Annotated in this window: 50 protein-coding genes (1 of these 50 only partly in view); 37 read left to right on the forward strand and 13 right to left on the reverse strand. The window is 64.7% G+C overall.

Annotated features, from left to right (window positions below):
- The first annotated feature begins 217 nt into the window (after positions 1 to 217).
- Entirely contained in the window at positions 218 to 1504 is a 1287-nt protein-coding gene (locus OXS31_RS16770) for a hypothetical protein (protein WP_267400703.1), read from the forward strand.
- A gap of 30 nt (positions 1505 to 1534) precedes the next feature.
- Here the strand turns inward: OXS31_RS16770 and OXS31_RS16775 are convergent, their stop codons facing one another.
- The gene (locus OXS31_RS16775; protein WP_267400990.1) at positions 1535 to 3145 is read right to left on the reverse strand and encodes an O-antigen ligase family protein; all 1611 of its coding nucleotides are present in this window, start codon (positions 3143 to 3145) and stop codon (positions 1535 to 1537) included.
- The gene (locus OXS31_RS16780; protein ID WP_267400705.1) at positions 3027 to 3446 is read right to left on the reverse strand and encodes a pilin; all 420 of its coding nucleotides are present in this window, start codon (positions 3444 to 3446) and stop codon (positions 3027 to 3029) included. The genes OXS31_RS16775 and OXS31_RS16780 overlap by 119 nt, the downstream gene beginning before the upstream one ends.
- Before the next feature lie 212 nt (positions 3447 to 3658).
- Between OXS31_RS16780 and pilB the strand changes: the two genes are divergently transcribed.
- The 5 genes from pilB (at position 3659) to yacG (ending at position 8455) form a co-directional block, all read left to right on the forward strand.
- Positions 3659 to 5353 carry a type IV-A pilus assembly ATPase PilB gene (pilB, locus tag OXS31_RS16785; RefSeq protein ID WP_267400707.1) on the forward strand — a complete coding sequence of 565 codons (1695 nt, stop codon included), beginning with the start codon at positions 3659 to 3661 and terminating at the stop codon, positions 5351 to 5353.
- A 210-nt stretch (positions 5354 to 5563) separates the two neighbouring features.
- Complete coding sequence (locus OXS31_RS16790) at positions 5564 to 6781, forward strand: type II secretion system F family protein (RefSeq protein WP_267400709.1); 1218 nt, start codon at positions 5564 to 5566, stop codon at positions 6779 to 6781.
- Complete coding sequence (locus OXS31_RS16795) at positions 6781 to 7653, forward strand: A24 family peptidase (RefSeq protein WP_267400711.1); 873 nt, start codon at positions 6781 to 6783, stop codon at positions 7651 to 7653. Before OXS31_RS16790 ends, OXS31_RS16795 begins: the two co-directional genes overlap by 1 nt.
- Positions 7650 to 8261 carry a dephospho-CoA kinase gene (gene coaE / locus OXS31_RS16800; protein WP_044341561.1) on the forward strand — a complete coding sequence of 204 codons (612 nt, stop codon included), beginning with the start codon at positions 7650 to 7652 and terminating at the stop codon, positions 8259 to 8261. The genes OXS31_RS16795 and coaE overlap by 4 nt, the downstream gene beginning before the upstream one ends.
- Positions 8258 to 8455, forward strand: a complete 198-nt coding sequence (yacG, locus tag OXS31_RS16805; RefSeq protein ID WP_007160931.1) for a DNA gyrase inhibitor YacG — start codon at positions 8258 to 8260, stop codon at positions 8453 to 8455. Before coaE ends, yacG begins: the two co-directional genes overlap by 4 nt.
- Positions 8456 to 8468: 13 nt before the next feature.
- Here yacG and OXS31_RS16810 read toward each other — a convergent pair whose 3' ends face one another.
- Positions 8469 to 8966, reverse strand: coding sequence for a hypothetical protein (locus OXS31_RS16810; protein WP_027600836.1), 498 nt, complete (start codon positions 8964 to 8966; stop codon positions 8469 to 8471).
- Between the two features lie 181 nt (positions 8967 to 9147).
- Here OXS31_RS16810 and recC point away from each other — a divergent pair, with 181 nt between their 5' ends.
- From recC to rmuC, 4 genes are all read left to right on the forward strand, one after another.
- Positions 9148 to 12579, forward strand: coding sequence for an exodeoxyribonuclease V subunit gamma (recC, locus tag OXS31_RS16815; RefSeq protein ID WP_267400725.1), 3432 nt, complete (start codon positions 9148 to 9150; stop codon positions 12577 to 12579).
- Entirely contained in the window at positions 12576 to 16238 is a 3663-nt protein-coding gene (gene recB, locus OXS31_RS16820) for an exodeoxyribonuclease V subunit beta (protein ID WP_267400727.1), read from the forward strand. The genes recC and recB overlap by 4 nt, the downstream gene beginning before the upstream one ends.
- Entirely contained in the window at positions 16231 to 18312 is a 2082-nt protein-coding gene (gene recD, locus OXS31_RS16825) for an exodeoxyribonuclease V subunit alpha (RefSeq protein WP_074583945.1), read from the forward strand. The genes recB and recD overlap by 8 nt, the downstream gene beginning before the upstream one ends.
- Positions 18313 to 18385: 73 nt before the next feature.
- Positions 18386 to 19969, forward strand: coding sequence for a DNA recombination protein RmuC (rmuC, locus tag OXS31_RS16830; RefSeq protein ID WP_108582494.1), 1584 nt, complete (start codon positions 18386 to 18388; stop codon positions 19967 to 19969).
- Positions 19970 to 20043: 74 nt separating this feature from the next.
- On the opposite strand, the gene OXS31_RS16835 is transcribed toward rmuC, so the two are convergent.
- The 4 genes from OXS31_RS16835 to OXS31_RS16850 form a co-directional block, all read right to left on the reverse strand.
- Complete coding sequence (locus tag OXS31_RS16835; protein WP_007160937.1) at positions 20044 to 21627, reverse strand: peptide chain release factor 3; 1584 nt, start codon at positions 21625 to 21627, stop codon at positions 20044 to 20046.
- A 95-nt stretch (positions 21628 to 21722) separates the two neighbouring features.
- Positions 21723 to 22898: an acyltransferase gene (locus OXS31_RS16840; protein WP_044341556.1), complete on the reverse strand. Its 1176-nt coding sequence runs from the start codon at positions 22896 to 22898 to the stop codon at positions 21723 to 21725.
- A gap of 298 nt (positions 22899 to 23196) precedes the next feature.
- A complete protein-coding gene (locus tag OXS31_RS16845) occupies positions 23197 to 24246 on the reverse strand; it encodes a glycoside hydrolase family 5 protein (protein ID WP_144947800.1) in 1050 nt (349 codons plus the stop codon).
- A gap of 318 nt (positions 24247 to 24564) precedes the next feature.
- Positions 24565 to 24756 carry a hypothetical protein gene (locus OXS31_RS16850; RefSeq protein WP_132832793.1) on the reverse strand — a complete coding sequence of 64 codons (192 nt, stop codon included), beginning with the start codon at positions 24754 to 24756 and terminating at the stop codon, positions 24565 to 24567.
- A 720-nt stretch (positions 24757 to 25476) separates the two neighbouring features.
- On the opposite strand from OXS31_RS16850, the gene OXS31_RS16855 reads away from it, so the two are divergent.
- Genes OXS31_RS16855 through OXS31_RS16870 form a run of 4 tightly spaced genes read left to right on the forward strand, consistent with a single transcriptional unit; the run spans position 25477 to position 28927 of the window.
- Positions 25477 to 26187 (forward strand): ABC transporter permease, encoded by a 711-nt coding sequence (locus tag OXS31_RS16855; RefSeq protein ID WP_267400740.1) that lies wholly within the window; start codon positions 25477 to 25479, stop codon positions 26185 to 26187.
- A gap of 9 nt (positions 26188 to 26196) precedes the next feature.
- Positions 26197 to 27099 (forward strand): glycine betaine ABC transporter substrate-binding protein, encoded by a 903-nt coding sequence (locus tag OXS31_RS16860; protein WP_027600212.1) that lies wholly within the window; start codon positions 26197 to 26199, stop codon positions 27097 to 27099.
- 3 nt (positions 27100 to 27102) lie between these two features.
- Positions 27103 to 27762, forward strand: a complete 660-nt coding sequence (locus tag OXS31_RS16865) for an ABC transporter permease (protein WP_044341552.1) — start codon at positions 27103 to 27105, stop codon at positions 27760 to 27762.
- Positions 27763 to 27772: 10 nt separating this feature from the next.
- Positions 27773 to 28927 carry an ABC transporter ATP-binding protein gene (locus tag OXS31_RS16870; RefSeq protein ID WP_027600828.1) on the forward strand — a complete coding sequence of 385 codons (1155 nt, stop codon included), beginning with the start codon at positions 27773 to 27775 and terminating at the stop codon, positions 28925 to 28927.
- A 50-nt stretch (positions 28928 to 28977) separates the two neighbouring features.
- Here OXS31_RS16870 and OXS31_RS16875 read toward each other — a convergent pair whose 3' ends face one another.
- Both OXS31_RS16875 and OXS31_RS16880 read right to left on the reverse strand, forming a co-directional pair.
- The gene (locus OXS31_RS16875; RefSeq protein WP_197851799.1) at positions 28978 to 29514 is read right to left on the reverse strand and encodes a L,D-transpeptidase family protein; all 537 of its coding nucleotides are present in this window, start codon (positions 29512 to 29514) and stop codon (positions 28978 to 28980) included.
- 166 nt (positions 29515 to 29680) lie between these two features.
- Entirely contained in the window at positions 29681 to 30235 is a 555-nt protein-coding gene (locus OXS31_RS16880) for an NUDIX hydrolase (protein ID WP_027600215.1), read from the reverse strand.
- Between the two features lie 127 nt (positions 30236 to 30362).
- On the opposite strand from OXS31_RS16880, the gene OXS31_RS16885 reads away from it, so the two are divergent.
- The 3 genes from OXS31_RS16885 to purT all read left to right on the forward strand — a co-directional run bounded on the left by OXS31_RS16885 (position 30363) and on the right by purT (position 32428).
- The gene (locus OXS31_RS16885) at positions 30363 to 30950 is read left to right on the forward strand and encodes a CoA pyrophosphatase (RefSeq protein WP_007160947.1); all 588 of its coding nucleotides are present in this window, start codon (positions 30363 to 30365) and stop codon (positions 30948 to 30950) included.
- A 77-nt stretch (positions 30951 to 31027) separates the two neighbouring features.
- Positions 31028 to 31225, forward strand: a complete 198-nt coding sequence (locus OXS31_RS16890) for a DUF1289 domain-containing protein (protein ID WP_007160948.1) — start codon at positions 31028 to 31030, stop codon at positions 31223 to 31225.
- 21 nt (positions 31226 to 31246) lie between these two features.
- The gene (gene purT / locus OXS31_RS16895; protein WP_027600216.1) at positions 31247 to 32428 is read left to right on the forward strand and encodes a formate-dependent phosphoribosylglycinamide formyltransferase; all 1182 of its coding nucleotides are present in this window, start codon (positions 31247 to 31249) and stop codon (positions 32426 to 32428) included.
- Between the two features lie 60 nt (positions 32429 to 32488).
- On the opposite strand, the gene OXS31_RS16900 is transcribed toward purT, so the two are convergent.
- The gene (locus OXS31_RS16900) at positions 32489 to 33793 is read right to left on the reverse strand and encodes an MFS transporter (RefSeq protein ID WP_027600217.1); all 1305 of its coding nucleotides are present in this window, start codon (positions 33791 to 33793) and stop codon (positions 32489 to 32491) included.
- A gap of 188 nt (positions 33794 to 33981) precedes the next feature.
- Positions 33982 to 34782, reverse strand: coding sequence for a cytochrome c biogenesis protein CcsA (ccsA, locus tag OXS31_RS16905; protein WP_007160952.1), 801 nt, complete (start codon positions 34780 to 34782; stop codon positions 33982 to 33984).
- Here ccsA and OXS31_RS16910 point away from each other — a divergent pair.
- The 14 genes from OXS31_RS16910 to OXS31_RS16975 all read left to right on the forward strand — a co-directional run bounded on the left by OXS31_RS16910 (position 34781) and on the right by OXS31_RS16975 (position 47712).
- Complete coding sequence (locus OXS31_RS16910) at positions 34781 to 35026, forward strand: hypothetical protein (RefSeq protein WP_267400755.1); 246 nt, start codon at positions 34781 to 34783, stop codon at positions 35024 to 35026. The two genes, ccsA and OXS31_RS16910, sit on opposite strands and share 2 nt — an antisense overlap.
- Before the next feature lie 176 nt (positions 35027 to 35202).
- A complete protein-coding gene (ffh, locus tag OXS31_RS16915) occupies positions 35203 to 36582 on the forward strand; it encodes a signal recognition particle protein (RefSeq protein ID WP_007160953.1) in 1380 nt (459 codons plus the stop codon).
- A gap of 250 nt (positions 36583 to 36832) precedes the next feature.
- Positions 36833 to 37081 (forward strand): 30S ribosomal protein S16, encoded by a 249-nt coding sequence (gene rpsP / locus OXS31_RS16920; protein WP_007160954.1) that lies wholly within the window; start codon positions 36833 to 36835, stop codon positions 37079 to 37081.
- Positions 37082 to 37086: 5 nt separating this feature from the next.
- The gene (gene rimM, locus OXS31_RS16925; protein ID WP_007160955.1) at positions 37087 to 37623 is read left to right on the forward strand and encodes a ribosome maturation factor RimM; all 537 of its coding nucleotides are present in this window, start codon (positions 37087 to 37089) and stop codon (positions 37621 to 37623) included.
- A gap of 3 nt (positions 37624 to 37626) precedes the next feature.
- Positions 37627 to 38364 (forward strand): tRNA (guanosine(37)-N1)-methyltransferase TrmD, encoded by a 738-nt coding sequence (trmD, locus tag OXS31_RS16930; protein ID WP_007160956.1) that lies wholly within the window; start codon positions 37627 to 37629, stop codon positions 38362 to 38364.
- A gap of 42 nt (positions 38365 to 38406) precedes the next feature.
- Positions 38407 to 38757, forward strand: coding sequence for a 50S ribosomal protein L19 (rplS, locus tag OXS31_RS16935; protein WP_007160957.1), 351 nt, complete (start codon positions 38407 to 38409; stop codon positions 38755 to 38757).
- Positions 38758 to 38997: 240 nt separating this feature from the next.
- Entirely contained in the window at positions 38998 to 39411 is a 414-nt protein-coding gene (locus OXS31_RS16940) for an acyl-CoA thioesterase (protein ID WP_007160958.1), read from the forward strand.
- A complete protein-coding gene (gene xerD, locus OXS31_RS16945; protein WP_007160959.1) occupies positions 39408 to 40298 on the forward strand; it encodes a site-specific tyrosine recombinase XerD in 891 nt (296 codons plus the stop codon). Before OXS31_RS16940 ends, xerD begins: the two co-directional genes overlap by 4 nt.
- A 226-nt stretch (positions 40299 to 40524) precedes the next feature.
- The gene (locus OXS31_RS16950; protein ID WP_007160960.1) at positions 40525 to 41250 is read left to right on the forward strand and encodes a thioredoxin fold domain-containing protein; all 726 of its coding nucleotides are present in this window, start codon (positions 40525 to 40527) and stop codon (positions 41248 to 41250) included.
- Between the two features lie 63 nt (positions 41251 to 41313).
- Positions 41314 to 42618: a homoserine dehydrogenase gene (locus OXS31_RS16955; protein ID WP_027600220.1), complete on the forward strand. Its 1305-nt coding sequence runs from the start codon at positions 41314 to 41316 to the stop codon at positions 42616 to 42618.
- A 46-nt stretch (positions 42619 to 42664) separates the two neighbouring features.
- Positions 42665 to 44074, forward strand: a complete 1410-nt coding sequence (gene thrC / locus OXS31_RS16960) for a threonine synthase (RefSeq protein WP_027600221.1) — start codon at positions 42665 to 42667, stop codon at positions 44072 to 44074.
- A gap of 205 nt (positions 44075 to 44279) precedes the next feature.
- Positions 44280 to 44819 carry a YaeQ family protein gene (locus OXS31_RS16965; RefSeq protein ID WP_007160963.1) on the forward strand — a complete coding sequence of 180 codons (540 nt, stop codon included), beginning with the start codon at positions 44280 to 44282 and terminating at the stop codon, positions 44817 to 44819.
- On the forward strand, positions 44819 to 46540 hold the full coding sequence (gene recJ, locus OXS31_RS16970) for a single-stranded-DNA-specific exonuclease RecJ (protein WP_145250086.1): 1722 nt from the start codon (positions 44819 to 44821) through the stop codon (positions 46538 to 46540). The genes OXS31_RS16965 and recJ overlap by 1 nt, the downstream gene beginning before the upstream one ends.
- A 68-nt stretch (positions 46541 to 46608) precedes the next feature.
- A complete protein-coding gene (locus tag OXS31_RS16975) occupies positions 46609 to 47712 on the forward strand; it encodes an NADH:flavin oxidoreductase/NADH oxidase (protein ID WP_027600223.1) in 1104 nt (367 codons plus the stop codon).
- Positions 47713 to 47749: 37 nt separating this feature from the next.
- On the opposite strand, the gene OXS31_RS16980 is transcribed toward OXS31_RS16975, so the two are convergent.
- Complete coding sequence (locus OXS31_RS16980) at positions 47750 to 48220, reverse strand: nuclear transport factor 2 family protein (RefSeq protein ID WP_007160966.1); 471 nt, start codon at positions 48218 to 48220, stop codon at positions 47750 to 47752.
- Positions 48221 to 48411: 191 nt separating this feature from the next.
- Between OXS31_RS16980 and OXS31_RS16985 the strand changes: the two genes are divergently transcribed.
- Complete coding sequence (locus tag OXS31_RS16985; protein WP_267400791.1) at positions 48412 to 49107, forward strand: tellurite resistance TerB family protein; 696 nt, start codon at positions 48412 to 48414, stop codon at positions 49105 to 49107.
- Positions 49108 to 49110: 3 nt separating this feature from the next.
- Here OXS31_RS16985 and OXS31_RS16990 read toward each other — a convergent pair whose 3' ends face one another.
- Positions 49111 to 50013, reverse strand: a complete 903-nt coding sequence (locus OXS31_RS16990) for a LysR family transcriptional regulator (protein WP_007160968.1) — start codon at positions 50011 to 50013, stop codon at positions 49111 to 49113.
- Between the two features lie 147 nt (positions 50014 to 50160).
- On the opposite strand from OXS31_RS16990, the gene OXS31_RS16995 reads away from it, so the two are divergent.
- The 5 genes from OXS31_RS16995 to OXS31_RS17015 all read left to right on the forward strand — a co-directional run.
- Complete coding sequence (locus OXS31_RS16995; RefSeq protein WP_267400794.1) at positions 50161 to 51834, forward strand: GMC family oxidoreductase; 1674 nt, start codon at positions 50161 to 50163, stop codon at positions 51832 to 51834.
- A gap of 109 nt (positions 51835 to 51943) precedes the next feature.
- Complete coding sequence (locus OXS31_RS17000; protein ID WP_007160970.1) at positions 51944 to 53566, forward strand: MFS transporter; 1623 nt, start codon at positions 51944 to 51946, stop codon at positions 53564 to 53566.
- Positions 53567 to 53666: 100 nt separating this feature from the next.
- Positions 53667 to 54762 (forward strand): peptide chain release factor 2 gene (gene prfB / locus OXS31_RS17005; protein ID WP_100168977.1). Its coding sequence is split into 2 segments (ribosomal slippage): positions 53667 to 53738 and positions 53740 to 54762, totalling 1095 coding nucleotides; the frame shifts between segments, so codons are not numbered across the junction.
- A 120-nt stretch (positions 54763 to 54882) separates the two neighbouring features.
- A complete protein-coding gene (lysS, locus tag OXS31_RS17010; RefSeq protein WP_007160973.1) occupies positions 54883 to 56385 on the forward strand; it encodes a lysine--tRNA ligase in 1503 nt (500 codons plus the stop codon).
- A gap of 116 nt (positions 56386 to 56501) precedes the next feature.
- Positions 56502 to 57222, forward strand: the 5' portion of a protein-coding gene (locus tag OXS31_RS17015) for a transporter (RefSeq protein ID WP_267400800.1). It continues 287 nt past the right edge of the window; the window shows 721 of its 1008 coding nt (coding positions 1-721); it begins with the start codon at positions 56502 to 56504; the stop codon falls past the right edge of the window.

Genomic DNA, 57222 nt, shown 5'->3' on the forward strand with positions numbered 1-57222 from the left:
CTTAAGGATGTTGTTTTTTTAACTAACGTGTTTGGGTTTTAAAGTAGGCGTTTTATTTGGTTTTTGATTTTGCTTAGGGGGGATTCATTTAGCATTGGCGGCTTTCACCTTTCTTGAGGGCTCAGTTTAATCAGTTATTTTTGTCAGTTGGAATCGCTGGCAATCATTTTCGATGGGTGCTAGATTTGTCAGGTCATTTTTAATCCGCGGATGCATCGTGGTCAAAGATTATGTATTTTCTTTTTTAAACCAGTTTTGGCGGGTTTTGTCGGGGCCCATAACGCTTTTTTTACTTCCAATATATCTTAGTCTGGAAAGTCAGGGTTATTGGTACGTGTTTTTAAGCTTGGCTGGGCTTTTGGTTTTCGCGGAATTAGGTGTTGCAGGTATAATTTCAATTTTTGCTTCTCACGAGTTTTCCAATTTACAGTTTGATGAGCAAAAGAGGATGGTGGGAGCGTTTAGTGAGATTGCCAATATTTCATCTTTATTTTTGTTTTTTTTAAGATGGGTGAGGCTTTCAGTTTTAATTGCTGTTCCGGTAGTTTTTGCTATAGGTTGTTTTGTTCTTTGCTCTAGTGATAAAGGGTTTTGGATTTTATTGCCGTGGGGTCTTTTTTTACTTTCGGCAGTTCTGACAATGTGTAATGGGCTATTTTTATGTTTTGTTGAGGGTTGCGGAGAAGTTGCCGAAGGACAGCAAATTCGTATGGTTTCATCTCTCATGGGGCTTTTATTGCTGGTTGCCGGTTTGGTTTCGGGGTGCGGAGTTTATTCGCTGGTTTTTTCTTGGTTATTAGGTGGTTTTTTTCATTCATTCCTAATTCTAAAGAAGTATAGATTTTTGATAGAGCAGATCGGCTCTCAGTGTCTGCTGGACTTGAATTCGTGGTGGGCTGGATTTTTACCGTTGATTTTCCGAACAGGCATGAGTTTTGTCGGGGGCTATTTGAGCTTTCAAACAATGACACCTGTGATTTTTAAGTATTATGGTGCAGGGCTTGCTGGAAAGTTTGGTTTGAGCATGGCGCTATTTTTTGCAATCCACTCGATTTCTTTAGTGTGGATGACTGCCTTTATGCCTAAGCTGGCTGGGTGTTTTGCTAGGCGAGAGTACGAAAGGGTCAATGCGTTTTTTTTGAGACTTCTGCCTCTGGTTTTATTGACTTATCTTGTCGGTGTTGGTGTTTTTTTTCTCATAGAAAAAAATTTATATGTTTTATTCGATATTTCTTCGAGGTTGGTTGATTTTAATTTTATGCTATTGCTAGCCGCGGCATTTTTTTTTCAAACACTTGTAGCTGTTTTAGCTGGCTATGTAAGGGCGCAAAAAAAAGAGCCTTTTCACTTTGTTTCTCTTGTGTTTGGGGTTTATGTCCTAGTTGGCAGTGTGATTGTTGCAAAGAATTTTCCGTTTGAGTATATGTCATTTGTTTTGGTGAGTGCTTATGTCTTCGTTTTGCCTGTGTTTCTATTGTTGACATTGAGAGAGCTTAAGCTTTGAAGCTAATCTTGCTTTGGAATTTGAGATGGCTTAGTTTTCGCTCATTGGAATCCAGCCTTGTAACCAAAAGCGCGGTTTAGGTGTGGAATGGTTTTTTTCATAATAGTTTTTTTCGCTGTTGGGAAGGTTAGGCGCCTCTAGGATTATTGTTTTTGCTAAAACAAAGGCTGCAACGAGCATGAAGCCTTTTGTGACAATAAATGGGTACTTGACATTGAGGCCTGTGGAAGCCCACCGAGCGCAGGCAATACTCGCAAATATTGCTACCCAAGTCTGGGTGTAGGGCATGACAAAGACGCCGTCGACTTGGGCAAGTACTAACAAACTCATCAATACGATAAGAATACATAAATCATCTGGATTTTTGGTTGTGTGTGTAGTGGTGCACCCTTTATAGATGCCTTTTATAGCTGTGGCTACGGCTAGAAAAGTGGCCGGAAGCCCCCATTCTGCAAACCATTGCAGTATAACTTGGTGTGGATGGGCTGCTACAGGATTTATACTCGCGGATAAGTGCATTGGTCCTATTCCGAGTAGTAAGTTATTCTGAGCGGCCTCCCAGGCGGCACTCCAAAGTAAGTCTCTAGCTGATAATCCTGTTCTAAGGCTTTCGTATATCTTTGAGGTTGCGCCAATTTGATCTGGTATCAAAAAAAACATCAATTTAAATATAAAGAAGCCGAGGCTTGCGGCTAATATCTGGATATTTATTATTGGGAGGGCTCGGTTCGTGACAAGAAGGCCAAAAGTATAGGCGATTATTAGGGAGAGCCACAGCCCGCGTCCGCCGAGTAAATATGAAATGCACCAATGAAGTACTAGTGTGGCTAATATTAAGAGCTTTAGCGCTCTTTGGTCTTTGCTAGTGAAAAATAAGTGCGCGAGAGTAGGGATGAGGATAGCTTGAAATTGCCCAAAGAATCGTGGATTGCTGAAGCCCGAAAATAGCACGTCGGCATCTAATGATTTTTGATTACTAAAAATTGAGGATAAATAAGAAGTCAGGAAGTTGAAGGCAAGAATAAGGCCGACTGTGGCTATAATAAAAAAAATCTCTCGCTGAGATTTTTCGGTTGTTAGAATGTTTTTATAAGTTAAGCACAGAGCCCAAAGCCCTACGTAAATTGACCATTCTTTTGCTGCCCACCCAGGATGTTCTGAAATTGTTGAGGAGATCAATCCAATGGCTAATATAAGCCCCGGGAGTGAACTGCTGAAGGATTTGAAAGTATCGGGCTTTACTAAGTAGTGCAAAGAGCAGATCGTCAATAGTAAGATCTGTGCTATCCTTTGTTGGTCGTGCCAGCTGTATTCTGAGCTGTAAGATATTACGGATGTGGATGAAAATAGAATAATAAGAATGATGTAGGGTTTGATTTTTTTGATATTGTTGCTTAGCACAAACCAAGATTTTACTGTCTTCATCTGTGCACTTTTTTCTGGATTTTTTTCTGGGGTTGAACTGATAAATTTACTTTGGATAGGATAGGGCGCGCCCTCATCGAGGGCGCGCCTGCTTTGATTAGCTACCGGCCCCACAGCTGCCTGGGCGGTATTTTGCGGCCAGATTGGTAGTGCAGGTCCATACGCCAGTATCAGCTGCTCGCGTCCAAGTAAGCGTTTTACCTGTAAAGTTTGCAGCATTGCCGCCTTTCGCGGTGCAAGTGATAGCAGTGGTGCCGGTGAGAGATACAGTGCAGTATGTTGTAGAGTTAGTAATTCCGATGAAACCAGCGTCTGTAGAAGTCAGTGAAGGGGTTTTGCCTTCATTAACTGCTTGTTCAAAAGCGACTTTGCCAGGAGTTATTTCTGCAAGAGCTGCCGCTGCTTGTGAGCGAACTGTATAATCTTGGTACTGCGGAATAGCGATTGCCGCCAAAATACCAATGATCGCCACCACGATCATCAGTTCGATCAAGGTAAAGCCTTTTTGAGCGTTCATTCCAAATCTCCGAGGTTGGGGCAGGCCAACGTGCCTGTTTGAGGTATAGCACAGGCCGTGCCAAAGAAAAGTGGCGACTGCAACACGTTTTCTTTGTGGTGGGCGTCAATAAAAGGGCAGCACGTGACAAAAAATGTCAGCTGTCTGGCGCCATTTTGCGGGCGGTCTGGGGGGTGCTATAACGCCTGTTGTAGCCAAGGGTGGGAATTACGATGAACGAGACGGTGATGCTGTCGGGACTGGCGCGGCAGTTGGTGGATGCTCAGCTGTTGGCGGAGGCTGCAGCTCAGCAGGCTGTAGTTAAGGCTAAGCAGGCGAAGGTGCCGCTGGTGACCTATCTCGTTCAGCAGCGGTTGGTGCAGAGCAGGCCTCTGGCCGAATTGGCGGCCCAGGAATTCGGCGTGCCTTTTCTCGATCTATCGGCTATCGACAAGGAGCAACTGCCCAAGGACATCGTCAACGAGAAGCTGATGCAGCAGCATCACTTTCTGCCTTTGAGCAAAAGAGGCAACAAGCTTTTCATCGCGCTTTCCGATCCTACCAACCAGCAGGCTATCAATGATGTGTCCTTTGGCAGCAAGCTCGCCGTCGAGGTGGTGCTGGTCGAGGATGACAAGCTGCATCAGGCGATTGAAAGGTATCTTGATGGCGGCACGGGTGGACTGGATCTGGGCGATATCGACCTTGATCTTGAGACTGAGGGCGGCGAGCGGCCTCAGGAGGCCGTTGCGGGTACCGACGCGGACGATGCGCCTGTGGTGAAGTTCGTCAACAAAATGCTGCTCGACGCTATTAAGAAGGGTTCGTCCGACCTGCACTTCGAGCCCTATGAAAAGATGTATCGGGTGCGCTTTCGTACCGATGGCGTCTTGCACGAGGCGGCGCGGCCGCCGGTGCAGCTGGTGTCGCGGATCTCGGCGCGACTCAAGGTGATGTCCAATATGGACATCTCCGAGCGGCGTAAACCTCAGGATGGCCGGGTCAAACTGAAGGTGTCCAAGACCAAATCCATCGACTTCCGGGTCAACACGTTGCCCACCCTTTGGGGCGAGAAGATCGTGATGCGGATCCTGGATTCCTCCAGCGCCCAGATGGGGATCGATGCCCTGGGCTACGAGGATGTGCAGAAGGAGCTCTATCTGCAGGCACTCAAGCAGCCGCAGGGCATGATTCTGGTGACCGGGCCGACCGGTTCAGGCAAGACGGTATCCCTCTATACCGGCCTCAACATCCTCAATACCGAGGATATCAATATTTCCACGGCGGAGGATCCGGTGGAAATCAACCTGGAAGGCATCAACCAGGTCAACGTCAATCCGCGTCAGGGGCTCGACTTCTCTCAGGCGTTGCGGGCTTTTCTGCGTCAGGATCCTGACGTGATCATGGTTGGTGAGATCCGGGACCTGGAAACGGCGGAGATTGCTATCAAGGCAGCCCAGACCGGTCACATGGTGATGTCGACCCTGCACACCAACAGCGCGGCGGAAACCCTGACGCGTCTACGCAACATGGGGGTGCCTGCCTTCAACCTGGCGACCTCGGTCAACCTCATCATCGCCCAGCGGCTGGCGCGCAAGCTGTGCAACAAGTGCAAGCGAGTCCATGAGGTGCCCCGTGAGGCGCTACTGGCCGAAGGCTTTCGCGAGGAAGAAATCGGCAGTTTCACCCTTTATCAGCCTATCGGCTGCGAGGACTGCAATGCGGGCTATCGCGGGCGTGTGGGGATCTACGAGGTGGTGAAGATCACCCCGGCACTGCAACAGATGATCATGGAGGAGGGCAACTCCATCGAGATCGCGGCGCGGATGCGCAAAGAGGGCTTCAATGATCTGCGGCGGTCGGGGCTGGTGAAGGCGATGCAGGGGATTACCAGTCTGGAAGAGATCAATCGGGTCACCAAGGACTAGCGGCTTTCCCTCACCCTAGCCCTCTCCCGGAGGGAGAGGGGACTTGATCCGAGCGTTGGTCGATCATCGCTGCAAGCCTCGGATACGTCGGGGCGCGGCGACTGGCGCTGTTTGGCGCGATGCTTGCCTTTAAAGCGGCAACCGGCTCTGAACAGAGCATTCTTTTGACGGGCCCGCCAAGCCGGGCCGAGCCTTTGACGAGTCGAGGCCATGGCCGATAAAGCTATCAAGATGGGCAGCTTCACCTGGGAAGGGACCGATCGCAAAGGGACCAAGGTGAAGGGCGAGATGACGGGACTGAATCCTGCGCTGATCAAGGCGCAGTTGCGCAAGCAGGGGATCAATCCAACCCGGGTGCGCAAGAAGTCGGTGTCGCTGTTCGGCAAGGGCAAGAAGATCAAGCCCATGGATATCGCCCTGTTCACCCGACAGCTGGCGACCATGATGAGCGCGGGCGTACCTCTGCTCCAGGCCTTCGACATCATCGGCGAGGGCTTCGACAATCCCAACATGCGCAAGATGGTCGACGACATCAAGCAGGATGTTGCCGCGGGTAATAGCCTGGCCAACTCCTTGCGCAAGCAGCCGCAGTATTTCGACGATCTCTATTGCAACTTGGTGGATGCCGGTGAGCAATCGGGTGCCCTGGAGACCTTGCTGGATCGGGTAGCCACCTACAAGGAAAAGACCGAGGCGTTGAAGAAGAAGATCAAGAAGGCCATGACCTATCCTGCGGCGGTCATCGTCGTCGCGGTGATCGTGTCGGCCATTCTGTTGATCAAGGTGGTGCCTCAATTCCAATCGGTGTTTGAGGGCTTCGGTGCTCAGTTGCCGGCCTTTACCCTTATGGTCATCGCGATTTCCGAGGTTTTACAGGAGTGGTGGTTGCTGGTACTGGGCGGGCTCTTTGTGCTGGCTTTCGTCCTTCGCCACTTCTACAAGAAATCGAAAAAATTTCGCGATGCGGTTGACCGTGGATTGCTCAAGATCCCGTTGATCGGTTCCATTCTCTACAAGTCGGCCATTGCCCGTTATGCCCGGACTCTGGCCACCACCTTCGCGGCGGGTGTGCCCCTGGTGGATGCTCTCGATTCGGTGGCCGGCGCGACCGGCAACGTGGTATTCCGCAATGCCGTGGAAAAGATCAAAGGCGATGTGTCCACCGGTATGCAGCTCAACTTCTCCATGCGCACTACCGGGGTGTTCTCATCCATGGCCATCCAGATGACGGCCATCGGTGAAGAATCCGGTTCGCTGGACGAGATGCTGTCCAAGGTCGCGACCTTCTATGAAGACGAGGTCGACAACATGGTCGACAACCTCACCACCCTGATGGAGCCGATGATCATGGCGGTCCTGGGGGTTCTGGTGGGCGGTCTGATCATTGCCATGTACCTGCCCATCTTCCAGCTCGGCTCGGTGGTCTGATGGCGCTGCTGGAATTTTTGGCCGGCGCACCGCTGGCCGCGGCGCTGTGCGCGCTGGTCCTGGGGCTGCTGGTGGGCAGCTTTCTCAATGTGGTGGTCTATCGCCTGCCGGTGATGCTGAGGCGGGCTTGGCAGGCGGAGGCGCGTGAAGTACTGGAGCTGCCGGCCGAGCCGGCAGGCGCCCCCTTCAACCTGGCGCGACCTGCTTCCCGCTGCCCTCATTGCCAGCGCGCCGTGCGGCCCTGGGAAAATGTGCCGGTGCTGAGTTATCTGCTCCTGCGCGGTCGCTGCAATGGGTGTCAGGCCTCTATCAGCCTGCGTTATCCGCTGGTGGAGCTGGCCTGTGGGCTGCTGTCCGCCTGGGTCATCTGGCACCTGGGCGTGACTTGGCAGGGTGGTGCCTTCCTGTTGCTGACCTGGGGCTTGCTGGCGGCCAGTCTGATCGATGCCGATCACCAACTGTTGCCGGACGTCATCGTCCTGCCGCTGCTGTGGCTGGGGCTGATCGCCAATCAATTCGGGCTGTTCACCAACCTTAGCGATGCCGTCTGGGGAGCGGTGGTGGGGTATCTGAGTCTCTGGCTGGTGTTCCAGCTGTTCCGCCTGGTGACCGGCAAGGAAGGCATGGGCTATGGCGACTTCAAGCTGCTGGCGCTGCTCGGCGCCTGGGGCGGTTGGCAGATCCTGCCCCTGACCATCCTGCTGTCGTCGCTGGTGGGCGCCATTCTGGGTGTCATCACCCTGCGGCTGCGGCGGGCGGAAAGCAGCACGCCTTTGCCCTTCGGTCCCTATCTCGCTGTGGCGGGGTGGATTGCCTTGCTCTGGGGTGATCAAATAACCGGTCTGTACCTGAACTTCGCCGGATTCCGATGACTTCTGCCTGGACCCTCGGCCTGACTGGGGGCATCGGCAGTGGCAAGAGTGCCGCTGCCGAGCATTTCGCCCAACTGGGCATCACCTGTGTCGATGCCGACCAGGCCGCCCGCTGGGTGGTGGAGCCAGGACGACCGGCGTTGGCCGAGATCGCCGGGCATTTTTCGCCCGCTGTCTTGCAGTCGGATGGCAGCCTGGATCGAGCGGCGCTGCGAGCCGCGATCTTTGCCGATCCGGCCGAGCGGCGCTGGCTGGAAGCCCTGCTGCATCCCCTCATTCGCCAGGAAATCCTGGCCGCCCTGGCTGGTGCCGAGTCGCCCTATGCCATCCTGGTGTCGCCGCTGCTGTTCGAGTCCGGACAGCGGGCGTTGGTCCGGCGAGGGCTGGTGATAGACGCGCCGGAAGCGTTGCAGCTCGAACGGGCCATGCGCCGGGACGGGGTGGACGAAGTCCAGGTGCGGGCCATCCTGGCCGCACAGCTGCCGCGCGCCGAGCGGCTGGCCAAGGCGGATGACGTCATCTGCAACGACGGCGATCTCGCCGCGCTCCACGCGGAGGTGGAGCGCCTGCATTCCTTTTATCTGACCCTTGACGGAGGCCAAGCATGAGCACTCTTACCGTGGACTGCCCCACCTGCGGCGCACCCGTGGAATGGAGCGAGAAGAGCGCCAACCGGCCCTTCTGTTCCGACCGCTGCAAACTGATCGACCTGGGCGCCTGGGCGGCGGAAGAGCACGCCATCCCCGGCAATGAGCTGGAAGACGATCTTTATTCGGAAGACCTCAATCGGCGCGGCCACTAGGGCGCGCCTTCCCCTATAGCCGCTGTGCCCAGGCCTGGGCGGTTGCCTGGGCCGCCTGGCGCAGCTTGGCCGCCAGCTCGGGTTTCTCGTATTCCAGCGGGCTGGATGCCGTCACCGTATGAATACGGTCACGCTTGATGAAGAACACCTGGGTGCCCAGCAAGGGCTTGCTGCAGGCGCTGGCGCCTTCGCCCAGGCCGTCGATGGCCTTGCACTCCAGTTGTTCGCTCAAAGATTGCACCTGCCGACGCAGCTTGGGCAGCGCCCGACCGCCATTCTCGTAGCCCGCCGACAGGCCCAGCAGGTAGTTGGCCGGCTGGCCGGTGTCGCGATCGGTGAAGGCGCAGCCGCCGGCGATCTGCCGGGCATAGGCCAGGGGCAGGCCGGAGGTCTGCTGGAGCAGAGGCAAGGGCAACTGCGCCTGCAGGCTGGCGCAGTCGACGGGCTCGCCGTTGTCGGCATGGGCGAGGGCGGCGCCCAGAAGCAGGGGAAGGGCAACGAGGAAACGCATGAAAACATCCTGTCGAAGGCCGGCGGCCGATAGCGGCTGAGTCTACCGGCTCGAGTCCCGCGATAGGCGGGTGGACGGAGCGGCTGTGCACTGCGTCATGCGTCGGTCAACACATTGCGGGCTGGTGTCTGGCGCGGGTGATCCTTACCCTGGCCGCAGATAGCGAACAGCGAGGCGTAGGATGTCCGAGGCGCTCACTCCCGGATTCATGGTGGTACATGGCAATCGGCTCGAGGAGCTGCGTGGCCTGGCGGTCGGCTGGATGCGGCGGTATCCCCTGGCGCCGCTGGAAAACGAACAGGTGCTGGTGCAGAGCAATGGCATCGCCCAGTGGCTCAAGCTGGCGCTGGCCGAGGATCCGCGCGGTGATGATGAGGGTGGCTGCGGGGTCGCTGCGGCTCTCGAGGTGCAGTTGCCGGCGGCCTTCCTCTGGCGGACCTATCGCCAGGTATTGGGGCGTGACCAGGTCCCGCCATCCTCGCCGCTGGACCGCGCGCCCCTGACCTGGCGCCTGATGCGGCTCCTGCCGACCCTGCTCCTGCAACCGGACTTCGCCGCCCTGCGGCGCTTTCTCGACGATGACGGCGATCTGCGCAAGCGCTATCAGCTGGCCGAGCGCCTGGCCGATCTCTATGACGGCTACCAGGTCTATCGCGCCGACTGGCTCAACGACTGGGCGGCGGGGCGCGATCTGCTGGCCAGCCTGCGCGACGGCCGGCGTCCCTTGCCGGAAAGTTGCCGCTGGCAGGCGCAGCTGTGGCGGGCGCTGCTGGACGATGTGGGCGACGGCGGTCTGGCCCGCAGTCGCGCCGGCGTGCACCGGCGCTTCCTGGAGATCATGCAGGCGGCGACCGAGCCGCCAGCCGGGCTGCCGCGGCGGGTGGTGATCTTTGGCTTGTCGGCGATTCCGGCGCAGACCCTCGAAGCCCTGGCCGCGCTGGCGCGCTTCAGCCAGGTGCTGCTCTGCGTGCACAATCCCTGTCGCCATCACTGGTCCGACATCGTCGCCGACCAGGATCTGCTGCGGCAGAACTATCGCCGCCAGCAGCGCAAGCCGGGCATGCCACAGACCTTGGATGCCGAGGCGCTGCACCAGCACGGCCAGCCGCTGCTAGCGAGCTGGGGCAAGCAGGGCCGCGACTACATCCATCTGCTGGACGAATTCGACGAACCCGATGGCTATCGCCGCCTGTTCGAGGACCTCAATGGCGGGCGCATCGACCTCTTCGCCGAGGCCGAACCCCAGCACCTGCTCGGCCAGTTGCAGGACGACATTCTCGAATTGCGTCCGCTGAGCGAGACCCGCGAGCGCTGGCCGGCGGTCGATCCGGCGCGGGACAGGTCCATGCGCTTCCATGTGGCCCACAGTCCCCAGCGCGAGGTGGAGATTCTTCACGACCAGCTGCTGGCGCGCTTCAACAGCGATAGCAGCCTCCGGCCGCGCGACGTCATCGTCATGGTGCCGGACATCGATGCCTATGCGCCGCATATCCGCGCGGTATTCGGCCAGCTTGAGCGTGGCGATCCGCGCTTCATCCCCTTCAGCCTGGCCGACCAGCACCAGCGCGGTTTCCAACCCTTGCTGATCGCCCTGGAGCACCTGCTGCAGCTGCCCGACAGCCGCTTCGCCCTGAGCGAGATCCTCGATCTGCTGGACGTGCCGGCGCTGCGCGCCCGCTTCGGCCTGCGCGAGGGCGATCTGCCAACCCTGCACCTCTGGCTGGAAGGCGCTGGCGTGCGCTGGGGACTGGATGCCGAGCAGCGCAGTCGCCTTGATCTGCCGGAAGGGCTGATGCAGAACACCTGGCGCTTCGGCCTGAGGCGCATGCTGCTGGGCTACGCCGTCGGCAGCGGCGCGGCCCTGGGCGATATCGAGCCCTTCGACGAGGTGGGTGGCCTGGATGCGGCCCTGGTCGGGCCGCTGGTGGATCTGCTCGATGCCCTGGACGCGGCCCAGGCGGCGCTGGCTCAGCCGGCGCGACCGGCGGAGTGGGGCGCCCGCCTGCAGGCGCTGCTGGCGCTGTTCTTCAGCGCCCAGGACGAGCACGACGAATACCTGCTGGAGCAGCTGGAGAATCTGCGCGAGCGCTGGCTGGAACTGTGCGAAGACGTGGCGCTGGACGAGGAGCTGCCGCTCACCGTGGTGCGCGAGGCCTGGCTGGCGGGGCTGGACAGCGGTGGCCTGGCCCAGCGCTTTCTCGCTGGCGCGGTCAATTTCTGCACCCTGATGCCCATGCGCGCCATTCCCTTCCGCGTGGTCTGCCTGCTGGGCATGCATGACGGTGCCTATCCGCGCATCCAGTCGCCACTGGATTTCGATCTCATGGCTCAGGACTACCGTCCCGGCGACCGCTCGCGACGGGAGGACGACCGCTATCTGCTGCTGGAAGCGCTGCTCTCGGCGCGCGATCAGTTCTATGTCAGCTGGGTGGGGCGCAGCATCCGCGACAACAGCGAGCGCCCGCCGTCGGTGCTGGTCGCCCAGTTGCGCGACCATCTCCAGGCCGGTTGGCGGCTGGCGGGGCATGAAGAGGAGCCGGAGCGCCTGCTCACGGCCCTGACCCAGGAGCATCCGCTGCAGCCCTTCAGTGCCCGCTATTTTCGCGGCGAGCGCGGCTATTTCAGCTTCGCGGCCGAGTGGCTGGGCGTGCATGAACGCACCACACGCGACGAGGATGCCCTGTTGCCGCCGCTGGTGCCCGAAGAGCCCCTGGGCCTCGATGATCTCGCGCGCTTTCTGCGCGGACCGGTGGACCTGTTCTTCGCCAATCGCCTCAAGGTTCATTTCGCGCCGCCCGATGCGCCGGCGGAGGATGAAGAGCCTTTCGGCCTGGACGCCCTGACCCGCTACCAGTTGGGCGAAGACCTGCTGGCGGCGGCTCTGGCCGCGCCGGCCGAGGCGGATCAGGCGCTTATGGCCGCCGCGGAGCGCCTGCGCGGCAGTGGTCGGCTGCCGCTGGCGGGTTTTGGCGAGCGAGCCGGACGGGCCTTGCGCGAGCCGCTGCCCGCTGTGGTGGTCCAGGTCGAGGCCCTGACGCTGCGCTGGCCCGAACCCCTGGAAGAGGCCCTGACCCTGGATATCGAACATCGCGAGCTGCAACTGGTTGCGAACCTCGAACGGCTGCGCCGCGGTCCCGAGGGCCTGCTGGCGCTGACCGCCCAGGCCAATGGCCTGGGCAATACGCGCACCCGCAAATGGCACCGGCTGCTGCGCCCCTGGGTACAGCATCTGGTCGCCGCGGCCGGCGGGCTGCAGCTGACCACCGCGGTGGTGGCGACCGATCTGACCCTGTTGCTGGCGCCACTGGACGCCGAGCTGGCCCGTCGGCAGCTGAACGAATTGCTGGACGCCTGGGCCCTGGGGCAGCGGCGTCCGCTTCCCGTCGCGCCGCGCACCGCCTTCGCCTGGCTGGCCAATGACCCGGACAAGGCCCTGGCCGCCGCCGAGCAGGCCTATCAGGGCGAGGCGGCGACCCATCCGGCGCTGCGCCGGCAGTATCCGGACTTCGCCGCCTTGCTGGCCGACGAGGAATTCGACGGCTGGTGCCAGACCCTCTATGCGCCGGTGCACTCCGCCGGCTGGCAGGTGGTGGGCGGGGAGGGGCAGGCATGAGTCAGCGTCCGCTCGCCCTGCGCTTTCCGCTGCAGGGCAATCAGCTGATCGAGGCCAGCGCCGGGACCGGCAAGACCTTCACCATCTCCGCGCTCTATGTGCGTCTGGTGCTGGGTCATGGCACGCCCGAGACGGCCTTCGGCCGCGAACTGCTGCCGCCACAGATCCTGGTGGTGACCTTTACCGAGGCCGCCACCCAGGAATTGCGCGATCGCATTCGACATCGCCTCGCCGAGGCGGCGCGCTTCTTTCGCGACGAGATCGCCGCGCCCGATCCGCTGCTCGACGCCTTGCGCGAGGACTTTCCGGTCGAGGCCTGGGCCGATTGCGCCCGGCGCCTGGACATCGCCGCCCAGTGGATGGACGAGGCGGCCGTTTCCACCATTCACAGCTGGTGCCAGCGCATGCTGCGCGAGCACGCCTTCGACAGCGGCAGTCTGTTCGTGCAGAACCTGGAGCAGGACCAGAGCGAGCTGCTCGCCCAGGTGGTGCGCGACTACTGGCGACGCTTTTGCTATCCGCTGGAGGGCGAGGCGCTGGACTGGGTCATCGAGCACTGGGGCGAGCCCCGCGCCCTGGCCGCGCGCCTGCGACCCTTGCTGAGCGAGGCCCTGGGCGCGCCCCAGGGTGAACCGGCCGCCTTGCTGGCCACCGCCCTGACGGAGCGTCGCGAGCGGTTGGCACACCTCAAGGCGCCCTGGGCCCGGTGGGCGGAAGAGGTGCGTGACCTCTGCCAGGCCGGCTGCGACGCCAAGGTGGTCGACGGCCGCAAGTTGCAGAAGCGATTCTTCGGGCCCTGGTGCGACAAGCTGGTCGCCTGGGCGGACAACCCCACCAGCGAGGACCTGGATATCGGCACCGGCTTTACCCGGCTGACCGAGGAGGGCTTCGCCGAGGCCTGGACCAAGGCCAGTCCGCCGGATCATCCGGCCCTGGCGGCCATGGCGCGCCTGCCCGGGCAACTGGCCGAGCTGCCCAGCCCCGAGGTGCCGCTGCTGGAGCACGCGGCGGCCTGGGTGCAGCAGAAATTCGAGCGCGAGAAGCTGCGTCGCGCCGAGCTGGGTTTCGACGACATCCTCACCCGCCTGGATCGGGCATTGCAGGCCGATGGCGCCGGCGCGCGGCTGGCGGCGCTGATCCGCGAGCAATTCCCGGTGGCGCTGATCGATGAATTCCAGGACACCGACCCGGTGCAGTACCGCATCTTCAACACCGTCTATGGCGCGGGCGAGGGCACCGGGCTGTTCCTGATCGGCGATCCCAAGCAGGCCATCTATGCCTTTCGCGGCGCCGACATCCATACCTACCTGCAGGCGCGTCGCGCCAATGCCGGCCACCTGCACTCGCTGGACACCAACTTCCGTTCCACCGCCGCCATGGTCGCGGCGGTCAACCAGGTGTTCGCCCATGGCGAGGCCACGGCCCCGCGGGCGGCCTTCCTCTTCCGCCAGGGCGAGGACAATCCGGTGCCCTTCGAGCCGGTCCGCGCCCAGGGGCGGCGTGAAGCGCTGGAGATCGACGGCACGCCGGGTGCGGCCCTGACCTTCTGGCAGCTGGCCGGAGACGAGCCCCTGGCCGGCACCGCCTATCGCGCCGTCCTGGCCGAGAGCACCGCCAGCGAGATCGTCCGGCTGCTGAGCCTGGCCGCCGAGGCCAAGGCCGGCTTTCGGCGCGAAGACGGCGAGTTCACGCCACTGCGGCCCGCCGACATCGCCATCCTGGTGCGCGCCGGCAGCGAGGCCCAGGCGGTACGCCAGGCGCTGGTGCGGCGCGGGGTGCGCAGCGTCTATCTGTCGGACAAGGATTCGGTGTTCACCGCCCAGGAGGCCCGCTGCCTGCTGGACTGGCTCAAGGCCTGCGCCGAGCCCGATGTGGATCGCCGGCTGCGTGCGGCCCTGGGCAGCCTGACCCTCGACCTGCCCTTGGCCGAACTGGATGCCCTCAACCACGACGAGCAGGCCTGGGAGGCGCGGGTGCTGCAATTCCGCGGCTATCGCCAGCTATGGCGCGGCCAGGGCGTGCTGCCCATGCTGCGCCGCCTGCTGCAGGACTTCCGCCTGCCGCAGCGGCTGATGGCTCGCGCCGATGGCGAGCGGGTGCTGACCAATCTGCTGCACCTCGCCGAACTGCTGCAGCGTGCCGCCGGCGAGCTGGATGGCGAGCAGGCGCTGATCCGCCACCTGGCCGAGCAACTGGCCGCCCAAGGCGCCGCCGACGAGCAGATCCTGCGCCTGGAAAGCGACGCCGAGCTGGTCAAGGTGGTGACGGTGCACAAGTCCAAGGGCCTGGAATATCCCCTGGTGTTCCTACCCTTCGCCTGCGCCTATCGCGCCGAAGAAGGCACGACCCTGCCGCTGCGCTATCACGATGACCAAGGCCAGCTGCGCCGCACCTTCAAGCCCTCCGCCGAGGAACTGGCCCGCGCCGACGACGAGCGCCTTGCCGAAGACCTGCGCCTGCTCTATGTCGCCCTGACCCGGGCCCGCCATGCCTGCTGGGTCGGGGTGGCCGATCTCAAGCGCGGGCGCAGCAAGGAATCCGGCTTCGCCCGCAGTGCCCTCGGCTACCTGGCCACCGGCGGCGAGCCCCTGGCGAGTTCGGCGGCCCTGGGCACCGCCCTGACCACCCTGATCGGCGCCCAGCCCGACACCCTTATCCTGCCGCTCCCCGAAGCCAGTCCGGCACGCCTGCCCGAAGCCCGCGAAGCGCCGGTGACCCTCAAGGCGCTGACGGCGCGTCGGGCGGCCCGCGAGGATTGGTGGATCGCCTCCTACAGCGCCCTGCGGATCGGTACGCGCCTGGGCGAGGCGCGGGAAGAGGGCCCGTTCAACCTGGAGCTGGACCTGGATACCCCGGCGGCCCAGAAGCTGTTCGACGACGACCGCCTCGCTCCCGACGAGGCCCGCCAGCCCGCAGCCGGTGAAGACCTGCATCGCTTTCCCCGCGGCCCCGGCCCGGGCACCTTCCTGCACAGCCTGCTGGAGTGGGTCGGCGAGGAAGGCTTCACCGCCATCCAGGCGGCGCCCGAGCGGCTGGACGACCTGATCGCCCGGCGTTGCCAGCGGCGCGGCTGGAATCACTGGATTCCCATCCTGCAGGGCTGGCTGCGCCAGTTGCTGACGCTGCCGCTGCCCCTGCCGGGGGGCAGCCAGCGCCTGGGCGAACTGGCGCGCTACCAGGTGGAGATGGAATTCTGGTTCGCCACCCATGGCGTCGATCTGGAGCGGCTGGATGACCTGGTGAGTCGTGGTACCCACCGCGGCCAGGTGCGACCGATGCTTGAGCCGGGGCAGCTCAACGGCCTGTTCAAGGGCTTCATCGATCTGGTCTTCGAACACGAGGGGCGCTATTTCGTGGTGGACTACAAGTCCAACTGGCTGGGCGCCGAAGCCGGCGCCTATACCCGCGCGGCCATGGAGGAGGCCGTCCTGGCCAAGCGCTATGACCTGCAGTACGTGCTCTACAGCCTGGCCGTGCACCGGCTGCTCAAGGCGCGGCTGCCCGACTACAGCTACGAGCGCCACTTCGGCGGCGCCGTCTACCTCTTCCTGCGCGGCTGCGATCCGGCCGGCCACGGCGTCTTCGTCGAGCGGCCCGCCCAGGCGCTGATCGAGACCCTGGATCTGTTGTTCAGCGGTGCGGAGAATGCCCATGTCTGATTTCAGCCCCGCCACCGAACGGCTGCTGCGCCTGGCGTCCCTGGCCCAGGAGCGCCCGCTTGCCCCGCTCGAACAGCGGGACGACCTCTTTCGCCTGCTGGAGCTCTGGGTGCAGCGCGGCTGGTTGCGCCAGGTGGACCGGGCCTTCACCGGCTTTCTCGGCGAACTCGAACCCCAGGGCGACTCGGCGGTGCTCTTGGCCGCGGCCCTGGCCAGCCATCAGCTCGGCCATGGCCATGTCTGCCTGGATCTCGCCGCCACCCTGCGCAATCCCGATGCCGCCCTGTCGCTGCCGCCCGAGGGCGACGAGGCGCGCGCCTCGCTCTTGCCGTCGCAACTGCTGCACGGCCAGACCCTCGAGGCCTGGCAGCGGGCGCTGCTGGCCAGCGACCTGGTCGATGGCGACGGCAGCTGTCCGGAACGACCGCTGGTGCTGGGTGGCGAGCGCCTCTACCTGCGTCGCTACTGGAATTACGAACGCGCGGTGGCGGCCAGCCTGCGCCAGCGCCTGGCCACCCACGAACCTTTGCCGGCGGATCTCGCCGAGCGTCTCGATCGGCTGTTTCCGCCGGACCCCGACGCGGGCGGCGAACCCGACTGGCAGAAACTGGCCTGCGCCCTGGCGGTGCGCGGTGCCTTCAGCATCGTCACCGGTGGCCCCGGCACCGGCAAGACCACCACCGTGGTGCGCCTGCTGGCGCTGCTCCAGGCGCCCGCGGTGGCGGCCGGTCGTCCCTTGCGCATCCGCCTGGCCGCACCGACCGGCAAGGCGGCCGCGCGCCTCACCGAATCCATCGGCGGCCAGGTCAGTCGCCTGCCGGTGGACGAGGAGCTGCGCCGGCACATCCCCACCGGGGTGACCACGGTGCACCGGCTGCTGGGCAGTCGGCCCAATACCCGCCATTTCCGCCATCACCGCGGGCATCCCCTGCCGCTGGACGTGCTGGTGGTGGACGAAGCCTCGATGATCGACCTGGAAATGATGGCCAGTCTGCTGGCGGCCTTGCCGCCGCGGGCGCGCCTGGTGCTGCTGGGTGACAAGGATCAGCTGGCTTCGGTGGAGGCCGGCGCGGTGCTGGGCGATCTCTGCCGGGATGCCGAAGCCGGACGCTACAGTCCGGCCACCCGCGCCTGGCTGGAAGCCGTGAGCGGCCAGTCGCTGGCCCAGACCGCCCTGGCGGTCGGCGACGACCAGGCTGACGCCCTGGCGCAGCAGGTGGTGATGCTCAGGCGCTCACGGCGTTTCGGCGCCGGCAGCGGGATCGGCCAGCTGGCCCGCCGGGTCAATGCCCAGGATGGCCAGGGTGCTCAGCAGGTCCTGGTCGACGGCGGCTATGCCGATCTCCATCGGGTGCTGCTCAAGGGGCCGGAGGATCGCGCCCTGGAACGCCTGGTGCTGGAGGGACGCGGGCGCGCCCGGGGCTATCGTCATTATCTCGAGGTCCTGCAGGGGACGCGGCCCCAACTGGATACCGTCCTGGAGGATCCCGCCTGGACGCTCTGGGCCGGCCAGGTATTGGCCGCCTTCGACGACTTCCAGCTGCTCTGCGCCGTGCGCAAGGGCCCCTGGGGTGTGGAAGGCCTCAACCTGCGCATCGGCAGCGCCCTGCTGGCGGCGGGCCTGCTCGCGGGCGAGCACGGCTGGTACGAAGGCCGTCCGGTGCTGGTGACGCGCAACGACTACAGCCTGGGGCTGATGAACGGCGACATCGGCATCACCCTCTGCCTGCCCGATGCCAACCAGCCGGGGCGCAAGGTCCTGCGGGTCGCCTTTCCCCGCGGCGATGGCAGCGGCGGTCTGAGATTCGTCCTGCCCAGCCGGTTGGCGGCGGTGGAGACGGTGTTCGCCATGACCGTGCACAAGTCCCAGGGCTCGGAATTCGCCCACACCGCGCTGCTGCTGCCTGAGCAGCTCAGTCCGGTGCTGACCAAGGAGCTGGTCTATACCGGCATCACCCGGGCGCGCGATGATTTCACCCTGATCGAGGCCCGGAGCGGCATCTTCGCCGAGGCGGTGGCCCGTCGGGTCCGCCGCGTCAGCGGCCTGGACCTGGATTTGCGAAACACTGTGTAAATGTACAGATAAACGCTGGACGCTCCCCTCGCGCCTGCCTAAGGTGAGGGGAGCCGTCCGCGATGAGAGCGCCATGACTTCCCTGCCTTTCGTTTCCCTTGTGCTTCCCCTGTTGCTGCTGGCCGGCTGGGCGGGTTCGGCCGTCTGGCTGACCGGGCGCCAGCGCTATCTGCAACAGCAACTCGACAGTGCCGCCGAGCGCTACGACATGCTGCGCGACGACCTGCAACGCGCCGAGCTGGCCAATGGTCGCCAGGTGGTGGAGCTGGGCGCCGAGCGCGAACGCACCGCCGCCCTGCAGCGCCAGCTGGAGGCCAATCGCGAGCTGGAAGCCGAGTTGCGCCAGCAGACCCGCCAGGCCCAGCTGCAGGCCGCCGAACAGCACGCCCTGGCCGAGGCCACCCGCGCCCAGCTGCAGGGCATCCAGGAGCAGCTCGCCGAGGTGCGCGAGCGCCAGCACCGCGAGCAGCAGCTGCATGCCGAGGTGCAGGAACGCCATGCGCGCCTGACCGAAGAACACGCGACGCTGAGGACCACCCTGGAGCAGAAGGAAGAGCACTTCCAGGCGCAGCAACAGCTGCTGCGCGAGAGTCGCGAGCAACTCAAGCTGGAATTCGAGCAACTGGCCGGACGCATCTTCGACGCCAAGGGCCAGGCCTTCGCCCAGCACAGCCAGCAATCCCTGGATGCGCTGCTACGGCCCTTCCGCGAGCAGATCGAGGGCTTTCGCGCCAAGGTCGAGGACATCCACCACAAGGATGTGCAGCAGCAGGCGGCCCTCGGCCAGCAACTGCTCGACCTCAAGGAGCTCAACCGCCAGATCACCCAGGAGGCCCACGACCTGGCCACCGCTCTGCGCGGCCAGAAGAAGGCCCAGGGCAACTGGGGCGAACTCATCCTGGAAAACGTGCTGGAACGCTCCGGCCTGCGCGAGGGGCGCGACTTCGTCCGCGAACGCAGCTTCACCACCGAGACCGGTCGCCGGCGGCCGGACGTGCTGGTCCATCTGCCGCAGAAGAAACACCTGGTGGTGGACGCCAAGGTGTCGCTCAACGCCTATACCCGCTACGTCAACAGCGAAGACGAGGGCGAGCGGCGCCTGGCCCTGGGCGAGCACGTGCGCGCCGTGGGCGAGCGCATCCGCGAACTGGCCGACCGCGAATACTTCAGCCTGCCGGGGCTGAATTCGCCGGAGATGGTCTTTCTGTTCATCCCCATCGAATCGGCCTTCGTCGAGGCGCTCAAGGCCGACGAAAGCCTGTTCCAGCGCGCCATCGAGCAGAATGTCCTGGTGGCGACGCCGACCACCCTCCTGACCAGCCTCAACATCGTCCGCCAGCTCTGGCGCTTCGAGGACCAGAATCGCCACACCGCCGAACTGGCCGAGCGCGCGGGCAAGGTCTACGACAAGCTGCGCACCTTTCTCGGCAGCATGGACGGCATCGGCAAGAGTCTGGACAAGGCCGGCGAAGCCTATCGCAAGGCCTGCGGCCAACTGGTGGGCGGGCCGGGCAACCTGGTCAAGCAGGTGGCCGACTTCAAGGAGCTGGGCGTGGCGGTACGCACCGAGCTGGACGGCCAGTGGACCGAGCGGGCGGAACTGGAGCTGACGATGGTCGAGCTGGAAGCTGCGGCCGAGTCTTCCGACCAGGGCTGATCCGGCGCTACGGTTTCAGGAGGAGGGCGGGTGCGCCTGACCGGTGCCAGGCGCACCGGTCAGGGCGATGGCGCTTAGTGGTGCTCGCGGGTGGCGCGGAATTTGATCTCCGGCCAGCGCTCTTCCATCAGCGCCAGGTTGACCCGGGTCGGCGCCAGGTAGGTGAGGTGACCGCCGCCGTCCACCGCCAGGTTCTCGAAGGCCTTGTTCTTGAAGTCTTCGAGCTTCTTCTTGTCGTCGCACTCGATCCAGCGCGCCGACCAGACGTTGATGGCCTCGTAGGCGCACTCCACCTTGTATTCCTCCTTCAGGCGGCTGGCGACCACGTCGAACTGCAGCACACCCACCGCGCCGAGCACGATGTCGTTGTTGCGCTCGGGGAAGAACACCTGGGTGGCGCCTTCCTCGGCCAGTTCCTGCAGCCCCTGACGCAGCTGCTTGGATTTCAGCGGATCCTTCAGGCGCACGCGGCGGAACAGTTCCGGGGCGAAGTGCGGGATACCGGTGAAGCCCAGGGCTTCGCCTTCGGTGAAGGTGTCGCCGATCTGGATGGTGCCATGGTTGTGCAGGCCGATGATGTCGCCGGCGAAGGCCTCGTCCAGGTGCTCGCGCTCGCTGGAGAAGAAGGTCAGGGCGTCGGCGATCTTCAGATCCTTCTTGATGCGCACGTGGCGCAGTTTCATGCCCTTCTCGTACTTGCCCGAGCAGATGCGCATGAAGGCGATGCGGTCGCGGTGCTTGGGATCCATGTTCGCCTGGATCTTGAACACGAAGCCGGAGAACTTCTCTTCCACCGGCTCCACCACCCGCTCGTGAGCGGCGCGCGACAGCGGGCGCGGAGCCCAGTCGACCACGGCGTCGAGCACCTGGTCGACGCCGAAGTTGCCCAGCGCGGTACCAAAGAACACCGGGGTCATCTCGCCGCGCAGGAAGGCCTCGCCATCGAATTCGTGGCAGGCGCCCTGGACCAGCTCCAGCTCCTCGACGAAGCGCTCGTAGAGATCGCCCAGGTGCGCGCGGGCCTCGTCGGAGTCCAGCTTGTCGATGGTCTTGGTGGCGATGCGCTCGTGGCCATGGCCGGGGGTATAGACGTAGATGCGGTCGTCCGAGAGGTGATAGACGCCCTTGAAGTCGCGATAGCTGCCGATCGGCCAGGTGATGGGCGCGGCCTTGATCTTGAGCACCGCCTCGATCTCGTCGAGCAGTTCGATGGGATCGCGGATGTCGCGGTCGAGCTTGTTGATGAAGCTGACGATGGGCGTGTCGCGCAGGCGGCAGACGTCCATCAGGGCGATGGTGCGGGGTTCGACGCCCTTGCCACCGTCGAGCACCATCAGCGCCGAGTCCACCGCGGTCAGGGTGCGGTAGGTGTCTTCGGAGAAGTCCTCGTGGCCGGGGGTGTCGAGCAGGTTGATCATGTGCTCGCGATAGGGGAACTGCATCACCGAGGTGGTGATGGAGATGCCGCGCTGCTTTTCCATCTCCATCCAGTCGGAGGTCGCGTGCCGGTCGGATTTGCGCGACTTCACCGTGCCCGCGACGGCGATGGCCTGGCCCATCAGCAGCAGCTTCTCGGTGATGGTGGTCTTGCCCGCGTCGGGGTGGGAAATGATGGCGAAGGTACGGCGCTTGGCGACTTCGGCGGCCTGGGTGGTCATGGATGAACCTGGGCGAGAGCGAAAAAAGAGGGGGCGGAGTATAGCAGAGGGCAGTCCTACCGGCTTGAGGTCGGTAGGACTGCACCAGGCGCCGCTCAGCGCTGCGGCTGGATGTTGCCGTCGCAGCAGGGTGGGGTGCGTTTGCGGCGCACCAGACGCTTGCCCAGCGCCATGCCCGGGACCTCGATGTATCTGTGGGTCAGGCAGGCAAAGGCGAAGACCACCGCCAGTTCCACCACCACCACCAGGTTGTCCAGCACGACGCTGCCGGTGGCGATGTAGCGGATCATGAAGGGCAGCGGGGCGTCATGGGAGGGCGCCACCACCGTGAGGTCTTGGTGCAGCAACTTGCCCAACACGATGAAAGCGCTCTTGACCACGAAGATCACCGCGGCGTGGCACAGGTAGATCGAATAGGACAGTACCCCCAGGCGCACGAAGAGGCCGTGATGCAGCACGCTGGAGACCAGGCCGCGCTCGAAGGCGAAGGTGAGGATGGTGACGCAGAACACCAGGGTCGCCAGTACGCCTTTCTTGGGCACCGGCAGATCAGAGGTCATCACCGCGGCGCCGGCGATTAGGCAGGCCAGTTCCAGCAGGGTGCCACCGAATTGTCCGCTGTTGTACTGCTTGATCCAGACATAGAGGCGATAGGTGCAGGCGCCGGCGAAAAAGCACGACAGACCGCGAAAGATTTCGGTCTTCAGCGGCAGGAAGGGAAACAGCAGCTGCACGAAGGCCAGCAGGGCGATCGCCAGGAACCACTGGCGCTGATGACCCTGGCCCTTGAGCACCAGCAGGCCGAAGATCAGATAGAGGTAGAACTCGATGCTGATGCTCCAGGATGGGTAGTTGAAGGAGCCGGTGATGGCCTGGCCCAGCCAGGATTGCAGCAGCAACAGATTGGGCAGGAATTGCTCGGGCGCGGTGGCGCCGCTGAACGCCGGATCGTTGAAGCCGACCCCCAGTTTTTCCGCCAGCAGGCGACCGCACTCCAGCAGCACATAGAGACCCAGCATGGCCAGATGCAGCGGCAGGATCCGCGTCGCGCGACTGATGGCGAAGTCGCGATAATCGTCCAGGGTGCGCAGCCGGCTCTCATAGGTGTGCATGAGCACGAAGCCGCTGAGCACGAAGAAGAACTCGACGAACAGGTAGGCGTTGGCGATCAGCGGATTTTCCGAGGCGGCCTGAGCGACATAGGTGTGAAACAGCACGACGGCGACGGCCAACAGACCGCGAAAGCTATCCAAAGCGACAAATCTTTCCATGGGATATCCCTGAGGGTGCGGCAAGAAGAGGCGAACGGATGCAGCGCTGCCGTTAGGGGGAAAGAGCGGAGGGGTGGTGCGGGAACGTGAAAGCTGACATGGCATCCTGGCTCTTGTGCGTCGCAAGCTTCTTAATAGTCGAACTATTACTTGCTGTTACATTTTGATCGCCAAAATCCAGCAAGTTCTTGCTAGGCCGTCCCTGGCCCGGCGTTTTGTGATTGCAGTCACCGATTTCCAGACAAGTTGTCACCTGACTGCAAGAAGGCGCCGCCCGTGCTGCCTGGCGGCGCTTCGCTCAGCGGGGACCCAGGGTCTGGCAATCGGCCGGCTTCACGTACTTTTGCAGCACCTTCCATTGTGGGCGGGGCTTGCCCTTGACCGGTTCGACCGCCAGCGGATAGTCGCCCCAGTTGGGGCCGGCTGCCCAGTACATGGCCGGGATGCATTCCTGGCGCAGCCGCGCCAGCAAGCGGTCCATGGCGGCCAGCCAGCGGGGGTCGTTGTCCGGCACGCCGAATTCGCCGATGTGGCCGCGCTTGCCGTGCTGCTTGAGCCAGGTGATGAAGGGCTCGACCCGCCGGATGCCGACATCGGGATCGAAGTCGGTCATGTCCTTCTTGAGGTACTTGCCGCCACCGTCATTGTCGAAATAGACGTGCGCCGAATAGATCAGGTTGTCGGCCGGATCCTTGAGACCGAGCAGCTTGGCGTTGTAGCGCGGCCAGAGATAGCTGCTGGACCAGCCATTGCCTTCGATCAGGAGCGGACGCACCCGATCCACCTCGCGCACCGCGTCGATACCGTGCTGGGCGGCCACCGGCCATTGCTCCACGGCATCGTGGGGCTCGTTCATGATGTCGTAGGCGGCGAGGGCGGGGTGCTCGTGCCAGCGCTGGGCGATCCGGCGTAGGACATCGGCGTAGGCCGGATAGGGCACCGCCGCGCTGCCGATGACCTGGCCGCGGTATCTCATGTAGTTGTGCAGATCCAGGATCACGCTCATGCGATAGCGCTTGGCGTTGTCCAGGGTCTGGTCGATCAGCTTGGCGTAGGCGGGATCCAGGGGTTGTCCCAGCGTGGGCTGGAGGCGCTCCCAGATGACCGGGAAGCGGATCACCCGGATGCCCTTGGCCGCCCAGCGTCGGTAATGGCCGGCGTCGGGAAAGAAGTAGTTGGTTCCCGGTTTGCCCGGCAGTACGTGGGGCGCGAAGCCGGCGCCGGAAAAATTCAGGCCGACCAGATCGGTGGGGAAGTCCCGTGTGGCGGCCTGGGCGACCGGCATGGCAGCCAGACTGCAAAGCAGGGTGAACAACAGGGTGAGCTTGGATTTCAGGCGTAGCGTCATCGGCAAGGTCCCGGACAGTGACGGAAGACGTAGGAATGTCGGGCGGTCGTGGCCCGATCCGCCATGAGGCCTGAAGAGGCGCCGGGAAGTTGCAGTGCAAGGCTCAGAAGGTGCGCCAGACAACGTTAATGTCGGGCGAAAACCGCGGAAATGCGAGCTGGGTAGACTGGCGGGCAGCTTGGAGCGGGACGCCGCGGCGGCTGGATCCGGGCAGCGCGGCCCCTGGGCAGGGCAGGAAGAAGGGTAGCGCGGGTAATGAACTGCCTGTGACTGCTTTCCATCTTTATATGGCGCAGGCAGGTCATTCGAAAGCGGTCTTTAGCGACGCAGGCAGATCCCAGCCCACTGCTCGGCTTCGCGGCGGGCCGAGGCCTCGTCGCTGAATTCGGCGATCAGGCCGCCGTGCGCATACACCACCACCCAATTTTCCACCTTGGGTTGCAGCAGCATTACGGGGGCAGAGGAGAGAACAGCGGAGTCCAACGATGCACAAGCCGTCATGTCATTCATAACGTTCCCTTTGAAGTTAGCTCGGTGAATAGTCTGTTTTTATAGCGGTTCCAGAAATGGCGCTTGGTGCTATCACTGGGCCACCTATTGACCTTGGTATGGCTGAATGATCCCTCAAAGCGTCAGCCATTCGTCGGCATGATAAAGGGGTGCCAAAACCTCGTCACCGCACTGGCTCACAGAAAGATGTTTCAGTTATGACCGTACGTCAGCTGCGCTGTGTGCCGCTCCACGAAACCGCTGTGGCTTGCCCCGGCATCCGTGACAGGCGTCGCGTTGGTACTGCAAAGCATCTAACAGTAAGCGTATTAAATTTATCGTCACATATTCGCCGAAGGCTCTAGCGCGCGACTCTCGCTTTTTGCCGGCTGTCCGGGCCTCTCGGCCGGGCCTTTCACCCTGTCAAGACGTTCCGCTATGCATGATCGGGTTGGCATTGAGCGAGTCTATTGGGTTAGCCTGAAAAGGAGCTGGCGAACTATCGACTGCGATGGACGTCAATCTCTTCGGTCGAGGCAAGGCGCCATGTCGTTCCCCCGGAGCGACACCCAAGGGCTAGGCAGATCCGAGATCCGCAGTGCCCCGTTGGTCCAGCCGGCATACCCGCCATGCCCTGCTGTGTCTCGACCCTGAACCCGGACAGCCGTCCTGCGCCTCGCCCCCGTGCGAGGTCCGCACTCGGAAGGCATGCGGCCTGTCCGCCCGTTGAAGGAGCCTGACATGGCGAAGTTCAAGACCCTCCTGCTCGGCACGGCCGTGGGAGTGGTGATCCTGGCACTGCTGGTGCACTGGATCGGTATGGATACGCTGCGTACCTATCGCGCAGACCTCTGGTTCTATCTCCAGGCTCATCTTTATCTGGTAGCCGTCTCCATGGTCCTGGCCCTGCAGGTAGGCATCCCCGCCGGGGTGCTGCTGAGTCGGCCAGCCTTCGCCCGCAGCGCCGAGCGCTTCATGCAGGTGTTCAACATCGGCAATACCGTGCCGCCGCTGGCGGTGCTGGCCATCGCCCTGGGCATCGTCGGCATCGGCGATGGGCCGGCGATCCTGGCGCTGTTCCTGGCCTCGCTGCTGCCCATCGTGCGCAACACCTACGAGGGGCTGAAGAACGTGCCGGCCTCGCTCAAGGAGGCTGCCACCGGCATCGGCATGACCCCCACCCAGGTGCTGACCAAGGTGGAGCTGCCCAATGCCGTGCCCATCATCATCGGCGGGGTGCGGGTCGCCCTGGCGATCAACGTCGGCACCACGCCGCTGGTGTTTCTCATCGGCGCCAACAGCCTGGGCAGCTTGATCTTTCCCGCCATCGCCCTGGAGAACCAGTCGCAGCTGCTGCTGGGCGCCGCCGCCACGGCGCTGCTGGCGCTGCTGCTGGACGGCCTGGTGCTGCTCGCCAGTCGCCTCTGGCTGGAACGCGGCCTGGCCCGCTAAGGAGACGAGATGAAGAAGTTGCTTATCGCCCTGGGCGCCGCCTGGTTCGGACTGACGCTGGCCAGCGCTGCCCAGGCCGATCCGATCCGCATCGGTGCCAAGGTCTTTACCGAGCAGGCCATCCTCGCCGAACTCACCGGGCAGTATCTGTCCCGCCACGGCTATCAGCCGGAGATCGTCGGCGGCCTGGGCAGCACCATCGCCTGGAATGGCGTGAAGAACGCCCAGCTCGACCTCACCTGGGAATACACCGGCACCTCCCTGGTGGCCTACAACCATGTCACCGAACGACTGGACAAGGAGGCCTCCTACCAGCGGGTCAAGCAGCTGGACGCCAAGGTCGGTCTGGCCTGGCTGGCGCCCACCCGCTTCAACAATACCTATGCCCTGGCGTTGCCGGAGAAGATCGCTCGACAGCATCCCGAGCTGAACAGCATCAGCGACCTGGCCGGACTGCTCAAGGCCGAGGCCGGCAAGCAGCACCTCACCGCGCTGGACATCGAATTTGCCAACCGCTCCGATGGCCTCGCCGGCCTGGTCAAGGCCTATGGCCTGAGCTACACCCGGGACGACATCCGCCAGATGGACCCGGGCCTGGTCTACACCGCCCTGCGCAACGGCCAGGTCTTCACCGGCCTGGTCTACACCACCGACGGCCGCCTGGATGCCTTCAGGCTCAAGGTGCTGGAAGACGACAAGGGCTATTTCCCCGACTACACCGCTGCCCCCGTGGTGAACGCCGGGTACCTGGCCAAGCACCCGGATCTCGCCGCCTTGCTCAAACCCCTGGCGGAAAGCCTGGACCAGGCCACCATGCGCCAGCTCAACGCCAAGGTGGACATCGAGCGGCAGACGCCGGCCCAGGTGGCCCGCGACTTCCTCGCCCAGCACCCCCTAGACGGAGGGCAATGACCCATGGATTTCATCACCTCCTTCAATCACATCGACTGGCTGCAGGTCCTCGAACTGACCCGCCAGCACATCACCCTGGTGGGCATCGCCGTAACCCTGGCGATCCTGGTGGGCGTGCCCCTGGGCATCCTCATGACCCGCTATCCCTGGCTGGCCGGACCGCTGCAGGCGGTGGCCACGGTGGTCATGACGCTGCCCTCCATCGCCCTGTTCGGCCTGCTGCTGCCGTTCTATTCCAAGTTCGGCCAGGGCCTCGGCCCGCTGCCGGCCATCACCGCGGTGTTCCTCTATTCGCTGCTGCCGATCCTGAGAAACACCTACCTGGCGTTGACCAGCGTCGAGCCGGGCATCCGCGAGGCGGGTGCCGGTATCGGCATGACCTTCTGGCAGCGCCTGCGCATGGTCGAACTGCCCATCGCCCTGCCGGTGATCCTGGCCGGGGTGCGCACCGCCGTGGTTATGAACATCGGCGTCATGACCATCGCCGCCACCATCGGCGCCGGCGGCCTGGGCGTGCTCATCCTCACCTCCATCAGCCGCAGCGACATGGCCACCCTCATCGTCGGCGCGGTGCTGGTCAGCCTGCTGGCCATCGTCGCCGACCTCGTCCTGCAGTGGCTGCAACGCCGCCTCACCCCGCGCGGCCTGCGCAGCGCCCCTTAAGGAGTCCCAGATGATCGAACTCGACCGCCTGACCAAGACCTTCAAGCAGCACGGCAAGGACGTGACCGCGGTGGACGCCGTGAGCCTCACCGTGGAGGAGGGCCAGATCTGCGTCTTCCTCGGCCCCTCCGGCTGCGGCAAGACCACCACCCTGAAGATGATCAACCGCCTGATCGAGCCCACCTCGGGACGGGTGCTGATCAATGGCGAGGACACCACCGGCATCGACGAGGTGACCCTCAGGCGCCATATCGGCTACGTGATCCAGCAGATCGGTCTGTTCCCCAACATGACCATCGAGGAAAACATCACCGTGGTGCCCAAGCTCTTGGGCTGGGACAAGAAGAAGTGCCGCGAGCGCGCCACCGAGTTGATGAGCATGGTGCAGCTCGATCCCAAGCAGTACCTGTCGCGCTATCCGCGCGAGCTGTCCGGAGGCCAGCAACAGCGTATCGGGGTGATCCGCGCCCTGGCGGCCGAGGCGCCGCTGCTGCTGATGGACGAACCCTTCGGCGCGGTGGATCCGATCAACCGCGATGCCATCCAGAACGAGTTCTTCCAGATGCAGCGGGCACTGAACAAGACGGTGATCATGGTCAGCCACGACATCGACGAGGCCATCCGCCTGGGCGACAAGATCGCGGTGTTCCGCGGCGGCCGCCTGGTGCAGTTCGACCACCCGGACACCCTGCTGGCCCATCCCAAGGACGACTTCGTCAGCAACTTCGTCGGCCAGGACAGCACCTTGAAGCGTCTCCTGCTGATCCGCGCCGAGGATGCGGCCGACAACGCGCCCTCGATCCAGGCCGAGACCCTGATCGGCGATGCCGTGGAGTTGATGGAGGAGCACGATCGCCGCTACCTGGTGGTGACGGATGCCGCCAACAAGGGCCTGGGCTACGTGCGCCGGCGTGACCTGCGCGGGCAGAGCGGCCCGGTGGCGCCCTTCGTCACCCCGTTCAAGGCCACCGCGGCCTTCGACGAGCACCTGCGCATCCTGCTGTCGCGCATGTACCAGTTCAACAGCTCCTGGCTGCCGGTGCTCAGCGCCGACAACGACTTCCTCGGCGAGGTCACCCAGGAATCCATCGCCGACTACCTCAGCAGTGGTCGGTCGCGCGGCAAGACCACCATCGTCTCGCCGGCGGAGCAGGTGGCGGGGTAGGGCGGGGACTCAGGCGGCGGTCGCAGGGCTGCCGCCTGACGACCTGGGGCTCAGGGGCGGATCTCGATCAGGGTGCCGTCCTTGACCAAGCCCCAGACCTCGCGCATGTCGTGGTTGGTCATGGCGATGCAGCCCTCGGTCCAGTTCAGCGAGTTGAAGTACCACTCCGGGTACTCCTCGTCGATGGGGGTGCCGTGCAGCATGATCATGCTGCCGGGACGCACGCCGGCCTGGCTGGCGCGGGCCAGGTCCTCACGATTGGGATAGGAGATGTGCATGGCCAGGTTGAACTTGTCGCTGGTCTTGCGCCAGTCGATCCAGTAGAAGCCTTCCGGGGTGCGCTTGTCGCCCTCGCGCAACTTGGGGCCGCGGGGATTCTTGCCCAGCGAGATGCGATAGGACTTCATCACGGTATCGCCGCTGAGCAGTTGCAGCTGATTGCGCGACTTGATGACCAGCACCTTGTCGATCAGCGGTGCGGCCGGCTGGCGGATCACCGTGACGCTGGTACTGGCCTGGACCAGCTGGGGAAGCAACGAACCGCACAGCACATAGCAGAGCGCCAACAACAGGTGCAACGGACGCATGTCGGGTAGATCCTCGGAAGAGCTCAGGGCCTGTTCAAGGTCTCGCGAGCTAGAGACAAACAAGGCGAAAATGGCTGAGGAAGCGGAGTTTACAGATAGTAAATGAGCATTCCGAAGGCATTTTCAACGACGTTGGGCCGACGCGCAGCAGACTTTGAACAGGCCCTTAGGCAGGCTTGGGTGCGACCACCATAGGCGCCATGCCTTCATGGCGCAGGGAAAACTCGCCGCGACGGCGGTCGGCGAAAAAGCATTCTAGTGTCCGCTTGATGGTCGGAAAAGCCAGAGACGACCAGGGGATGTCGGCTTCGTCCAGAAGGCGCACGTCGAGACTTTCCTCGCCGACGCCAAAGCGGCCATCGACCAGCTCGCCGCGGAACAGCATGTAGATCTGGTCGATGTGCGGCAGGTCGAAGAGGGTATAGAGCTCCAGGCCCTGCACGGTCGCGCCGGCTTCCTCGAAGGTCTCGCGGGCGGCGGCCTCGGTGGTGGTCTCGCCGTTTTCCATGAAGCCCGCCGGCAGCGTCCAGTAACCCTTGCGCGGTTCGATGGCGCGCTGGCAGAGCAGCACCTTGCCCTCCCAGGTCGCCAGGCAGCCGGCCACCACCCGCGGATTCTGATAATGCACTGCGCCGCACTGGCTGCAGACCAGGCGCATCCGGTTGTCACCCGCGGGAAGGCGTTCTTCCAGCAGTCCGCCACAGTGATTGCAATGCTTCATGGTTCATCCTCGTTTTGCTGCAGTGTGCCGGGGCGATCCCGGGCCTCGCAAGCGATGGCTGGGCTTGGGATTGCCCGACGGGCGTGCCATGATCCAGGGGATACGATGAGCAAGGGAGAATTCCGGCGTGGATGAGTTGCTCCAGCGCCTGCGTCACTATCAGCCGCGCACCCTGAGCGGCACCGAGAGCTACCAGGAAGCGGCGGTGCTGGTGCCCATCATCCGTGGCGAGCATCCCGAGTTGCTGCTCACCCTGAGGGCCAGCAACCTGTCCACCCACGGCGGCGAGGTGGCCCTGCCGGGCGGCCGGCGCGATCCCGAGGACGCCGATCTGGTCGCCACCGCCCTGCGCGAGGCCGAGGAAGAGGTCGGACTGCCACCGGGCCTGGTGGAGGTGATCGCCCCCCTGAGTCCGCTGGTGTCGCGCTACGGCCTGGCGGTGACCCCCATCGTCGCGCTGATCCCCGATCAGCTCGAATACGTACCCAGCGAAGCCGAGATCGCCGCGATCTTCAGCGTGCCCCTGCAGTTCTTCTGCGAGGTGCCGCCGGATTACACCCTCAGGGTCGACCACGACGGCCTGCGCTGGCAGGTGCCCAGCTATCAGTATGGCGAGCACCGCATCTGGGGGCTGACGGCGGTGATCATCGTCGAACTGGTCAATCTGCTGTACGACGCCGGTATCGTGCTCAAGGCACCGCCCAGGCGGGATTGAGCGGTATCGGCAAGGTAAAGGCACATGCCAAGTCGGGCATTAACGGGCACAATGCGCGGCCATTCGAGGGAAGCCGCATGACCACCGCCGATTCACCCGTGCGTTCGCCCTGCGTCCATGTCTGTGCCCTGGACGAACAGGACATCTGCATCGGTTGCCAGCGCAGCGCCGCCGAGATCACCCGCTGGATGTCCATGAGCGACAGCGAGCGCCGCGAGGTGCTGCTGCGCTGCAGCGAGCGGGCGCGGGCGGGCGGTGCGGCCTTCCTGACCTGACATCAGCCGGAGAGATCTGTCATGCCCCGTATCGGTACCCCCCTGTCCCCCAGCGCCACCCGCGTGCTGCTCTGCGGCTCCGGCGAACTGGGCAAGGAAGTCGTCATCGAACTGCAGCGCCTGGGCGTCGAGGTCATCGCCGTGGATCGCTACGCCGATGCCCCGGCCATGCAGGTCGCTCATCGCAGCCACGTCATCGACATGCTCGACGGGGCCGCCCTGCGCGCGGTGATCGAGCGCGAGCAGCCGCACTTCATCGTGCCGGAAATCGAAGCCATCGCCACCGCCACCCTGGTGGAGCTGGAAGGCGAGGGCTACACCGTGGTGCCCACCGCCCGCGCCGCCCAGCTGACCATGAATCGCGAAGGCATCCGTCGCCTCGCCGCCGAGGAACTGGGCCTGCCCACCTCGCCCTATCACTTCGCCGACACCTACGAAGACTATGCCGCCGCCGCCGAGGCGCTGGGCTATCCCTGCGTGGTCAAGCCGATCATGAGTTCCTCGGGCAAGGGCCAGAGCCTGCTGCGCAGCGCCGACGAGCTGCAGGCCGCCTGGCAATACGCCCAGGAAGGCGGTCGCGCCGGCAAGGGCCGGGTGATCGTCGAGGGCTTCGTCGACTTCGACTACGAAATCACCCTGCTGACCGTGCGCCACGTCGGCGGCACCTCCTTCTGCGCGCCGGTCGGGCATCGCCAGGTCAAGGGCGACTACCACGAGTCCTGGCAGCCCCAGGCCATGAGCGAGAAGGCCCTGGCCGAGTCCGAGCGGGTCGCCCGCGCGGTCACCGAGGCCCTGGGCGGTCGCGGCCTGTTCGGCGTGGAACTGTTCGTCAAGGGCGACCAGGTCTGGTTCAGCGAGGTCTCCCCGCGGCCCCACGACACCGGCCTGGTGACCCTGATCTCCCAGGATCTCTCCGAATTCGCCCTGCATGCCCGGGCCATCCTCGGCCTGCCGATCCCCACCATCCGCCAGTTCGGTCCCTCGGCCTCGGCGGTGATCCTGGTGGACGGCGATTCGCGCCAGACCGCCTTCGCCAACCTCGGCGCGGCCCTGGCCGAACCCGACACCGCGCTGCGCCTGTTCGGCAAGCCCGAGGTGAAGGGGCAGCGGCGCATGGGCGTCGCCCTGGCCCGCGACGAAAGCATCGAAGCCGCCCGGGCCAAGGCCGTGCGTGCGTCCCAGGCGGTGAAGGTCGAGCTGTAAGGCCGGCTGCGCACCACGAAAAAGGGCCCCGCGGGGCCCTTTTTCATTGGCTGGAGAGATCTACAGCGACTGGTCGCGCGTCTCGCGCATACAGAGCACCGCCACCAGGCTGATGGCCGCTGCTGCCGAGACATAGCCGCCCACCCAGCTCAGGCCACCGGCCTCCACCAGTTGCTGCGCGGCGTAGGGCGCCAGGGAGGCGCCGAGGATGCCGCCCAGGTTGTAGGCCGCCGAGGCACCGGTGTAGCGCACCCGGGTGGGGAAGATTTCCGGCAGCAGGGCGCCCATGGGACCGAAGGTCATGCCCATGAGAAACAGCTCCAGGGCCAGGAACAGGCCGACCGCCTGGCTGGAGCCGTGGGTCAGCAGCGGCTCCATGGCGAAGCCCGACAGCAGGGCGGCGATGGCGCTGGCCGCCAGTACCGGCTTGCGGCCGAAGCGATCGGCCAGCCAGGCCGACAGCGGCGTGGCCAGGGCCATGAACAGCACGGCCACACAGAGCAGGCCGAGGAATTCCTGGCGGCTGTAGCCGAGATTCTTCACCCCGTAGCTCAGCGAGAACACCGTGGAGATATAGAAGAGGGCGTAGCACACCACCATGCTCAGGGCGCCCAGCAGCACCGCCTTGCCGTGCTTGCCGAAGGTCTCGACCATGGGCAGGCGCAGCTTCTCACGCCGCGCCATGGCCTCGGCGAACACCGGCGTCTCGTGCAGCGACAGCCGCACATAGAGGCCGACCACCACCAGCAGGGCGCTGAGCAGGAAGGGGATGCGCCAGCCCCAGGCGCGGAATTGCTCGTCGTCCAGCAGCAGCGCCAGGGCCAGGAACAGACCGTTGGCCATGAGAAAGCCGATGGAAGGACCGAGCTGGGGAAACATGCCGAACCAGGCGCGCTTGCCGGGCGGGGCGTTCTCGGTGGCCAGCAGCGCCGCGCCGCCCCATTCGCCGCCCAGCCCCAGGCCCTGGCCGAACCTCAGCAGGCAGAGCAGGATCGGTGCCCAGACGCCGATGCTGGCATAGCCAGGCAGGAGGCCGATCAGGGTGGTGGAGATGCCCATCAGCAGCAGCGAGGCCACCAGGGTGGACTTGCGCCCGATGCGATCGCCGAAGTGGCCGAACAGCAGCGAACCCAGGGGGCGCGCCAGGAAGGCGATGCCAAAGGTGATGAAGGCGCTGAGGGTCTGGGCCATGCCCGCGCCCTGGGGAAAGAACACCGGGCCGATCACCAGGGCCGCGGCCGTGGCATAGACGTAGAAGTCGTAGAACTCGATGGCGGTGCCGATGAAGCTGGCGGTGGCCACGCGGGTGGGGGAGTTGCGCGGCACGGAGGTGGGCGCGTCGAAGGCGGCAGCGGTCGTGGACATGCAGGGGTACCGGGCAGTCGTTCTTGTAGGAGGCGTCTGCCGGAGCGGCCCGGTGGGGCAGCGGCTGTCCGAGGATGGGGACGGGCGGGACGACCTGTTATGACGTGCCGGGCGCGAAGCGGCTGTTGGCCGGGTCGCGCCGAACGTGGTTCGGTCGCCTGATTATGCAGGTAGTGGAACGACGACTGTCAACGATGCAGGATGAATTCCCGCACCAGCTTGCTGCCGAAATAGGCCAGCATCAGCAGGATGAAGCCCAGCAGCGTCCAGCGGATCGCCCGGTGGCCGCGCCAGCCCAGGCGATTGCGCCCCCACAGCAGGATGCCGAACACCACCCAGGCGATGCAGGAGAGCACCGTCTTGTGCACCAGGTGCTGGGCGAACATGTCCTCGACAAAGAACCAGCCGGAGATCAGCGACAGCGACAGCACCACCCAGCCGGCCCAGAGAAAGCCGAACAGCAGGCTTTCCATGGTCTGCAGCGGGGGAAAGCTGCGGATCAGCCCGGACGGGTGCTTGTTCTTAAGCTGGCGATCCTGGATCAGCAGCAGCAGCGACTGCAGCACCGCCAGGGTGAAGAGCCCGTAGGCGATGATCGACAGCAGCACGTGCACGACGATCTTGGGCGACACGTCCAGCGGGGTCACGGTGCCGGGCGGCACGAATTCGGCCAGCAGCGCGGTGATGGCACCGAGGGGATAGACCAGCACCAGCAGCGGTTGCAGCGGCATGCGCAGGCAGCCGATCAGCATCAGCGCGATGGCGGTCGCCGAGATCAGGCTGGAGGCGTCGAAGAAGTCCAGGCTCAGGGTCGGTTCGAGGATCAGCTGCAGATAGACGGCCAGGGCGTGGGGCAACAGGGCCAGGATACCAGCGCCCAGGACCAGGGGCTTGCTCGACGGCTGTTTGCGCAGCAGGCAACTGCCCTGGTAGAGGGTCGCGAGCAGATAGAGGGCGGCGGCCAGGAGGGTGGGCAGCAGGGCGTGCATGGTTCGGTTTCAGCAGAGCGGAAAGCAGGCGAGTGTGGCACAGACAGGGCGGTACAGAAAGTCTGAGCCGCGCCTTGGCGCCGGCTGGCCAGGCTGGGCGAACCCTGACCGCCAGCGGGTGGTCCCAAGAGGTACATATCTTGAAGAGGTCGCGACCATGCTTAAATTTCTCGGCGGTACCATGGGCATCATCTTTCTGATCGGCCTGGTGGTGGTCATCGGCATCTTCTCGCTGATCTTCTGATCCCCTCCCCGCAGGCACCGGCCCTGGCGTCGGTGCCTCGCGCTCCCGCCTCGGCGGCTCGCCGATACCGGCCCTGCTGACGGTTTCACGCGGTAGCGGCCCTGGCGGCTATCCCTGCTCAGGCGCTCTTTCGTTATACTTGCCGGTCAGCCGCCGTTTCTGCCCTGGATGTCCGCATGTTCGAGAATCTCACAGACCGCCTGTCCCAAAGCCTGCGCCACATTACCGGCAAGGCCAAGCTCACCGAAGACAACATCAAGGACACCCTGCGCGAGGTGCGCATGGCGCTGCTCGAGGCGGACGTCGCCCTGCCGGTGGTCAAGGAGTTCGTCAATCGGGTCAAGGAGCGGGCGGTCGGCACCGAGGTGTCCAAGAGTCTGACCCCGGGCCAGGCGTTCGTGAAGATCGTGCGCGCCGAGCTCGAAGCCATCATGGGCGCGGCCAACGAAGACCTGGCGCTCAACGTCGCGCCGCCGGCGGTCATCCTCATGGCCGGCCTGCAGGGCGCGGGCAAGACCACCACCGCGGGCAAGCTGGCGCGCTTCCTCAAGGAGCGCAAGAAGAAGACCGTCATGGTCGTCTCCGCCGACGTCTATCGTCCGGCCGCCATCAAGCAGCTGGAAACCCTGGCCGGGGAGGTGGGGGTCACCTTCTTCCCCTCCGACATCAGCCAGAAGCCGGTGGAGATCGCCCAGGCCGCCATCCGCGAAGCCAAGCTCAAGTTCATCGACGTGGTCATCGTCGACACCGCCGGTCGCCTGCACATCGACAGCGAGATGATGGCGGAGATCCAGCAGGTCCATGCCGCCACCAAGCCGGCCGAGACCCTGTTCGTGGTCGACGCCATGACTGGTCAGGACGCCGCCAACACCGCCAAGGCCTTCAACGACGCCCTGCCGCTCACCGGCGTGATCCTGACCAAGGTCGACGGCGATGCCCGCGGCGGTGCTGCCCTGTCGGTCCGCCACATCACCGGCAAGCCGATCAAGTTCATCGGCATGGGCGAGAAGAGCGAAGCCCTCGATCCCTTCCACCCGGACCGGGTCGCCTCGCGCATCCTCGGCATGGGCGACGTCCTCTCGCTGATCGAGCAGGCCGAACAGACCCTGGATCGCGAAAAGGCCGACAAGCTGGCCAAGAAGCTCAAGAAGGGCAAGGGCTTCGATCTCGAAGACTTCCGCGACCAGTTGCGCCAGATGAAGAACATGGGCGGCCTGGGTTCGCTGATGGACAAGCTGCCGACCATGATGGGTGGCATGAACATCCAGCAGATGGGCAACGCTCAAGGCGCCGCGGAAAAGCATTTCAAGCAGATGGAAGCCATCATCGACTCCATGACCCCGGCCGAGCGCCGCGATCCGGAGCTGATCAGCGGCTCGCGCAAGAAGCGCATCGCCCTGGGTTCCGGCACCCAGGTGCAGGACGTCGGCCGCCTCATCAAGCAGCACAAGCAGATGCAGAAGATGATGAAGAAGGTCACCGCCAAGGGCGGCATGGCCAAGATGATGCGCGGCATGGGCAGCATGTTCCCCGGCGGCGGCATGCCGAAGATGTGATTTCCGGGTGCCGCCCGTCGCCAGATGGCCGGCATCGGAAAGGGCTCTGCGAGGGGCGTCGGCACCAGTGCTGATGCACCTTCGCGAGCGACGGGGCTCCACCGCTGGAGTCTCCAGGCTGCCGCTATGCCGAGGGTGCCGTTGAAAGCCATTGGCAAACCGGGTAACAGCCCTTAGAATATGCGGCCTTTCGGGCCATGTGGCCCAGTGTGCCCACAGCTACAAGCACCGACTACAGGAACGAAGTTCAATGGTAACCATCCGTCTAGCCCGTGGCGGCTCCAAGAAGCGCCCCTTCTACCACCTGACCGTGACCAACAGCCGCAATGCGCGCGATGGTCGTTTCGTCGAGCGCATCGGTTTCTTCAACCCGGTGGCCAGCGGCGCCGAAATCCGTCTGTCGGTGGACCAAGAGCGCGCCAACTACTGGCTGTCGCAGGGCGCCCAGCCGTCCGAGCGCGTCGCTCAGCTGCTGAAGAGCGCTCAGGCTACCGCCTGAAGACCATGAGTACGCCGACCTCCGCCCCCGACCTAGTGGTCCTGGGCAAGATAGTTTCGGTCTTTGGCGTACGCGGTGAGCTCAAGATCTACTCCTTTACCGATCCGCTCGACAATCTGCTGGACTATCGGACCTGGACGCTGCGGCGCGAAGGCGAGACCCGGCAGGTCAAGGTGCTCGGCGGTCGGATGCACGGCAAGGTCCTGACGGTACGTCTGCAGGGCCTGGACGATCGCGAAGAAGCCCGCCTGATGGCCGGTTTCGAGATCTGCGTGCCGCGCAGTGAATTGCCCCAGCTGGGCGCCGGTGACTACTACTGGCATCAGCTGGAAGGTCTCAAGGTGATCAATCGCGAAGGCCAGTGGCTGGGCGTGGTGGATCATCTGCTGGAGACCGGGGCCAACGACGTCATGGTGGTCAAGCCCTGTGCTGGCAGCCTCGACGATCGTGAGCGTCTGTTGCCTTATCTGCCCGACCAGTACGTGCTGGCGGTGGATCTGGCCAAGGGCGAGATGCAGGTCGACTGGGACGCGGATTTCTGATCCATGCGTATCGATGTCATCAGCCTCTTTCCCGAGATGTTCGAGGCCGTCAGCGCCTATGGCGTGAGCGGTCGCGCGATGAAGCAGGGGCTCCTGGAGCTGACCTGCTACAACCCGCGCAGCTATACCGAGGATCGTCACCAGACCGTGGACGACCGGCCCTTTGGCGGCGGTCCCGGCATGGTCATGAAGATCCAGCCGCTGGAGCGTGCCCTGGCCGATGCCAAGGGTGATTCGGCGGCAAAGGTGATCTACCTGTCCCCCCAGGGTCGCAAACTCGACCAGGCGGCGGTTCGGGAACTGGCGCAGGAGGAGCATCTGATCCTCATCGCCGGGCGTTACGAAGGCATCGACGAGCGTTTCATCGAGACGCACGTGGATGAAGAATGGTCGATTGGCGACTATGTGCTGTCCGGCGGTGAATTGCCGGCCATGGTGCTGATCGATGGGGTCACGCGACTGCTGCCTGGAGCCTTGGGGCATGCGGATTCCGCCGAGCAGGACTCGTTTACCGACGGCCTGCTCGATTGCCCGCACTACACCCGACCCGAGGTGTACGAGGGCCGTCGCGTACCCGACGTGTTGCTCAGTGGTAACCACGAGCATATCCGGCGCTGGCGCCTGCAGCAGTCCCTGGGACGCACTGCGGAGCGACGCGCCGATCTTCTGGATGGCCGCTCGCTTTCTGGAGAAGAGCAGAACCTGTTGGCGGAATACCTCCGTCAGCGGAACGATAGTTAGGTATCGATGGCGGGCCGCGGCCTGTCTTAGGAGCAGAGTGACATGACCAACAAAATCATTGCCCAGATCGAAGCTGAGCAGATGAACAAAGAAATCCCGGCGTTCGCCCCCGGCGACACCGTGATTGTCCAAGTTAAGGTGAAGGAAGGCGACCGTCAGCGTCTGCAGGCCTTCGAAGGCGTGGTGATCGGCAAGCGTAACCGCGGCCTGAACAGCGCCTTCACCGTACGCAAGATCTCCAACGGCGTTGGCGTCGAGCGTACCTTCCAGACCTACAGCCCGCTGGTCGACAGCCTGAGCGTCAAGCGTCGCGGTGACGTGCGCAAGGCCAAGCTGTACTACCTGCGCGAACTGTCCGGCAAGGCTGCCCGCATCAAGGAAAAGCTTTCCTGATCGCGGCGTGACCAGAAAAAAGCAGCTTCGGCTGCTTTTTTCGTTTCTAAGAGCCTAGTCAAAATCTCGCGAGCTAGAGACAAACAAGGCGAAGCTGGCTGAGGAAGCGGACCGGGCTCGCGCGCGAGTTTACAACTGGTAAATGAGCATTCTGACGGGGCTGGCCTTCCAGGCCAGCTTCAACCACGTTTGGCCGACGCGCAGCAGATTTTGAGTAGGTTCTGAGGTTCGAGGTAAGACATGACGACCCGCGAAGCGGAAATCCAGCGGCGCACCGCGCTGTCGGAAACCCGGGTGGCCAAGGCGGTCTTCCCGCCCACCACCAATCATCACGACACCCTGTTCGGCGGCACCGCCCTGGCCTGGATGGACGAGGTGTCCTTCATCACCGCGACGCGCTTCTGTCGCAAGCCGCTGGTCACGGTCTCCACCGACCGCATCGATTTCAACCATCCCATTCCCGCGGGCTCCATCGTCGAGCTGATCGGCCGGGTGGTGAAGGTCGGCAACACCAGCATCAAGGTGCAGGTGGAGGTCTTCGTCGAAGGCATGCTGGCGGAAGGCCGCGAACGCGCCATCAACGGCGCCTTCAGCTTTGTCGCCGTCGATGACGAGGGCAAGCCGACCCCGGTGCTACCCGGATTCGCCGCGTGAACGCCGAGCGGCTGATCGAGGAGTTCCTCGACGCCCTGTGGTTGGAGAAGGGGCTGTCGCCTCATACCCGCAGCGCCTACCGCACCGACCTGCTGGCCTTCGCCCGGTGGCTGGAGGGCAGGGGCCTGACCCTGGAGTCCGTCGGCCGCGACGCCGTGCTCGATCACCTCGGCTGGCGCCTGAGCGAGGGTTACCAGGCGCGCTCCACGGCGCGTTTCCTTTCCGGGCTGCGCAGCTTCTACAAGTACGCGGTGCGCGAGGGGCGGCTGGCCGAGGACCCGACGCTGCTGGTGAGCATGCCGCAGCTGGGTGCGCCGCTGCCCAAGAGCCTGTCCGAGGCGGATGTGGAAGCCCTGTTGGCTGCGCCGGATACCGAGGACACCCTGGGCCTGCGCGATCGCACCATGCTCGAGGTGCTCTATGCCACCGGCCTGCGGGTGACCGAGCTGATCAGCCTGACCCTGGACGAGATCAACCTGCGCGAGGGTTCGCTGCGGGTCTTCGGCAAGGGCAGCAAGGAGCGGCTGATCCCCCTGGGCGAAGAGGCCATCGCCTGGCTGGAAAGCTATCTGAAGACCGCGCGTCCATTGCTGCTGGGCGGCCAGCCCGGCGACATCCTCTTTCCCAGCCAGCGCGGCACGCCCATGACTCGGCAGACCTTCTGGCACCGCATCAAGCTGCATGCCCAGGTGGCCGGCATCCGCACCTCGCTGTCGCCGCATACCCTAAGGCACGCCTTCGCCACCCATCTGCTCAATCACGGCGCCGACCTGCGCACGGTGCAGATGCTGCTCGGCCATACCAGCCTGTCCACCACCCAGATCTACACCCACGTCGCCCGCGTGCGGCTGCAGCAACTGCACGCCCAGCACCATCCGCGCGGCTAGGGCGGTGTTTCAGAAGTTCGCGCAAGAATTGGCGAGTGATTTTGGTTTCTGAGCCAGGCGCCGGGACGAGTCATAGCAGGGCTATGGCGAGGAGCGGCAACACCGCTCTGGGACCAAAAGCGCCGCCAAAATTGCGTAGACACTTCTGAAGCCCCGCCCTGGGGGCGGGACCGCCGTAGCCGGCAGGTCTGTGGTAGGCTTGCCGGCGTCTCAACAGGAGTCAAACATGCGTATTTCCCAACTGTTGCTCGCCGCTTGCCTGGGGCTCGGCGTGCAACTGGCTCAGGCCGAACCTGAGCAGGCCATTCGCCAGAGCCTGACCGCGCTGCAACCCAATCTCGCCATCGAGTCCATCGCCAAGAGTCCGCTGGAGGGCCTCTACCAGGTCCAGCTCAAGGGCGGTCGCGTGCTCTATGCCAGCGGCGATGGCCAGTTCGTCATGCAGGGCTATCTGTATCAGGTCAAGGACGGCAAGGCCTCCAACCTGACCGAGAAGGCCGAGAACGTCGCGGTGGCGCGGCAGATCAATGGCCTCGATCGCAACCAGATGATCGTCTATCCCGCCCAGGGCGAGACCAAGGCGCACATCACCGTCTTCACCGACACCACCTGCCCCTATTGCCAGAAGCTGCACGCCGAGGTGCCCGAGCTGAACAAGCGCGGCATCGAGGTGCGCTACCTGGCTTTCCCGCGCCAGGGCATGGGCTCGCCGGGCTCCAAGCAACTGGAGGCGGTGTGGTGCGCCAAGGACAAGCCGGCGGCGCTGAACCAGATGTTCACCGGTCGTGAGGTCAAGTCCGAGAGCTGCCAGAATCCGGTCGCCCAGCAATTCGCGCTGGGGCAGAACATGGGTATCCAGGGCACGCCGGCGATCATTCTCGCCGATGGCCAGATGATCCCGGGCTACCAGCCGGCCGATCAGCTGGCGGAAGCGGCAATCGGCGCCCGCTAGGCGCCTCAATCAGAGTTATGAACGGGGCCGCGGAGCGGTCCCACACGACATGGGGATAAGGGTGTGAAGCCGGTCAAAGTAGGCATCTGTGGTCTGGGTACCGTGGGCAGCGGGACCTTCAACGTACTCAAGCGCAACGCCGAGGAAATCGCCCGGCGCGCCGGTCGGGGTATCGAGGTGGCGCAGATCGCCCAGCGCCGGCCCAATCCCCAATGCGACACCGGCAGCACGCCGATCACCGCCGATGTCCTGGCGGTGGCCGACAATCCCGAGATCGACGTGGTGGTTGAGCTGATCGGTGGCTACACCCTGGCCCGCGAGCTGGTGCTGCGCGCCATCGCCAACGGCAAGCACGTGGTCACCGCCAACAAGGCGCTGATCGCCGTGCACGGCAACGAGATCTTCGCCAAGGCCCGCGAGCAGGGCGTGATCGTCGCCTTCGAGGCCTCGGTGGCCGGGGGCATCCCGGTGATCAAGGCGCTGCGCGAAGGCCTGGCCGCCAACCGCATCAACTGGGTGGCCGGCATCATCAACGGTACCGGCAACTTCATCCTCTCCGAGATGCGCGAGAAGGGTCGCACCTTTCCCGATGTCCTGGCCGAAGCCCAGGCGCTGGGCTATGCCGAGGCCGATCCGACCTTTGACGTGGAAGGCATCGATGCCGCCCACAAGCTGACCATCCTGGCCTCCATCGCCTTCGGCATCCCGCTGCAATTCGACAAGGCCTACACCGAGGGCATCACCCGCCTGACCACCGCCGACGTCGGCTACGCCGAGGCACTGGGCTATCGCATCAAGCACCTGGGCGTGGCGCGCAGCACCGACCAGGGCATCGAGCTGCGGGTACACCCGACGCTGATCCCGGCCGATCGCCTGATCGCCAACGTCAACGGCGTGATGAACGCGGTGATGGTCAATGGCGACGCCGTCGGCTCGACGCTGTTCTATGGCGCCGGTGCCGGCCAGGAGCCGACCGCCTCGGCGGTGGTGGCCGACCTGGTGGACGTGGTGCGCGCCATGACCTCGGATCCGGAGAATCGCGTGCCGCACCTGGCCTTCCAGCCCGATGCGCTGTCCGACCATCCGGTGCTGTCGATCGAGGCCTGCGAGAGCGCCTACTATCTGCGCATCCAGGCCAAGGATCACCCGGGCGTGCTGGCCCAGGTGGCGAGCATCCTCTCGGCGCGCGGCATCAACATCGAGTCCATCATGCAGAAGGAAGCCGAGGAGCATGACGGCCTGGTGCCCATGATCCTGCTGACCCATCGCGTGACCGAGCGCCACATGGTCGAGGCCATCACCGCGCTGGAAGCCCTGGACGATGTCGTCGGCGATGTCGTCCGCATCCGCGTCGAGCACCTGAACTGAGCAGCCTGGCGGCGCCCGGCGCCGCCGTCTTTCCCGAGGTCGAGTCATGCGTTACATCAGTACCCGCGGCCAGGCGCCCGCGCTGAATTTCGAAGAAGTGCTGCTGGCGGGTCTCGCCAGCGACGGTGGTCTCTATGTGCCGGAGAACCTGCCACGCTTTTCCCTGGAGGAGATCGCCTCCTGGGCCGGTCTGCCCTACCACGAGCTGGCCTTCCGGGTGATGAAGCCCTTCGTCGCCGGCTCCATCGCCGATGCCGAATTCAAGGCCATCTTGGAAGAGACCTACGCCGGTTTCGCCCATAGCTCGATCGCGCCGCTGCGCCAGCTGGACGCCAACGAATGGGTGCTGGAGCTGTTCCACGGCCCGACCCTGGCCTTCAAGGACTTCGCCCTGCAACTCCTGGGGCGGCTGCTCGATCATGTGCTGGCCAAGCGCGGCGAGCGCGTGGTGATCATGGGCGCCACCTCCGGCGACACCGGCTCGGCGGCCATCGAAGGCTGCAAGCGCTGCGAGAACGTGGACATCTTCATCCTCCATCCGCACCAGCGGGTGTCGGAAGTGCAGCGCCGGCAGATGACCACGCTGCTGGGCGACAACATCCACAACATCGCCATCGAAGGCAACTTCGACGATTGCCAGGAGATGGTCAAGGCCAGCTTCGCCGACCAGGGTTTCCTCAAGGGCACCCCGCTGGTGGCGGTCAACTCGATCAACTGGGCGCGGATCATGGCCCAGATCGTCTACTACTTCCATGCGGCCCTGCAGCTGGGGGCCCCGGCGCGCTCCATCGCCTTCTCGGTGCCCACCGGCAACTTCGGCGACATCTTCGCCGGCTACCTGGCCCGCAACATGGGACTGCCGGTGAGCCAGCTGGTGGTGGCCACCAACCGCAACGACATCCTGCACCGCTTCATGTCCGGCAACCGCTACGACAAGCAGCAGCTGGAAGCCACGCTCTCGCCTTCCATGGACATCATGGTCTCGTCCAATTTCGAGCGCCTGCTGTTCGACCTGCACGGTCGCGACGGCCTGGCCCTGGCCGAGCTGATGGCGAATTTCCGCAGCAGCGGCACCCTGACGGTGGCCGACGATCGCTGGACCGAAGCGCGCAAGCTGTTCGATTCCCTCGCCGTGAGCGATGAAGAGACCTGCGCCACCATCGCCGAGGTGTATGCCGCCACCGGCGAGGTGCTGGATCCGCACACCGCCATCGGCGTGCGCGCCGCTCGCGAATGCCGGCGCAGCCTGGCCACGCCCATGGTGGTGCTGGGCACCGCCCACCCGGTCAAATTCCCCGAGGCGGTGGAAAAGGCCGGCATCGGCGCGACCCTCAGCCTGCCGACCCACCTGGCCGACCTGCTGCAGCGGGAAGAGCGCTGCACCGTGCTGCCCAACGACCTGGCCGCCGTCCAGGCCTTCGTCAGCCGCCACGGCAAGCGTGGTCAGCCGCTGTAGATTTTTAGCCCTTTAGATCGTGGTTATCGCGGCCATGGGCCGCTCCTACGGGAAGTCTGAGCACCTGTAGGAGCGGTCGCTACGGCGCACCGGCATGGCCGCGATACATCCTACCTCCGCTCCACCGATCCCCTGACGCTCCTCTGATCCCGAGCCCCCTGCCTTTTCCGGTACAATGCCCGGCTTTCCCTGCCGGTGACCCGCCATGGCTCTGCAAGCCACGCCCTATAAAGTCGAACTCAACCTCACCGATCTGGATCGCGGGGTCTACGAGAATCTGCGCCTGACCGTGGCGCGGCATCCCTCCGAGACCGAGGAGCGCATGGCGGTGCGGTTGCTGGCCTATGTGCTCTGGTACAACGAGCAGCTGGCCTTCGGCCGCGGCCTGTCCGACGTCGACGAGCCGGCGCTGTGGGAAAAGAGCCTGGACGGTCGGGTGCTGCACTGGATCGAAGTCGGCCAGCCCGATGCCGAGCGCCTGACCTGGTGCAGCCGCCGCACCGAGCGCACCAGTCTGCTGGCCTATGGCAACCTGCGCGTCTGGCAGACCAAGGTGGTAGACGCGGTCAGGACGCTGAAGAATCTGCACATCGCCGCGGTGCCCGCCGAGCCCCTGGCCGAGCTGGCCCGCGATCTGCCGCGCAGCATTTCCTGGCAGGTGATGATCAGCGAAGGCACCTTGTTCGTCACCGACGACCGCGGTCAGCACGAATTGCAGCTGGAATGGCTGCTGGGCGAACGTTGATGCGCCTGGAGCCCCGTCCGCTGCCGGCGGTGTTGCCCGACCTGGGCGATCTACCGCCGCTGCTCACCCGGCTCTATGCCGCCCGCGGCGTGACCCAGCCGGAAGAACTCGACAAGGGTCTGGCGCGGCTGGTGCCCTATCACCAGCTCAAGGGCATCGAGGCCGCGGTGGAGCTGCTGGCGCGGGCCCTGGAAGAGCGTCGGCGCATCCTCATCGTCGGCGACTTCGACGCCGATGGCGCCACCGCCAGTGCCGTGGGCGTGCTGGCGCTGCGGCGTCTGGGTGCGGCCTGGGTCGACTACTTGGTGCCCAATCGCTTCGAATACGGCTACGGCCTGACGCCCGAGATCGTCGCCGTGGCCCTGCAGCGCGAACCCGAGGTGCTGCTCACCGTCGACAACGGCATCTCCAGCCTGGACGGCGTGGCCGCGGCCAAGGCCGCCGGGCTGCAGGTGGTCATCACCGATCACCACCTGCCGGGCGCCGAATTGCCCGCCGCCGACGCCATCGTCAATCCCAACCAGCCGGCCTGCGCCTTTCCCAGCAAGTGCATTGCCGGGGTCGGGGTGATCTTCTATGTGATGCTCGCCCTGCGCAGTCGCCTGCGCGAGAACGGCTGGTTCGCGCGTCAGGGCCTGGCCGAGCCCAATCTGGCCGAGTTGCTGGATCTGGTCGCCCTCGGCAGCGTCGCCGACGTGGTGCCGCTGGACGCCAACAACCGCATCCTGGTGCACCAGGGGCTGATGCGCATCCGCGCCGGTCGGGCGCGACCGGGGCTCAAGGCGCTGCTGGAAGTGGCCGGACGCCAGCCGGGCAAGGTGGCCTCCAGCGATCTCGGTTTCATCCTCGGCCCGCGGCTCAATGCCGCCGGCCGGCTGGACGACATGTCCATCGGCATCGAATTGCTGCTCTGCGAAGACCCGCAGCTGGCGCAGGAATACGCCCAGCAGCTGGACGACTTCAACAAGGATCGCAAGAGCATCGAGCAGGGCATGCAGCGCGAGGCGCTCAAGCAGCTCAAGGAGCTGCCGGAAGACAATCTGCCCTTCGGTCTCTGCCTGTTCGATCCGGAGTGGCACCAGGGCGTGATCGGCATCCTCGCCTCGCGCCTCAAGGAGAAGTATCACCGCCCGGCGCTGGCCTTTGCCGACGACGGCAGTGGCAACGGCATGCTCAAGGGCTCGGCGCGCTCGGTGCCCGGGCTGCACATCCGCGATGCCCTGGACGCCGTGGCGACCCGGCATCCGGGACTGATCACCAAGTTCGGCGGTCACGCCATGGCCGCCGGCCTCAGCCTGCCCCAGGCGCACTACGAGACCTTTGCCGCGGCCTTCGACGCCGAGGTGCGCCGCCATCTGCAGGCCGACGACCTCAGTGGTCGCCTGCAGACCGATGGTTGCCTGGCTCCCACCGAGTTCCAGCTCGGCCTGGCCCAGGCCCTGCGCCAGGCCGGTCCTTGGGGGCAGCAGTTTCCCGAACCGCTGTTCCACGGCACCTTCGAGATCCTCTCCCAGCGCCTGCTCAAGGAGCGGCATCTCAAGCTGACCCTGCGCAGCGAGCAGGGCGGACCGGAGCTGGACGGCATCGCCTTCAACATCGATCGCGACACCTGGCCCGATCCCAACATCCGCTGGGCCGAGCTGGCCTATCGGCTGGACGTGAACGAATTCCGCGGCAACGAGAGTGTGCAGTTGCTGGTGGTGCACCTGGCACCTCGTTAGTCGGAATAGCGACCTATTCTGTTCGGGAACACTCCAATGCCGTGAATCCCGAGAAGACGAGGTCCGCCATGAGTCTCCTGTTCCAGCCCCTGACCTTGCGTCAGCTGACCCTGCCCAATCGCGTGGTGGTCTCCCCGATGTGCCAGTACTCCAGCGAAGACGGCTTCGCCAACGACTGGCACCTGGTGCACCTGGGCAGTCGCGCCACCGGTGGTGCCGGCCTGGTGATCTTCGAGGCCACCGCGGTCACCCCCGACGGGCGCATCACGCCCCAGGACCTGGGGTTGTGGAAGGACGAGCAGATCGAGCCCCTGCGGCGCATCACCCAGTTCATCGAGGGGCAGGGCAGTGTCGCCGGTATCCAGCTGGCCCACGCCGGGCGCAAGGCCAGCACCTGGCAACCCTGGCTCGGCAAGCACGGCAGCGTGCCCATCGCCGAAGGCGGCTGGGTGCCGGTGGCGCCCTCGGCCATCGCCTTCGATCCCCAGCACACCCGGCCCACGGCGGTGGATCGCGACGACATCGCCAGCATTCGCCGGGCCTTCGTGGACACTGCCGAACGCGCCCTGGCGGCCGGCTTCAAGGTGGCCGAGATCCATGCCGCCCACGGCTATCTGCTGCACCAGTTCCTCTCGCCGCTCTCCAACCGTCGCGAAGACGACTACGGCGGCAATTTCGAGAATCGCATCCGCCTGCTGCTGGAGGTGACCGCCGACGTGCGCGCGGTCTGGCCGGAGGAGTTGCCGCTGTTCGTGCGGGTCTCGGCCACCGACTGGGTGGAAGACGGCTGGGACGTCGACGAGACGGTGGAACTGGCGCGCCGGCTCAAGACCCTGGGCGTCGACCTGATCGATGTCTCTTCCGGCGGCACCGCGGCCCAGGCCGACATTCCCACCGGCCCCGGCTACCAGACCCAGTTCGCCGAGCGGGTGCGCAAGGAAGCCGGGATTCCCAGTGGCGCGGTGGGCATGATCACCGATGCGGCCCAGGCCGAGCACGTGCTGCGCACCGGTCAGGCCGATCTGGTGCTGTTGGCCCGTGAGCTGCTGCGCGATCCCTACTGGCCGCTGAATGCCGCCGAAGCCTTGCGCGAGAAGGTCTCCTGGCCGCCGCAGTACGTCCGCGCCGCGCACCGGGATACGCCGCTGCGCAAGCCGTTCGGGGTGGAATAGGGGAGCAACGGAGCCATCCGCCCGGATGGCTCCCGGGTCAGGGCTTTACCGGTCGCAGCATCGCCTCCAGGGCGTCGCTGTCGTAGTAGTCGCCCAGGTACCAGATGCGACCGTCGCGGATCTTCATGATGCTGGCGCCGCGGATCTTCACCGGTTGCTTGCCGGTGGCGGTGGTGCGGTTGCCGGTCAGTTCCCATTCGAAGGCGATGCTGCGCGGGCCGATGACCGGCTTGTGCACCATCTTCACCTGCAGATCCGGTACCGCCTTGAGGGTGACCTTGACGATCCTGTCGCGGGCCTGGGTGCGGCTGGTCTCGGTGGTGGCGGCGCCACTGTCGAAATACTGCACCTTGGGATCGAGCAGGGCGCTGGCGGCCTCGGCGTCGTGATCGTTCCAGGCATCGAGATAGCGATTGGCGATGAGGCGGGCATCCTCGGCGGCGGCCTGGACCTGGCCGGCGGTAAGGGCGACCGAAAGCGCGAACAGCACAGCCAGACGCGAGCGCATGGGGTGTCTCCGGCAACTGCAGGGGGGAGGCGCAAGAGTAGCGCCGTGGGCGGTCCGCGGTCAGCAATATTTTGTAGCGGCTGGCCGTTGGCGACGGTGTTCCCGGCAACATCCGGTAAGCAGGTGCCGGGAGCCGGACGGTGCGGACGGCGGTCCCAAGAAGCTGAATCCCGACTCTGTGGAGGTCATCCATGAACACCCGCGGTTTGCTCGATCAATTGCTCAAGGCGGGCCAGCAGGCCCTGGCCAAGAAGACCGGCCACGCGGCCCCACGATCCGGTACCCCGTCTTCCGGCAAGGATCCCCTTGGCGGTCTGCTTTCGGGCCTGGGTAACAGCGGCCTGGCCGCCGGTGCCCTGACCGCCCTGCTGGGCAGCAAGCGCGGGCGTGCCATGGGGGGCAAGGCTGTCGGCTATGGCGGCTTGGCGGCGCTCGGCATGGTGGCCTACAAGGCCTATCAGTCCTGGCAGGCCAACCAGGCCCAGGGCGCGGCGGCCGCCGAGCCCCGCACCGTGGATCGGGTACCGGAGCACGAAGCCGAGGCCCACGGCCGGGCGGTGCTGATCGCCCTGATCGCGGCGGCCAAGGCCGATGGCCATGTCGATGACCAGGAACGCCAGGCCATCGAAGCCGAGATGGCCAAGCTGGACAACGATCCCGAACTGCGCAGCTGGCTGCAGCGCGAACTGGAACAGCCGCTCGACCCGGCCAAGGTCGCCGCCGCGGCGGAAACCCCCGAAATGGCGGCCGAGATGTACCTGGCCAGCCTGATGCTGATCGACGATCAGCAATACATGGAAAAGGCCTATCTGGACGAGCTGGCGCGCCAGTTGCGCCTGGAGCCCGGCCTGCGCGCCGAACTGGAGCGCGAGGCCGCGGCGGTCTGACGGCTAGGCGAGGGCACGTTCCTCGCCCAGCAGGACGCTCCGCTCCGCTGCGCAGAGGTGCAGCAGGAAATCCCAGACCACGCGCAGGCGCGCGGAGCGGTGCAGTTCGCGGTGGGTGGAGATCCAGTACTCCCGGGTAAAGGAGCGCTCCGGGAGCACGCCTTCCAGGGGCGTGCCTTGACCCACCAGGTAGCAGGGCAGCACCGCGATGCCGATGCCGGCACAGGCGGCTTCGCGCTGGGCGATGACGCTGGTGCTGCGAAAGACGATGCGCGGCTCGGGGCAGAGTCCCTGGATGAATTGCAGTTCGCGGGTGTACAGCAGGTCGTCGACGTAGCCGATGAAGGTCTGCTCGCCGAGGTCGGCTTCGGCCCCCAGGGGCGGCGCCCGATCCAGGTAGGTGCGACTGGCGTAGAACCTCAGGCGATAGGGCGTCAGCCGCCGGCCGATCAGGCCTTCGGCGGTGGGCCTTTCCAGGGTGATGGCGATGTCCGCCTCGCGGTTGGTGACGCTGACGAAGCGCGGCACCGAGACCAGTTCCACTTCCAGCCCCGCATAGTCGCGCAGCAGCGCTCCCAGACGCTGGGCGAGAAAGCCGGTGCCCAGACCTTCGGTCACCCCGACCCGCACCTGGCCCAGCGGATTGAGTCTCTGGGTCACCGCCTCCTGGGCCAGCAACGCGGCTTCTTCCATCGCCTGGGCGTGCGCCAGCAGGGCCTGACCAGCCGGGGTGAGTTGATAACCGCTGGCCTGTTGCACCAGCAGCTGACTGCCCAGGGCGCGCTCCAGGGCCTCCAGGTGGCGGGCGACGGTGGCATGACTGACGCCCAGGCTACGGGCGGCGGTCAGCAGGCGGCCATGGCGCTGGATCTCCAGAAAAACCCGCAGATCGTTCCAGTCGAACATCCCGTCTCCCTCGTCTAGGTCTGTCTGCGCGGTCGCTTGTGGGGCGCTGTTCAGAAATGCACAGCCGGTGCCCGTTTTCTGCGACTGTTGTTCGCGGATGACGACACTAGGATAGGGACCACAACAACAAAAAAGCGAGGGAACGTCATGCCCGGTCCTGCTGCGGAATATGACTTCATCATCGTCGGCGCCGGTCCGGCCGGCTGCCTGCTGGCCAATCGACTGTCCGCCGATCCGGCCCATCGCGTGCTGCTGCTGGAAGCCGGCGGGCGTGACAACCATCCCTGGATCCACATTCCCGTCGGCTATCTGTTCTGCATCGGCAATCCGCGCACCGACTGGTGCTTCAAGACCGAGGTGGAAGCGGGCCTGGGGGGCCGGGCGCTCAACTATCCGCGCGGGCGGGTGCTGGGTGGCTGCTCTTCCATCAACGGCATGATCTACATGCGTGGCCAGGCCCGCGACTACGACGGCTGGGCCGCCGCCGGCAATCCCGGCTGGGGCTGGCAGGACGTGCTGCCGCTGTTCAAGCGCATGGAGGATCACTGCGACGGCAATTCAGAGTTTCATGGCGCCGGGGGCGAATGGCGGGTCGAGCGGCAGCGCCTGCACTGGACGCTGCTCGACGCCTTTCGCGCCGCCGCCAGCGAAACCGGCATCGCGCCGGTGGAGGACTTCAACACCGGTGACAACGAAGGCTGCGGCTACTTCCAGGTCAATCAGCGCAATGGCGTGCGCTGGAATGCCGCCAAGGCCTTTCTCAAGCCCATCCGCCAGCGCGCCAACCTCGAGGTGCTGACCGGCGTCCAGGTCGAGCGGGTGCTGCTGGAGGAGGGCAGGGCACGGGCGGTGCTGGCGCGCCTGCCGGGCCAGGCCGAGCCCCAGCGCCTGGTGGCACGGCGGGAGATCGTGCTCTGCGCCGGCGCCATCGGCTCGCCGACCCTGTTGCAGCGCTCCGGCATAGGGCCGCGCGGTCTGCTCGAAGGCCTGGGCATCGGCGTCCGGCACCGCCTGGAAGGGGTGGGCGGCAATCTGCAGGATCACCTGCAACTGCGGCTGATCTACCGGGTGCACGGCGTGCCGACCCTCAACGCCCTGGCCGGCAGCCTCTGGGGCAAGCTGGGCATGGGCCTGGAATACCTCTGGAAACGCAGTGGTCCCCTGGCCATGGCGCCAAGTCAGCTGGGCGCCTTCGCCCGCTCCGATCCCGGGCAGCCCTCGGCCAATCTGCAGTATCACGTGCAGCCGCTGTCGCTGGAGCGCTTCGGCGAGCCGCTGCACGGCTTTCCCGCCTTTACCGCCTCGGTGTGCAACCTGCGTCCGGCCAGTCGTGGCCAGGTGGCCATCCGCAGCGCCGACCCGCTGGCCGCGCCGCTGATCCAGCCGCGGTATCTCAGCGCACCGGAGGATCTCAAGGTGGCCGCCGACGCCATCCGCCTGACCCGGCGCATCGTCGCCGCCCCGGCCCTGGCCGCCTATCGACCCGAGGAATACCTGCCGGGCCCGGCCTACCAGAGCGAGGAGGAATTGCAGCAGGCGGCCGGCGCCATAGGCACCACCATCTTCCATCCATCCGGCACCTGCCGCATGGGCCAGGACGCCGACGCCGTGGTCGATGCGCGCCTGCGGGTGCATGGCATTCCCGGGCTGCGGGTGGCCGACGCCTCCATCATGCCGACCCTGGTCTCGGGCAACAGCTGCTCGCCAACGCTGATGATCGCCGAGCAGGCGGCCACCTTCATGCTGGCCGAGGCGCGCGAGCAGGGCAGTCACGAGCTGCCCGCCGTGGTGGCCCGGGCCAGCGCGGTCTCGGCGGCCTAGCGGCGTCCCTCCGCTTTCACCGACGGCGGGGCCTCCCGCCGTTTCCACCGTAGTAGCTGTCGCCCATAACAACAATCAGCCCGGCGATCCCGGGTCAGGAGAACGTGCGATGTCCGACTATGCCCAACCCCGGGTCCAACCCAGCGCGGCCAGCAGTCGCCGCGAAGAACGCAAGGTGATCTTCGCCTCGTCCCTGGGAACCGTCTTCGAGTGGTACGACTTCTTTCTCTATGGTGCCCTGGCGGCGGTGATCAGCAAGCAGTTCTTCGCCGGCGTCAACGACACCACCGCCTTTATCTTCGCCCTGCTGGCCTTTGCCGCCGGCTTCGTGGTGCGGCCCTTCGGCGCCTTGGTGTTCGGCCGCCTGGGCGACATGGTCGGCCGCAAGTACACCTTTCTCGCCACCATCATCCTCATGGGCATCGCCACCTTCGGCGTCGGCCTGCTGCCCACCTACGCCAGCATCGGCGTGGCCGCACCCATCATCCTGGTGGTGCTGCGCCTGCTGCAGGGCCTGGCCCTGGGCGGCGAATACGGCGGCGCCGCCACCTACATCGCCGAGCACGCGCCGCCCGGCAAGCGCGGCGCCCATACCAGCTGGCTGCAATCCACCGCGACCCTGGGGCTGTTGCTGTCGCTGGTGGTGATCCTGGTCTGCCGCTACCTGACCGGCGACCAGTTCGAGGTCTGGGGCTGGCGCCTGCCGTTCCTGCTGTCGATCTTCCTGCTGGCCATCTCCACCTGGATCCGCATGTCGATGCACGAATCGCCCGCCTTCGTGCGCATGAAGGCCGAAGGCAAGCAGAGCAAGGCGCCGATCCGCGATTCCTTCACCAACTGGAGCAATCTCAAGGTGGTGCTGATCGCGCTGTTCAGCATCAACGGCGGCCAGGCGGTGACTTTCTACCTGTCGCAGTTCTATGTGATGTTCTTTCTCACACAGACCCTCAAGCTGGATCCGGTGCTGGCGAACAACCTGCTGATCATCAGCGTCATCCTCGGGGCCCCCTTCTTCGTCATCGCCGGTTGGCTGTCGGACAAGGTCGGGCGCAAGCCGATCCTGATGCTCGGCCTGCTGCTGGCCACGGTGCTCTACTTCCCGCTGTTCAAGGCCCTGACCCACTACGCCAATCCGCAGATCTACCAGGCCAGCCAGCAGGCGCCCATCGTGGTGACCGCCGACCCGGCCACCTGCACCTTCCAGTTCGATCCGGTGGGCAAGGCGCGTTTCGACAGTCCCTGCGATCGGGTCAAGACACTGCTGGCCAAGAGCGGTCTGCCCTACCGCAGCGTGGCCGCGGCGCCCGGCGATGCGGTGCAGGTCAGCGTCGGCGACAAGCTCATCGTCGGCTTCGACGAACCGGCCCTGCGCGCCGCGGTGCAGGCCGCCGGCTATCCGGCCAAGGCCGACTCGGCCCAGGTCAACAAGCCGATGGTGGTGGCGGTGATCTTCGCCCTGATCCTGATCGCCACCCTCTGCTACGGACCGCTGGCGGCGCTGATGGTGGAGCTGTTCCCCACGCGCATCCGCTACACCTCCATGTCGCTGCCGTACCACATCGGCAACGGCTGGTTCGGCGGCTTCCTGCCCACGGTGTCCTTTGCCCTGGTGGTCTATACCGGCGACATCTTCTACGGCCTCTGGTACCCGGTGCTGATCACCGGCGTCAGCCTGGTGGTGGGGCTGCTGTGCCTGCCGGAAACCCGCCATCGCGATCTCGACGCCGATTGAGGCGCGTGCGGGCGGCGCTGCCCGCCGCCCGCTGAGTTTCGCCGCCGATTGGGTTATACTCGCGAGCTTTTCCACAGCTTTTCTCGCGAGTGTTTCCCCCATGGAAATCAACCCGATCGTCACCAGCATCAAGGACCTCACCAGCCGTACCCAGACCATTCGGGGGTATCTTTGACTACGATCTGAAAAAGGATCGTCTGGTCGAAGTCGAGCGCGAGCTCGAGGATCCCGCTGTCTGGAACAAGCCCGAATACGCCCAGAATCTCGGCCGCGAGCGCGCCCAGCTGGCCCAGGTGGTCGGGACCCTGGACGAGCTGACCGGTGGCCTGGCCGATGCCAGCGACCTGCTGGAGATGGCCGCCGAAGAGGAAGACCAGGGCGCGGTCGATGACGTGGCGACCGAGGTGGAGCGCCTGCGCGGCATCCTCGAGAAGCTTGAATTCCGCCGCATGTTCAGCGGCGAGATGGACCCCAACAACTGCTACCTGGACATCCAGGCCGGCTCCGGCGGCACCGAGGCCCAGGACTGGGCCAACATGCTGCTGCGCATGTACCTGCGCTGGGCCGACCAGCACGGCTTCAGCGCCGAGATCGTCGAGTTGTCGGAAGGCGAGGTCGCCGGCATCAAGGGCGCCACGGTGCACATCAAGGGCGAATACGCCTTCGGCTGGCTGCGCACCGAGATCGGCGTGCACCGCCTGGTGCGCAAGAGTCCCTTCGACTCGGGCAACCGGCGCCACACCTCCTTTACCGCGGTGTTCGTCTCGCCCGAGATCGACGACAACATCGACATCGAGATCAACCCGTCCGATCTGCGCATCGACACCTACCGCTCCTCGGGTGCGGGTGGTCAGCACGTGAACACCACCGACTCCGCGGTGCGGATCACCCACGTGCCCACCAACACCGTGGTGGCCTGCCAGAACGAGCGTTCCCAGCACGCCAACAAGGACACCGCCATGAAGATGCTGCGGGCCAAGTTGTACGAGCTGGAGATGCAGAAGCGCACCGCCGCCTCCCAGGCGCTGGAGGACTCCAAGTCCGATATCGGCTGGGGCCACCAGATTCGCTCCTACGTCCTCGACGCCTCGCGGATCAAGGATCTGCGCACCGGCGTGGAACGCAGCGACTGCGACAAGGTGCTCGACGGCGATCTGGACGAATACCTCGAAGCCAGCCTCAAGCAGGGCATCTAACCCCACTCTCCCGTAGGAGCGGCCCATGGCCGCGATGGCCGCGACTCCCCCAGGCTGCGATGCCTGGATCGCGGTCATGGACCGCTCCTACAACCAGCACTCCCCAGGTAAACAGCAGACATGAGCGAACAACCCCTAGACCCCCAAGCCCAGGAACAGGAAGACAACAAGCTGATCGCCCAGCGCAAGGAAAAGCTCTCCGCGCTGCGTGCCCAGCAGGCCATTCCCTTCCCCAACGACTTCCGCCGCGACAGCCTGGCCGGTGATCTGCAGCAGCAGTACGCCGACAAGACCAAGGAAGAGCTGGAAGCCGCGGGCATCAAGGTCAAGGTGGCCGGCCGCATCATGCTCAACCGCGGCGCCTTCATGGTGCTGCAGGACACCAGCGGGCGCATCCAGGTCTACGTCGACCGCAAGACCCTGCCGGCCGAGACCCTGGAAGCGGTCAAGACCTGGGACCTGGGCGACATCATCGCCACCGAAGGCACCCTGGCCCGCTCCGGCAAAGGCGATCTCTACGTCAACATGAGCGACGTGCGACTGCTGACCAAGTCGCTGCGACCGCTGCCCGACAAGCACCACGGCCTGACCGACACCGAGCTGCGCTATCGCCAGCGCTATGTTGACCTGATCGTCAACGAAGAGGTGCGCCAGACCTTCCGCGTACGCTCCCAGGTCATCGCCCACATCCGCCGCTTCCTCATGGAGCGGGGCTTCCTCGAAGTGGAAACCCCCATGCTGCAGACCATTCCCGGCGGTGCGGCGGCCAAGCCCTTCGAGACCCACCACAACGCTCTGGACATGGCCATGTTCCTGCGCATCGCGCCGGAGCTGTACCTCAAGCGCCTGGTGGTCGGTGGCTTCGAGAAGGTCTTCGAGATCAACCGCAACTTCCGTAACGAAGGCGTCTCGACCCGGCACAACCCCGAGTTCACCATGCTCGAGTTCTACCAGGCCTACGCCGACTACCGCGACAACATGGACCTCACCGAGGAACTGTTCCGCGAACTGGCCATGGCCGTGCTCGGCACCACCGACGTGCCCTATGGCGACAAGGTCTTCCACTTCGGCGAGCCCTTCGTGCGCCTGTCGGTGTACGACTCCATCCTCAAGTACAACCCGGACATCACCGCGGAAGACCTGCAGGACGTCGAGAAGGCCCGCGCCATCGCCAAGAAGGCTGGCGCCAAGGTGCTCGGCCACGAAGGCCTGGGCAAGCTACAGGTGATGATTTTCGAGGAGCTGGTGGAGAGCAAGCTGGAGCAGCCGCACTTCATCACCGAGTACCCCTTCGAGGTCTCGCCACTGGCGCGCCGCAACGACGAGAATCCCAGCGTCACCGACCGCTTCGAGCTGTTCATCGGCGGCCGCGAGATCGCCAACGCCTACTCCGAGCTCAACGACGCCGAAGACCAGGCCGAGCGTTTCATGCTGCAGGTCCAGGAAAAGGACGCCGGTGACGACGAGGCCATGCACTACGACGCCGACTTCATCAACGCCCTGGAATACGGCATGCCGCCCACTGCCGGCGAAGGCATCGGTATCGACCGCCTGGTGATGCTGCTGACCAACTCGCCGTCGATCCGCGACGTCATCCTCTTCCCGCACATGCGTCCGCAATAAAAGTGGCGCCCCGTCCGGGGCGTCGCTTCGGTGCCTGCCGACCGGGGCTCTGTCATCAAAGGTTCATTCGGACCTGCTAACAGAGCCCTGATGTCGCGTTCCCTCCGCAGGTAGCCATGACCAATACGCTGATCCCCCTGCATCCGGCCGCCGAACGGCTGGGGCTGCTATACGCCTATCATTTCACCTCCGGCCAGCCGGGCCGGGCCCTGACCATGGCGCCGGAAGATCCCTGGGAAGCGGATGAGGGCGGGTTTCGCTGGCTGCACTTCAACCTGGCCCACGCCGCCGCCGAGCGCTGGATGCGCGAGCACCTGGGGCTGCCCGAGGAGTTCTTCGAATCCCTGCATGCCGGTTCCCACTCGACCCGCCTGGAACCGGCCGACGACACCCTGCTCGGGGTGGTGAACGACGTGACCCTCGCCTACGGCCAGGTGTCGGTGGACGTCGCCACCCTCTGGGCCTGCGCCCGCCCGAGGCTGCTGGTGACCGCCCGGGCCCAGCCACTGCGTTCGGTGGATCGCCTGCGCCACGCGGTACGCCGCGGCGAGGGCTTCGGCTCGACCCTGGAACTGCTGGTGCATCTCCTGCGCGACCAGGCCGACGTACTGACCGGCATCATCCGCGACACCACGGTCAAGGTGGATGCCATCGAGGATCGCCTGCTGTCCCAGCGGCTGTCCGCCAGTCGCGCCGAACTGGGCAGCCTGAGACGCGCCCTGGTCCGGCTGCAACGGCTGCTGGCCCTGGAGCCGGGTTCCCTGCTGCGGCTGCTCAACCGGCCGCCGGCCTGGCTGCGCCGCGACGACATCCAGACCCTGCGGGAGGCCACCGAGG

Source organism: Pseudomonas sp. GM_Psu_1, assembly GCF_026544185.1.
In the GTDB taxonomy this organism is placed as follows: Bacteria; Pseudomonadota; Gammaproteobacteria; order Pseudomonadales; family Pseudomonadaceae; genus Chryseomonas; species Chryseomonas oryzihabitans.

Coding starts and splice junctions, on each gene's coding strand:
- lysS (WP_007160973.1), top strand. CDS start 54,883: ATGAGCGAACAACCCCTAGACCCCCAAGCCCAGGAACAGGAAGACAAC.
- OXS31_RS16950 (WP_007160960.1), top strand. CDS start 40,525: ATGCGTATTTCCCAACTGTTGCTCGCCGCTTGCCTGGGGCTCGGCGTG.
- OXS31_RS16875 (WP_197851799.1), bottom strand. CDS start 29,514: ATGCGTCCGTTGCACCTGTTGTTGGCGCTCTGCTATGTGCTGTGCGGT.
- OXS31_RS16880 (WP_027600215.1), bottom strand. CDS start 30,235: ATGAAGCATTGCAATCACTGTGGCGGACTGCTGGAAGAACGCCTTCCC.
- purT (WP_027600216.1), top strand. CDS start 31,247: ATGCCCCGTATCGGTACCCCCCTGTCCCCCAGCGCCACCCGCGTGCTG.
- trmD (WP_007160956.1), top strand. CDS start 37,627: ATGCGTATCGATGTCATCAGCCTCTTTCCCGAGATGTTCGAGGCCGTC.
- ccsA (WP_007160952.1), bottom strand. CDS start 34,782: ATGCACGCCCTGCTGCCCACCCTCCTGGCCGCCGCCCTCTATCTGCTC.
- OXS31_RS16790 (WP_267400709.1), top strand. CDS start 5,564: ATGGCCGATAAAGCTATCAAGATGGGCAGCTTCACCTGGGAAGGGACC.
- OXS31_RS16835 (WP_007160937.1), bottom strand. CDS start 21,627: ATGACCACCCAGGCCGCCGAAGTCGCCAAGCGCCGTACCTTCGCCATC.
- OXS31_RS16865 (WP_044341552.1), top strand. CDS start 27,103: ATGGATTTCATCACCTCCTTCAATCACATCGACTGGCTGCAGGTCCTC.
- OXS31_RS16940 (WP_007160958.1), top strand. CDS start 38,998: ATGACGACCCGCGAAGCGGAAATCCAGCGGCGCACCGCGCTGTCGGAA.
- rpsP (WP_007160954.1), top strand. CDS start 36,833: ATGGTAACCATCCGTCTAGCCCGTGGCGGCTCCAAGAAGCGCCCCTTC.
- rimM (WP_007160955.1), top strand. CDS start 37,087: ATGAGTACGCCGACCTCCGCCCCCGACCTAGTGGTCCTGGGCAAGATA.
- OXS31_RS16840 (WP_044341556.1), bottom strand. CDS start 22,898: ATGGAAAGATTTGTCGCTTTGGATAGCTTTCGCGGTCTGTTGGCCGTC.
- OXS31_RS16910 (WP_267400755.1), top strand. CDS start 34,781: ATGGTTCGGTTTCAGCAGAGCGGAAAGCAGGCGAGTGTGGCACAGACA.
- pilB (WP_267400707.1), top strand. CDS start 3,659: ATGAACGAGACGGTGATGCTGTCGGGACTGGCGCGGCAGTTGGTGGAT.
- OXS31_RS16845 (WP_144947800.1), bottom strand. CDS start 24,246: ATGACGCTACGCCTGAAATCCAAGCTCACCCTGTTGTTCACCCTGCTT.
- rmuC (WP_108582494.1), top strand. CDS start 18,386: ATGACTTCCCTGCCTTTCGTTTCCCTTGTGCTTCCCCTGTTGCTGCTG.
- OXS31_RS16965 (WP_007160963.1), top strand. CDS start 44,280: ATGGCTCTGCAAGCCACGCCCTATAAAGTCGAACTCAACCTCACCGAT.
- yacG (WP_007160931.1), top strand. CDS start 8,258: ATGAGCACTCTTACCGTGGACTGCCCCACCTGCGGCGCACCCGTGGAA.
- recB (WP_267400727.1), top strand. CDS start 12,576: ATGAGTCAGCGTCCGCTCGCCCTGCGCTTTCCGCTGCAGGGCAATCAG.
- recC (WP_267400725.1), top strand. CDS start 9,148: ATGTCCGAGGCGCTCACTCCCGGATTCATGGTGGTACATGGCAATCGG.
- thrC (WP_027600221.1), top strand. CDS start 42,665: ATGCGTTACATCAGTACCCGCGGCCAGGCGCCCGCGCTGAATTTCGAA.
- OXS31_RS16795 (WP_267400711.1), top strand. CDS start 6,781: ATGGCGCTGCTGGAATTTTTGGCCGGCGCACCGCTGGCCGCGGCGCTG.
- OXS31_RS16985 (WP_267400791.1), top strand. CDS start 48,412: ATGAACACCCGCGGTTTGCTCGATCAATTGCTCAAGGCGGGCCAGCAG.
- OXS31_RS17000 (WP_007160970.1), top strand. CDS start 51,944: ATGTCCGACTATGCCCAACCCCGGGTCCAACCCAGCGCGGCCAGCAGT.
- OXS31_RS16810 (WP_027600836.1), bottom strand. CDS start 8,966: ATGCGTTTCCTCGTTGCCCTTCCCCTGCTTCTGGGCGCCGCCCTCGCC.
- recD (WP_074583945.1), top strand. CDS start 16,231: ATGTCTGATTTCAGCCCCGCCACCGAACGGCTGCTGCGCCTGGCGTCC.
- OXS31_RS16855 (WP_267400740.1), top strand. CDS start 25,477: ATGGCGAAGTTCAAGACCCTCCTGCTCGGCACGGCCGTGGGAGTGGTG.
- ffh (WP_007160953.1), top strand. CDS start 35,203: ATGTTCGAGAATCTCACAGACCGCCTGTCCCAAAGCCTGCGCCACATT.
- coaE (WP_044341561.1), top strand. CDS start 7,650: ATGACTTCTGCCTGGACCCTCGGCCTGACTGGGGGCATCGGCAGTGGC.
- OXS31_RS16995 (WP_267400794.1), top strand. CDS start 50,161: ATGCCCGGTCCTGCTGCGGAATATGACTTCATCATCGTCGGCGCCGGT.
- OXS31_RS16850 (WP_132832793.1), bottom strand. CDS start 24,756: ATGAATGACATGACGGCTTGTGCATCGTTGGACTCCGCTGTTCTCTCC.
- OXS31_RS16870 (WP_027600828.1), top strand. CDS start 27,773: ATGATCGAACTCGACCGCCTGACCAAGACCTTCAAGCAGCACGGCAAG.
- OXS31_RS16990 (WP_007160968.1), bottom strand. CDS start 50,013: ATGTTCGACTGGAACGATCTGCGGGTTTTTCTGGAGATCCAGCGCCAT.
- OXS31_RS16860 (WP_027600212.1), top strand. CDS start 26,197: ATGAAGAAGTTGCTTATCGCCCTGGGCGCCGCCTGGTTCGGACTGACG.
- recJ (WP_145250086.1), top strand. CDS start 44,819: ATGCGCCTGGAGCCCCGTCCGCTGCCGGCGGTGTTGCCCGACCTGGGC.
- OXS31_RS16900 (WP_027600217.1), bottom strand. CDS start 33,793: ATGTCCACGACCGCTGCCGCCTTCGACGCGCCCACCTCCGTGCCGCGC.
- OXS31_RS16780 (WP_267400705.1), bottom strand. CDS start 3,446: ATGAACGCTCAAAAAGGCTTTACCTTGATCGAACTGATGATCGTGGTG.
- OXS31_RS16890 (WP_007160948.1), top strand. CDS start 31,028: ATGACCACCGCCGATTCACCCGTGCGTTCGCCCTGCGTCCATGTCTGT.
- rplS (WP_007160957.1), top strand. CDS start 38,407: ATGACCAACAAAATCATTGCCCAGATCGAAGCTGAGCAGATGAACAAA.
- OXS31_RS16975 (WP_027600223.1), top strand. CDS start 46,609: ATGAGTCTCCTGTTCCAGCCCCTGACCTTGCGTCAGCTGACCCTGCCC.
- OXS31_RS16980 (WP_007160966.1), bottom strand. CDS start 48,220: ATGCGCTCGCGTCTGGCTGTGCTGTTCGCGCTTTCGGTCGCCCTTACC.